The organism is Neomegalonema perideroedes DSM 15528 (genome assembly GCF_000374145.1).
In the GTDB taxonomy this organism is placed as follows: Bacteria; Pseudomonadota; Alphaproteobacteria; order Rhodobacterales; family Rhodobacteraceae; genus Neomegalonema; species Neomegalonema perideroedes.
Genome location: NZ_KB893664.1, coordinates 62972 through 119698 on the forward strand (window position 1 = coordinate 62972; position 56727 = coordinate 119698).

At 66.9% G+C, this 56727-nt stretch carries 49 protein-coding genes (2 of these 49 only partly in view); 24 read left to right on the forward strand and 25 right to left on the reverse strand.

Going from position 1 to position 56727, the window contains the following annotated elements; genetic code table 11:
• From B161_RS0114580 to B161_RS0114615, 8 genes are all read left to right on the forward strand, one after another.
• Window positions 1-1393: the 3' portion of a sugar ABC transporter ATP-binding protein gene (locus B161_RS0114580; protein WP_040790181.1), read on the forward strand. It extends 116 nt beyond the left edge of the window; only the last 1393 of its 1509 coding nucleotides appear in the window; its start codon lies off the left edge, out of view; the stop codon is at window positions 1391-1393.
• A gap of 11 nt (window positions 1394-1404) precedes the next feature.
• On the forward strand, window positions 1405-2385 hold the full coding sequence (locus B161_RS0114585) for an ABC transporter permease (RefSeq protein WP_018634182.1): 981 nt from the start codon (window positions 1405-1407) through the stop codon (window positions 2383-2385).
• A 30-nt stretch (window positions 2386-2415) separates the two neighbouring features.
• Window positions 2416-3369, forward strand: a complete 954-nt coding sequence (locus B161_RS0114590; RefSeq protein WP_018634183.1) for an ABC transporter substrate-binding protein — start codon at window positions 2416-2418, stop codon at window positions 3367-3369.
• Between the two features lie 61 nt (window positions 3370-3430).
• Entirely contained in the window at window positions 3431-4273 is an 843-nt protein-coding gene (locus tag B161_RS0114595; protein WP_018634184.1) for an ureidoglycolate lyase, read from the forward strand.
• A complete protein-coding gene (locus tag B161_RS0114600; protein WP_018634185.1) occupies window positions 4270-5544 on the forward strand; it encodes an L-fuconate dehydratase in 1275 nt (424 codons plus the stop codon). The genes B161_RS0114595 and B161_RS0114600 overlap by 4 nt, the downstream gene beginning before the upstream one ends.
• The gene (locus B161_RS0114605) at window positions 5544-6320 is read left to right on the forward strand and encodes an L-fucose dehydrogenase (protein ID WP_018634186.1); all 777 of its coding nucleotides are present in this window, start codon (window positions 5544-5546) and stop codon (window positions 6318-6320) included. Before B161_RS0114600 ends, B161_RS0114605 begins: the two co-directional genes overlap by 1 nt.
• A 140-nt stretch (window positions 6321-6460) precedes the next feature.
• Window positions 6461-6931, forward strand: coding sequence for an NUDIX hydrolase (locus B161_RS0114610; RefSeq protein ID WP_018634187.1), 471 nt, complete (start codon window positions 6461-6463; stop codon window positions 6929-6931).
• A 72-nt stretch (window positions 6932-7003) separates the two neighbouring features.
• Entirely contained in the window at window positions 7004-8491 is a 1488-nt protein-coding gene (locus B161_RS0114615; RefSeq protein WP_018634188.1) for an inorganic phosphate transporter, read from the forward strand.
• Between the two features lie 13 nt (window positions 8492-8504).
• Here B161_RS0114615 and B161_RS0114620 read toward each other — a convergent pair whose 3' ends face one another.
• Both B161_RS0114620 and B161_RS0114625 read right to left on the reverse strand, forming a co-directional pair.
• Window positions 8505-9812, reverse strand: a complete 1308-nt coding sequence (locus tag B161_RS0114620) for an HlyD family type I secretion periplasmic adaptor subunit (protein WP_018634189.1) — start codon at window positions 9810-9812, stop codon at window positions 8505-8507.
• Window positions 9812-11527, reverse strand: a complete 1716-nt coding sequence (locus B161_RS0114625) for a type I secretion system permease/ATPase (RefSeq protein ID WP_018634190.1) — start codon at window positions 11525-11527, stop codon at window positions 9812-9814. The genes B161_RS0114620 and B161_RS0114625 overlap by 1 nt, the downstream gene beginning before the upstream one ends.
• Window positions 11528-11840: 313 nt before the next feature.
• On the opposite strand from B161_RS0114625, the gene epsC reads away from it, so the two are divergent.
• Entirely contained in the window at window positions 11841-12788 is a 948-nt protein-coding gene (gene epsC, locus B161_RS0114635) for a serine O-acetyltransferase EpsC (protein WP_018634192.1), read from the forward strand.
• A 104-nt stretch (window positions 12789-12892) separates the two neighbouring features.
• Here the strand turns inward: epsC and B161_RS19040 are convergent, their stop codons facing one another.
• From B161_RS19040 to B161_RS0114660, 5 genes are all read right to left on the reverse strand, one after another.
• Window positions 12893-13507, reverse strand: a complete 615-nt coding sequence (locus tag B161_RS19040) for a hypothetical protein (protein WP_018634193.1) — start codon at window positions 13505-13507, stop codon at window positions 12893-12895.
• 4 nt (window positions 13508-13511) lie between these two features.
• Complete coding sequence (locus tag B161_RS18255) at window positions 13512-14114, reverse strand: pentapeptide repeat-containing protein (RefSeq protein ID WP_018634194.1); 603 nt, start codon at window positions 14112-14114, stop codon at window positions 13512-13514.
• Window positions 14115-14234: 120 nt separating this feature from the next.
• Window positions 14235-16076: a methanol/ethanol family PQQ-dependent dehydrogenase gene (locus B161_RS0114650; protein ID WP_018634195.1), complete on the reverse strand. Its 1842-nt coding sequence runs from the start codon at window positions 16074-16076 to the stop codon at window positions 14235-14237.
• 248 nt (window positions 16077-16324) lie between these two features.
• Window positions 16325-17158 carry a YncE family protein gene (locus B161_RS0114655; protein ID WP_018634196.1) on the reverse strand — a complete coding sequence of 278 codons (834 nt, stop codon included), beginning with the start codon at window positions 17156-17158 and terminating at the stop codon, window positions 16325-16327.
• A gap of 128 nt (window positions 17159-17286) precedes the next feature.
• A complete protein-coding gene (locus B161_RS0114660) occupies window positions 17287-17841 on the reverse strand; it encodes an SRPBCC family protein (RefSeq protein WP_018634197.1) in 555 nt (184 codons plus the stop codon).
• A gap of 227 nt (window positions 17842-18068) precedes the next feature.
• Here B161_RS0114660 and B161_RS0114665 point away from each other — a divergent pair, with 227 nt between their 5' ends.
• The 6 genes from B161_RS0114665 to B161_RS0114690 all read left to right on the forward strand — a co-directional run bounded on the left by B161_RS0114665 (window position 18069) and on the right by B161_RS0114690 (window position 22658).
• Window positions 18069-19268 carry an ABC transporter substrate-binding protein gene (locus tag B161_RS0114665; protein WP_157755665.1) on the forward strand — a complete coding sequence of 400 codons (1200 nt, stop codon included), beginning with the start codon at window positions 18069-18071 and terminating at the stop codon, window positions 19266-19268.
• 60 nt (window positions 19269-19328) lie between these two features.
• Entirely contained in the window at window positions 19329-20273 is a 945-nt protein-coding gene (locus B161_RS0114670; protein WP_026310462.1) for a YVTN family beta-propeller repeat protein, read from the forward strand.
• 51 nt (window positions 20274-20324) lie between these two features.
• Window positions 20325-20774: a cupredoxin domain-containing protein gene (locus tag B161_RS0114675; protein WP_018634200.1), complete on the forward strand. Its 450-nt coding sequence runs from the start codon at window positions 20325-20327 to the stop codon at window positions 20772-20774.
• A gap of 62 nt (window positions 20775-20836) precedes the next feature.
• Entirely contained in the window at window positions 20837-21097 is a 261-nt protein-coding gene (locus tag B161_RS0114680) for a DUF2059 domain-containing protein (RefSeq protein ID WP_018634201.1), read from the forward strand.
• Window positions 21098-21099: 2 nt separating this feature from the next.
• Complete coding sequence (locus B161_RS0114685; protein ID WP_018634202.1) at window positions 21100-21864, forward strand: ATP-binding cassette domain-containing protein; 765 nt, start codon at window positions 21100-21102, stop codon at window positions 21862-21864.
• Window positions 21861-22658 carry an ABC transporter permease gene (locus B161_RS0114690; protein ID WP_018634203.1) on the forward strand — a complete coding sequence of 266 codons (798 nt, stop codon included), beginning with the start codon at window positions 21861-21863 and terminating at the stop codon, window positions 22656-22658. The genes B161_RS0114685 and B161_RS0114690 overlap by 4 nt, the downstream gene beginning before the upstream one ends.
• 10 nt (window positions 22659-22668) lie before the next feature.
• Here B161_RS0114690 and B161_RS0114695 read toward each other — a convergent pair whose 3' ends face one another.
• The 4 genes from B161_RS0114695 to B161_RS0114710 all read right to left on the reverse strand — a co-directional run bounded on the left by B161_RS0114695 (window position 22669) and on the right by B161_RS0114710 (window position 30255).
• On the reverse strand, window positions 22669-26301 hold the full coding sequence (locus B161_RS0114695) for a hydantoinase B/oxoprolinase family protein (protein WP_018634204.1): 3633 nt from the start codon (window positions 26299-26301) through the stop codon (window positions 22669-22671).
• Between the two features lie 107 nt (window positions 26302-26408).
• Complete coding sequence (gene glmM, locus B161_RS0114700; protein WP_018634205.1) at window positions 26409-27842, reverse strand: phosphoglucosamine mutase; 1434 nt, start codon at window positions 27840-27842, stop codon at window positions 26409-26411.
• Between the two features lie 137 nt (window positions 27843-27979).
• Window positions 27980-28768 carry an ABC transporter ATP-binding protein gene (locus B161_RS0114705; RefSeq protein WP_157755668.1) on the reverse strand — a complete coding sequence of 263 codons (789 nt, stop codon included), beginning with the start codon at window positions 28766-28768 and terminating at the stop codon, window positions 27980-27982.
• Between the two features lie 5 nt (window positions 28769-28773).
• Window positions 28774-30255: an MATE family efflux transporter gene (locus B161_RS0114710; protein WP_018634207.1), complete on the reverse strand. Its 1482-nt coding sequence runs from the start codon at window positions 30253-30255 to the stop codon at window positions 28774-28776.
• A gap of 263 nt (window positions 30256-30518) precedes the next feature.
• Here B161_RS0114710 and B161_RS0114715 point away from each other — a divergent pair, with 263 nt between their 5' ends.
• The 4 genes from B161_RS0114715 to B161_RS0114730 all read left to right on the forward strand — a co-directional run bounded on the left by B161_RS0114715 (window position 30519) and on the right by B161_RS0114730 (window position 34708).
• Window positions 30519-31532, forward strand: coding sequence for a methionine ABC transporter ATP-binding protein (locus B161_RS0114715; RefSeq protein WP_018634208.1), 1014 nt, complete (start codon window positions 30519-30521; stop codon window positions 31530-31532).
• A gap of 3 nt (window positions 31533-31535) precedes the next feature.
• Window positions 31536-32216, forward strand: a complete 681-nt coding sequence (locus B161_RS0114720) for a methionine ABC transporter permease (protein WP_018634209.1) — start codon at window positions 31536-31538, stop codon at window positions 32214-32216.
• Between the two features lie 28 nt (window positions 32217-32244).
• The gene (locus B161_RS0114725; protein ID WP_018634210.1) at window positions 32245-33051 is read left to right on the forward strand and encodes a MetQ/NlpA family ABC transporter substrate-binding protein; all 807 of its coding nucleotides are present in this window, start codon (window positions 32245-32247) and stop codon (window positions 33049-33051) included.
• Window positions 33052-33325: 274 nt separating this feature from the next.
• Window positions 33326-34708, forward strand: a complete 1383-nt coding sequence (locus B161_RS0114730; RefSeq protein ID WP_018634211.1) for a GntP family permease — start codon at window positions 33326-33328, stop codon at window positions 34706-34708.
• 93 nt (window positions 34709-34801) lie between these two features.
• Here B161_RS0114730 and B161_RS0114735 read toward each other — a convergent pair whose 3' ends face one another.
• From B161_RS0114735 to B161_RS0114750, 4 genes are read right to left on the reverse strand one after another with little or no spacing between them, the layout of a single operon-like run.
• Window positions 34802-35980 (reverse strand): molybdenum ABC transporter ATP-binding protein, encoded by a 1179-nt coding sequence (locus B161_RS0114735; protein ID WP_018634212.1) that lies wholly within the window; start codon window positions 35978-35980, stop codon window positions 34802-34804.
• Window positions 35980-36657 carry a molybdate ABC transporter permease subunit gene (gene modB, locus B161_RS0114740; RefSeq protein ID WP_018634213.1) on the reverse strand — a complete coding sequence of 226 codons (678 nt, stop codon included), beginning with the start codon at window positions 36655-36657 and terminating at the stop codon, window positions 35980-35982. The genes B161_RS0114735 and modB overlap by 1 nt, the downstream gene beginning before the upstream one ends.
• The gene (modA, locus tag B161_RS0114745; protein ID WP_018634214.1) at window positions 36654-37484 is read right to left on the reverse strand and encodes a molybdate ABC transporter substrate-binding protein; all 831 of its coding nucleotides are present in this window, start codon (window positions 37482-37484) and stop codon (window positions 36654-36656) included. The genes modB and modA overlap by 4 nt, the downstream gene beginning before the upstream one ends.
• A gap of 32 nt (window positions 37485-37516) precedes the next feature.
• Window positions 37517-38443: a LysR family transcriptional regulator gene (locus B161_RS0114750; protein ID WP_018634215.1), complete on the reverse strand. Its 927-nt coding sequence runs from the start codon at window positions 38441-38443 to the stop codon at window positions 37517-37519.
• A gap of 531 nt (window positions 38444-38974) precedes the next feature.
• Between B161_RS0114750 and B161_RS0114755 the strand changes: the two genes are divergently transcribed.
• A complete protein-coding gene (locus B161_RS0114755; protein ID WP_083923001.1) occupies window positions 38975-40405 on the forward strand; it encodes a cobyric acid synthase in 1431 nt (476 codons plus the stop codon).
• Window positions 40406-40492: 87 nt separating this feature from the next.
• Window positions 40493-41020: a TIGR00645 family protein gene (locus B161_RS0114760; protein WP_018634217.1), complete on the forward strand. Its 528-nt coding sequence runs from the start codon at window positions 40493-40495 to the stop codon at window positions 41018-41020.
• A 90-nt stretch (window positions 41021-41110) separates the two neighbouring features.
• On the opposite strand, the gene B161_RS0114765 is transcribed toward B161_RS0114760, so the two are convergent.
• The 3 genes from B161_RS0114765 to B161_RS0114775 all read right to left on the reverse strand — a co-directional run bounded on the left by B161_RS0114765 (window position 41111) and on the right by B161_RS0114775 (window position 44894).
• Window positions 41111-43276 carry an esterase-like activity of phytase family protein gene (locus B161_RS0114765; protein ID WP_018634218.1) on the reverse strand — a complete coding sequence of 722 codons (2166 nt, stop codon included), beginning with the start codon at window positions 43274-43276 and terminating at the stop codon, window positions 41111-41113.
• 149 nt (window positions 43277-43425) lie between these two features.
• The gene (locus tag B161_RS0114770) at window positions 43426-44295 is read right to left on the reverse strand and encodes a carbon-nitrogen hydrolase family protein (RefSeq protein ID WP_018634219.1); all 870 of its coding nucleotides are present in this window, start codon (window positions 44293-44295) and stop codon (window positions 43426-43428) included.
• Window positions 44295-44894 (reverse strand): N-acetyltransferase, encoded by a 600-nt coding sequence (locus B161_RS0114775; RefSeq protein WP_018634220.1) that lies wholly within the window; start codon window positions 44892-44894, stop codon window positions 44295-44297. Before B161_RS0114775 ends, B161_RS0114770 begins: the two co-directional genes overlap by 1 nt.
• 72 nt (window positions 44895-44966) lie before the next feature.
• Between B161_RS0114775 and B161_RS0114780 the strand changes: the two genes are divergently transcribed.
• Window positions 44967-45371, forward strand: coding sequence for a ketosteroid isomerase-related protein (locus B161_RS0114780; protein ID WP_018634221.1), 405 nt, complete (start codon window positions 44967-44969; stop codon window positions 45369-45371).
• 56 nt (window positions 45372-45427) lie between these two features.
• Here the strand turns inward: B161_RS0114780 and katG are convergent, their stop codons facing one another.
• On the reverse strand, window positions 45428-47605 hold the full coding sequence (gene katG / locus B161_RS0114785) for a catalase/peroxidase HPI (RefSeq protein ID WP_018634222.1): 2178 nt from the start codon (window positions 47603-47605) through the stop codon (window positions 45428-45430).
• 137 nt (window positions 47606-47742) lie between these two features.
• Here katG and B161_RS0114790 point away from each other — a divergent pair, with 137 nt between their 5' ends.
• The gene (locus B161_RS0114790) at window positions 47743-48654 is read left to right on the forward strand and encodes a hydrogen peroxide-inducible genes activator (RefSeq protein ID WP_026310466.1); all 912 of its coding nucleotides are present in this window, start codon (window positions 47743-47745) and stop codon (window positions 48652-48654) included.
• A 13-nt stretch (window positions 48655-48667) separates the two neighbouring features.
• Here the strand turns inward: B161_RS0114790 and B161_RS0114795 are convergent, their stop codons facing one another.
• Both B161_RS0114795 and B161_RS0114800 read right to left on the reverse strand, forming a co-directional pair.
• The gene (locus tag B161_RS0114795) at window positions 48668-50059 is read right to left on the reverse strand and encodes a substrate-binding domain-containing protein (protein WP_018634224.1); all 1392 of its coding nucleotides are present in this window, start codon (window positions 50057-50059) and stop codon (window positions 48668-48670) included.
• A gap of 67 nt (window positions 50060-50126) precedes the next feature.
• On the reverse strand, window positions 50127-50981 hold the full coding sequence (locus B161_RS0114800; protein WP_018634225.1) for a hypothetical protein: 855 nt from the start codon (window positions 50979-50981) through the stop codon (window positions 50127-50129).
• A 317-nt stretch (window positions 50982-51298) separates the two neighbouring features.
• Here B161_RS0114800 and B161_RS18260 point away from each other — a divergent pair, with 317 nt between their 5' ends.
• Window positions 51299-52057, forward strand: coding sequence for an alpha/beta fold hydrolase (locus B161_RS18260; protein ID WP_018634227.1), 759 nt, complete (start codon window positions 51299-51301; stop codon window positions 52055-52057).
• Between the two features lie 10 nt (window positions 52058-52067).
• Here B161_RS18260 and B161_RS0114815 read toward each other — a convergent pair whose 3' ends face one another.
• The 4 genes in view from B161_RS0114815 to B161_RS0114830 are tightly spaced (at most 45 nt apart) and all read right to left on the reverse strand, a layout consistent with a single transcriptional unit that may run on beyond the window.
• Window positions 52068-53396 (reverse strand): tetratricopeptide repeat protein, encoded by a 1329-nt coding sequence (locus tag B161_RS0114815; protein ID WP_051085778.1) that lies wholly within the window; start codon window positions 53394-53396, stop codon window positions 52068-52070.
• Between the two features lie 2 nt (window positions 53397-53398).
• Complete coding sequence (locus B161_RS0114820; protein ID WP_018634229.1) at window positions 53399-54610, reverse strand: aKG-HExxH-type peptide beta-hydroxylase; 1212 nt, start codon at window positions 54608-54610, stop codon at window positions 53399-53401.
• Window positions 54600-56186 carry a radical SAM/SPASM domain-containing protein gene (locus tag B161_RS0114825; RefSeq protein ID WP_018634230.1) on the reverse strand — a complete coding sequence of 529 codons (1587 nt, stop codon included), beginning with the start codon at window positions 56184-56186 and terminating at the stop codon, window positions 54600-54602. Before B161_RS0114825 ends, B161_RS0114820 begins: the two co-directional genes overlap by 11 nt.
• Window positions 56187-56231: 45 nt before the next feature.
• Window positions 56232-56727, reverse strand: the 3' end of a protein-coding gene (locus B161_RS0114830) for a hypothetical protein (RefSeq protein ID WP_018634231.1). The gene runs 647 nt beyond the window's last position; 496 of the gene's 1143 nt are visible here — the last part of the coding sequence; its start codon lies beyond the right edge, outside the window — the gene reads right to left on this strand; its stop codon occupies window positions 56232-56234.

Here is a 56727-nt window from a genome sequence, read left to right on the forward strand (position 1 = left end):
CGGCGCGGGGAAATCCACGCTGATGAAATGCCTCTCCGGGGTTTACGTCCCGGATGGGGGGCGCATCCTCGTGGAGGGGAAAGAGGCCGTGCTGACCTCGCCCAAGGCGGCGCAGGATCTGGGCATCGGCATCATCCATCAGGAACTCGCCCTGATGCGCGATCTGACCGTGGCGCAGAACATCTGGATCGGCCGCGAGCCGCGCCTCTCCTTCGGGCGGATCGACGAAAAGCGCCTCAACGAGGAGACCGCCGCGCTCTTCCGCAATATGAACGCCCCCATGGACCCGCGCATGCTCGTCGGGCGGCTGACCATCGCGCGTCAGCAGATGGTGGAGATCGCCAAGGCGCTTTCTCATCGCTCGCGCGCGCTGATCATGGACGAGCCCACCGCCGCGCTGAACGACGCGGAGATCGCCGATCTCTTCGCCATCATCCGCCAGCTGAAGGCGGAGGGCGTGGGGATCGTCTACATCAGCCATAAGATGGACGAAATCAAACGCATCGCCGACCGCGTGACCGTCATGCGAGACGGCGCCTACGTCGGCACGGTCGCGGCGGCGGAGACTCCCATCTCGAAGATCATCTCCATGATGGTCGGGCGCGAGATCGTGGACGAACGCCCCCCGGCGCCCGATCTTTCTCAGGCGGAGACCGCGCTCGAAGTGCGCGGAATCAGCCGCCGCCCCGATCTGCACGACGTGAGCTTCAGCCTGAAGAAGGGCGAGATCCTCGGCTTCGCGGGGCTGATGGGCGCGGGACGCACCGAAGTCGCGCGGGCGATCTTCGGCGCCGATCCGCGCGACTCGGGCGAGATCCTCGTGCATGGGCGCAAAGTCGAGATCCGCAGCCCGAAAGACGCCGTGGCGGCCGGAATCGGCTATCTCTCCGAGGACCGCAAGCAATTCGGCCTCGCCTTGGGCATGGACGTGCGCGCCAACACCGCCATGACCAGCCTTTCGCGCTACGCCGACCGCTTCGGGCGCATCGACGAGACCGCGTTGGAGCGCATCGCCCGCGACTACATCAAAACTCTGAGCATCCGCACGCCTTCGGATCTTCAGGAGGCGCGGCTCCTCTCGGGCGGGAACCAGCAAAAGGTGGTCATCGCGAAATGGCTCCTGCGCGATTGCGAGGCGCTGATCTTCGACGAGCCCACCCGCGGCGTGGACGTCGGGGCGAAGGCCGAGATTTATCGTCTGCTGGAGGAGCTGGCCGCCGCAGGCAAGGCGATCATCGTCATCTCCAGCGAATTGCCCGAGGTCTTGCGCTTGTCGCATCGGATCGCGGTGATGTGCGAGGGGCGTCTGACCGGTTTTCTCCCCGGAGGCGCCAGCCAAGAAGAGATCATGGCTCTGGCGATCCGCCGCGAGTCGGCGCAGGCGGCGGAATAAGGGACGATCCTATGAGCGAGACTAAAACTCTGATTTCCGGCGCCGCGCAGCAAAAGCTTCTGGCCTTCGCCAGCCTGATCGCCTTGCTGATCGGCTTTTCGCTCGCCTCGCCGAACTTCATGCAGACCTCGAACATGATGTCGATCCTTCAGGCGACTTCAGTGAACGGGGTTCTGGCGGTGGCGGCGACTCTGGTCATCATCACCGGCGGCATCGACCTGAGCGTCGGCACGCTGATGACCTTCTGCGCGGTGACGACGGGCGTCGTGCTGACCTGGGGCGGCATGCCGCTGCCTTTGGGCGTGCTGACCGCGCTCGCGACGGGCGCGCTGGTCGGGCTGACCTCGGGAGCCTTCGTCGCCAAGATGAAGATCCCGCCCTTCATCGCCACGCTCGGCATGATGCTGATCCTGAAAGGGCTTTCGCTGATCGTCACCGGCGGCCGCCCGATCTATTTCAACGACACGCCGGGCTTCACCGAAATCTCGCAGGGCAGCCTCGTCGGGAAGCTCATTCCCTCTCTGCCTCTGCCGAACGGCGTGCTGATCCTCTTCCTCGTGGCGGGGGCGGCGAGCTACATCCTCGCGCGGACGGTGCTGGGGCGCTATTGCTTCGCCTTGGGCTCCAACGAGGAGGCCGTGCGGCTCTCCGGCGTGAACGTCGACCGCTGGAAGATGGCGATCTACGCTCTTGCGGGCGCCGTCTGCGGCGTGGCCGGATTGCTCATCGCCAGCCGTCTGAATTCGGCTCAACCCGCCCTCGGACAGGGCTATGAGCTGGACGCCATCGCGGCGGTGGTCATCGGCGGCACCTCTCTTGCGGGCGGACGCGGCACCATTCTCGGCACCCTGATCGGGGCCCTGATCATCTCGGTGCTGACCAACGGCTTGCGGATTCTCTCGGTCGCGCCGGAATGGCAGACCGTGATCACCGGCGCGATCATCATCGTGGCCGTCTACGCCGACCAGCTTCGGCGCGGCAAAACCAAATAATTCTGAAAAAGAACCTCAGGAGGAAACCCCATGTTCTTCAAACGCAGAACCCTTCTCATGAGCCTCGCCGGGGCCTTCGCCCTGACGCTCGGCGCCTCCAGCATGGCCGCCGCTCAGGACAAGCCCTATATTCCGCTGATCTCCAAAGGCTTCCAGCATCAGTTCTGGCAGGCCGTGAAGGCGGGCGCCGACAAGGCCGCCGCCGAGTTCGACGTCGAGGTGACCTTCGAGGGCCCCGACAACGAAAGTCAGGTGGATCGCCAGATCGACATGCTGGCCGCCGCCCTCGCCAAGAAGCCCGCCGCCATCGGCTTCGCGGCGCTCGACAGCCAAGCCGCGATTCCGCTGCTGCGTCAGGCTCAGAGCGCCGGGATTCCGGTCGTGGCCTTCGACTCCGGCGTCGAGAGCGACATTCCCGTCGCCACCGCCTCCACCGACAACATCGCCGCCGCGGCCCTCGCCGCCGATAAGATGGCCGAGCTGATCGGCGGCGCGGGCAAAGTGGCTCTGGTGGTGCATGACCAGACCTCGCGCACCGGCATCGACCGCCGCGACGGCTTCGTCAACCGCATCCGCGAGGCCCATCCGGGCATCGAGATCGTGGCCGTCGAATATGGCGGCGGCGATCATCTGCGCTCCACCGAGATCACCAAGACCCTCCTTCAGGCCAATCCCGATCTGAAGGGCGTCTTCGGCGCCAATGAAGGCTCGGCGGTGGGCGTGGTCAACGGCGTGCGCGAGATGAAGGCGAACGTCGTGATCGTGGGCTACGACTCGGGCCGCGCGCAGACCGACGCCATTCGTCAGGGCCTGATGGCCGGCGCCATCACGCAGAATCCCGTCGGCATCGGCTATGAGACGGTGAAGGCCGCCCTCGCGGCCAGCCGCGGCGAAGCGGTCGAGTCCAAGATCGACACCGGCTTCTACTGGTACGACGCCACGAACATCGACGACCCGGAGATTTCGGCGGTTCTCTACGACTGAGTTCCTCCCCCAACTCGCCGGGGGCCTTCGCGGCCCCCGGCCCTTTGCTTGCGAGACGGATATGAAACTCTTGCGCTATGGCCCCAAGGGTCAGGAGAAGCCCGGCCTTCTGGACGAAGCGGGCCGCCTGCGCGATCTCTCGGCCCATGTCGGGGATCTCGCCGGGGCGGCGCTGGAGCCTGAGGGTTTGGCGCGGCTGGCCGCGCTGGATCCTGCGAGCCTGCCTATGGTCTCCGGCGCGCCGCGCCTCGGGCCTTGCGTGGGGCGGGTGGGGAAATTCATCTGCATCGGCCTGAACTACGCCGACCACGCGGCCGAAAGCGGCATGCCCGTGCCCGCCGAGCCGGTGGTCTTCAATAAATGGACCTCGGCCATTTGCGGCCCCGACGACGAGATTGAAATCCCCCCCGGTTCGGTCAAGACCGATTGGGAGGTGGAGTTGGGCGTGATCATCGGCAAGGGCGGGAAACATATCCCTGAAGCCGAGGCTCTGGGCCATGTCGCGGGCTATTGCGTCATCAACGACGTCTCGGAGCGCGAATGGCAGCTGGAGCGCGGCGCCACCTGGGACAAAGGCAAGGGCTTCGACACCTTCGGCCCCCTCGGCCCCTGGCTCGTGACGCCCGACGAGATCCCGAACGTGGACGAGCTCGGCATGTGGCTGGAGATCGACGGCAAGCGCTATCAGAACGGCTCCACCCGCACGATGATCTTCAAGGTTCCGCAGATCATCGCCTATGTCTCGCGCTTCCTCTCGCTTCAGCCGGGAGACGTGATCTCGACGGGCACCCCGCCGGGCGTGGGGCTCGGACAAAAGCCGCCGGTCTATCTCAAGGGCGGCGAGACCATGCGTCTCGGAATCGACGGACTCGGCGTTCAGACTCAGAAAGTCGTGCGGACATGAAGATCACCGGCCTGCGCACGCTCGACGTGCGCTTTCCCACCAGCGCGAAGCTCGACGGATCGGACGCCATGAATCCCGATCCGGATTATTCGGCGGCCTATGTGGTCCTTGAGACGGACGGGCCGCTCGAAGGCCATGGGCTCACCTTCACCATCGGACGCGGCAATGAGATCTGCGTCGCGGCCGTCGAGGCTTTGCGGCCTCTGGTGGTGGGGCTCGACATGGATTGGGTCGCCGCCGACATGGGGCGCTTCTGGCGTCATGTCACCTCCGACAGCCAATTGCGCTGGATCGGCCCCGATAAGGGCGCGATCCATCTGGCGACGGGCGCGGTGGTCAACGCGGTCTGGGATCTCTGGGCCAAGCGCGAGCAAAAACCGGTCTGGCTGCTGGTCGCGGAGATGTCGCCGGAAGAATTGGTCCGCTGCATAGATTTCCGCTATCTCACGAACTGCGTCACCCCGGAATGGGCGCTGGAGTTCCTGAAGCGCCAAGCCGTCGGCAAGGCTCAGCGCATCGCGACGCTCAAGGCCGAGGGCTATCCCTGCTACACCACCAGCGCGGGCTGGCTCGGCTATGACGACGCGAAGCTGCGCCGCCTCTGTCGCGAAGCGGTGGATGCGGGCTTCAAACATATCAAGATGAAGGTCGGGCGCGACCTCGAAGACGACATCCGTCGTCTGACCATCGCCCGCGAGACGGTCGGCCCCGACGTGAATCTGATGATCGACGCCAATCAGGTTTGGGAGGTGGATCAGGCCATCGATTGGGTGAAGAAGCTCAGCTTCGTGAATCCGTGGTTCATCGAGGAGCCCACCAGCCCCGACGACGTGGCGGGCCATAAGGCCATCCGCGCGGGCGTGGCGCCGGTGCAGGTCGCCACGGGCGAGATGTGCCAGAACCGCATTATGTTCAAGCAATTCGTCATGGAAGGCGCCATCGACGTCGTTCAGATCGATTCCTGCCGTCTCGGCGGGCTGAACGAAGTGCTGGCGGTGATGCTCATGGCCGCGAAATACGGCCTGAAGGTCTGCCCTCATGCGGGGGGCGTGGGGCTCTGCGAATATGTGCAGCATATGTCCATGATCGATTATCTCTGCATCGCCGGAACCCGCGAGGGCCGCGTGATCGAATATGTCGATCATCTGCATGAGCATTTCCTCGATCCCTGCGTGATCGAAAACGCCGCCTATATGCCGCCGAGCCTGCCGGGCTTCTCCATTGAGATGAAGCCGGAATCTCTGGCGACCTATCGTTTCCGGGGCGCGTGATGGATCTGGGTCTGGCGGGCAAGGCGGTGATCGTCACGGGCGGCGGCTCCGGAATCGGGGCCGCGATCACGGAGGTTCTCGCCGAGGAGGGCGCGAAGCCGGTCATCCTCGCCCGCCGCCCGCCTGAAGCCGACTGGCTCGCGCGGGTGGGGGCGGAGTTCGTGCAGGTCGAGCTTTCGGAGGACGCCGCCTGCGTGGCGGCGGTCGAAGAGGCGCGGCGGCGGGTCGGCGTGATCTACGGCCTCGTCAACAACGCGGGCGCCAACGACGGCGTGGGCCTCGACAAGGGGCCCGAGGCCTTCCGCGCCAGCCTGAACCAGAATCTTCTCCACTATTACACCATGGTCCATCTGCTGCGCGAGGATCTGCGCGCTGCGAAAGGGGCCGTGGTGAACGTCTCCAGCAAGACGGCGCTGACGGGGCAGGGGGGAACCTCGGCCTATGTGGCGGCCAAGGCGGCGCAGCTCGGCCTGACGCGCGAATGGGCGGTGGAGTTCCTCAAGGACGGCGTGAGGGTCAACGCCGTGGTGGTGGCCGAATCCATGACGCCGCTTTATCGCCGCTGGCTGGACAGCCTTCCGGATCCTGAGGCGCAACTCGCGAAGATCGCCTCGCGCATCCCCTTGGGGCGGCGCATGACCGAGCCGCGCGAAATCGCCGACGCCTGCGTCTTTCTGCTTTCCCCGCGCTCCAGCCATACGACGGGGCAATGGATCTTTCCGGATGGCGGCTACACCCATCTCGACCGCGCCATAGGCGGGGATCCCGGCGGCTGAGAACCCGGCGGCCGTGTTTTTGATCTTCATTGTGACAAATTCATAACAATTACGTCGCATATGCGCCGGGCGATCGCGATGCGGATGCTCGGCGCCCCGGCCCAAGTGATAAGGAATCCCGATTCCAAGAGGGGTTGATCATGCTTGGGGCGATCTGGAAGAATTTTCTCGCTTTGCTTCTGCGCCGACCCGCCAGATTTCAGGCGGCGGCCCTCGTCTATCGGCGCGAGGCCGGGCGGCTTGAGCTGCTGCTCATCACCTCGCTGACGACCGGGCGCTGGATCTTGCCCAAAGGCTGGCCGGAGGTCGGGCTGGAAAGCTCGGGCGTGGCGCTTCAAGAGGCTTGGGAGGAGGCGGGCGTGCGCCCCGCCGAGGACCGCGCGCCCGTCAAGATCGGGCTTTATCGCTATGATAAGAAGCTCGAAGGCGGGGCGCCCATGCGCACCGAGGTCCATGTCTACGCCATCCCCGTGAAGAAGCTGCTGGACGATTTCCCCGAGGCCGGACGCCGCGAGCGTCGTTGGGTCACGCCGGGGGCCGCCGCCGGGATGGTGCATGAGCCCGAACTCAAGGCGCTCCTGCGACGCCTGCCCGACCTGCTTGGAAGCTGACCGGATTCCCGCGCTCCGCTCTGCGGGCCTCCGAGCCCTTCGCGCCTGTCCCTCACGAAAGACGAGACCTCCGTGAACGATCGCCCTCCTTCAGACGCCGGCCATTGGCGGACCCTCGACCGGGATCTCAACCGCATCTCCTACGTCGAATATGCGACGATGTACGTCTCGCGCCCCTTGGTGAGCCTTGGGTTGGCCATGGCCTTCGTGGCCTTGGCCATGGTGGCGGCGGCGATTCTGACCGGCGGACAGCCGGGCGCTCTGGCGATCATTCTGGCGGCGGCCTTCGGCGCCTATCTGGCGCTGAACATCGGCGCCAACGACGTGGCCAACAACATGGGGCCTGCGGTGGGCGCCAACGCGCTCTCGATGACCGGAGCGCTCGTCATCGCCGCGGTCTGCGAGACGGCGGGCGCTTTGCTGGCGGGCGCCGACGTGGTCGGCACCATCTCCTCGGGGATCGTCGCGCCGGAGGGCTTCGCCGATTCCGGCGTCTTCGTGACGGCCATGCTGGCGGCGCTCTTGTCTTCGGCGATCTGGCTGAATCTGGCCACTTGGGTGGGCGCCCCGGTCTCGACGACTCATGCGGTGGTGGGCGGCGTGATCGGCGCGGGAATCGCGGCGGCGGGCTTCGGCGCGGTGCAATGGGGCGTGATGGGCAAGATCGCCGCGAGCTGGGTGATCTCGCCTTTATGCGGCGGAATCTTCGCGGCGGCGATGCTCGCTTTTCTGAAGTGGAGGATCATCTACCGCGAGGATAAGATCGCCGCCGCCCGTCTGTGGGTGCCGGTTCTGATCGGCCTGATGGCTTGGGCCTTCTCCACTTATCTGGCGCTCAAGGGCCTGAAGCAGGTGGTCTCGATCTCGCTGGGCTCGGCGACGCTGATCGGCCTCGCGATTGGAATCCTCAGCTGGCTGGGCGCGCGGCCTTTGGTGCGCCGGCAATCCCAAGGGCTGGAGAACCGCAACCGCTCTCTGAAGGTCTTGTTCCGGGGGCCGCTGATCCTCTCGGCGGCGCTGATGTCCTTCGCCCATGGCGCCAACGACGTCTCGAACGCCGTGGGGCCTCTGGCGGCCATCGTGCAGGCGCAGTCCTCAGGCGGGGCGGGGGGCGCGGTGGTGGTGCCCGATTGGGTCATGATCATCGGCGCCTTGGGCATTTCGGTCGGGCTTTTGCTCTTCGGGCCGAAACTGATCCGCATGGTCGGCGATCAGATCACCAAGCTGAACGCCATGCGGGCCTATTGCGTGGCGCTTTCGGCGGCGGTCACGGTGATCGCCGCCTCATGGCTGGGCATGCCGGTCAGCTCGACCCATATCGCCATCGGCGGCATCTTCGGCGTGGGCTTCTTCCGCGAATGGTACGTCGAGCGCCGCGCGCGGCGGCTCAAGGCGGCCCGTCCGCCCGCCGAGGATCTCGCGGTCGAGGAGCGCCAGAGGCGCAAGCTGGTCCGCCGCTCGCATTTTCTGACCATCGTCATGGCCTGGGTGATCACGGTGCCCGCCACGGCGGCGCTTTCGGCTCTGGCCTATCTGGCGCTGGGCGCGCTGCTGGGCTGAGGCCTCCGGCGTCTCATTCCTCGCGCAAGGCGTGGGAGAGGTAATCCTCGACCGGCTTAAGCAGGAAGGAGGCGGGGGTGCGGCCGCCGGTGCGGATATAGGCCTCCACGGGCATGCCGGGGACGAGCTCGCGCCCGTCGGCCTCCAGAAACCTCCGCCCCTCCGCGGAGAGGGTCAGCTCGACGGTGAAATAGCGCGCGCCCGTGGCGGGATTGGTCATGGCGTCGGCGGAGACGGTCTTCACCGTCCCTTCGATTTCGGGCGTGGTCCGGGCGGTGAAGTTGGGGAAGCGGATGGTCGCCGCCTGTCCCGCATAGACGCGGTCTATGTCCGCCGGAGAGATCTCCGCCACGAGGATCAAAGCCGCGTCGGCGGGCACGATGGAGGCGGCTTCCGCTCCCGCGCCGATCACGCCGCCCACCGTATGGACCCGCAGATCCAGCACCGCGCCCGCCATGGGCGCGCGCAGCGCCAATCTGCCGAGCCGCGTTTGGACCACCCGCGATTGCTCGCGCATCCGCGCTTCTTCGGGCTGGATCTGGCGCATCATGCTCTGCGCCTCTTCGCGCCGGACGTCCTGAATGCGCAGGATCTCGCCTTCATATTCGGCGATCTCGCCGCGCGCGTCGGCGATTTGGGCTTCGAGGCCGCCGCGCTCTCCTCTGAGGCGCTCCAGCTCGATTCGCAGATTCAGCACCGTCGCGCGCGAGCTGGCGCCGCTCTGGAGCAGGATCTCCTGAGCCGCCATCAGCTCCTGCGCCATCTGAAGGCGGAGGTCGCTGGAGCCGAGTTGGATGAGGAGCGCGCGGATCGCCTCCTCGCTGTGTCTTTGGCGCTCCTCCAGCAGCCGGAGCATGCGCTCCAGAGAGGCGCGGCGCAGATCGAAAAGCCGCGTCTCCTCGCGCAGGAGGGCGGCGATTTCGGCGTCCGCCTCCGCCGAGGCGCGCAGCTCCGGCCGATAAGCCACCCGGGGCTCCTCGAGGATCTCCGCCCGCAGACGGTCGAGGCGCGCCCAGCTTTCGCGCAGACCTCTGTCCAGCTCGGCGCGGCGGGCTTCGAGCTCGGTTCCGTCCAGCCGGAGGATCTCCTGTCCCTTCTCCACCATCTCGCCCTCCTGAACGGAGATGGAGGCCACCAGACCGCCGTCGGGATGCTGGATGATCTGCCGCCGCGCCTCGACCTCGATATGGCCTGAGGCGGGAACCGCGCTTTGGATCTCCGTCGTGAAGGCCCAAAGCGCGAAGCCGCCCAAGCCCAAGCCGAGCGCGGCGAGGCCTTTGAACAGGGCGGGCCGAACGGACCAAGCCTTCTCCTGCTCCATCAGGGGGCTCCGCGCGGGGCCGGAGGTCCGCCGCCCGGCGGCTGCGGCGGAGGCTGAAGGACTTGGCGCAAAACTTCGTCGCGCGGGCCGAAGGCGCGCATCCCGCCTTCCTCAAGCACCAGCACCAGATTGCAATGCTCCAGAGCGGAGCGCCGATGCGTCATGAAGAAGACGAGCCTCCCCGCCGCGCGGGCGGCGGCCACGGCGCGGTTCAGCGCCCGCACGCCGGGATCGTCCAGACTGGCGTTGGGCTCGTCCAGCACCAGCAGGACCGGATCGCCGTAGAAGGCCCGCGCGAGGCCGATCCTCTGGCGCTGGCCGCCGGAGAGCCTGCCGCCGCCCTCGGTGAGGATCGCGTCGTAGCCTCCGGGCAGGCCGAGGATGAGATCATGGGCCGAAGCCGCCTGAGCCGCCGCCACCACGCCCTCCGGCGAGGCTTCGGGATCGAAGCGGGCGATGTTTTCGGCGACGCTGCCGGGGAAAAGCTCCACCTCTTGCGGCAGATAGCCGAGCAGCCGCCCGAGGCGGTCGCGGTCATATTGCGCAAGATCCGCCCCCGCGAGGCGGATCTCGCCGCGCGCGGGGGGCCAAAGCCCCGTCAGAGCCTTGGCGAAGGAGGATTTCCCCGAAGCCGAAGGCCCGATCACCGCCACGCAATCCCCCGGACCCGCCCGCAGGCTCACGCCCTGAAGAACCGGCGTCGCGGAGCCTAAGGGAACCACCGCGAGATTCTCGATGGTCAAACGCGGCTCCGGGCGGGGCAGGGGCATGGGAATCCGGGGCTGGGCGCCGTTCTCGAACAGCGCCTTCAGCGCGCGCCAGCCCGCCGCCGCGCGTTGAATCTGAGGCCATTGCCCCACGATCTGCTCCACCGGCGCGACGGCGCGTCCGAGCAGGATGGAGCCCGCGATCATTTCGCCCGGCGTCAGCTCGGATCTCAGAACCAGCCATGCGCCGAGCGCCAAAATCGCCGATTGCAGCAGAAGACGAAAGGTTTTGGTCGCCGCCGAGGAGGCGCCGCCCACGTCGGAGGCCTCCACCTGCGCGGCGAGGGCGCTGGCGCGGGCCTTGCGCCAATGGGCCGTCAGAGTCCCCACCATGCCGAGTCCCCGGACGGTCTCGATGGACCTGCGGGTCATCTCGGTGCGGGCCTCCGCCTCCGCCGAGAGCCGCGCGGCGGCGTTTTGCGGCGCGCGGCTGAGCCTCTGGTTCAGCAGCGCCAGCCCGAAGACCATCAGGATTCCGCCGATGGCGAAGACCCCGAGCCAAAAATGAAAGAAAAACAGCATGACGACGAAAAGCGGCGTCCAAGGCAGATCGAAAAGCGCGCCCATGGCCGAAGACCCCATGAGGGTCTGAACCGCGCCCACGTCGCGCAGGGCGCTGGCGGGGCGTTCGCGCAATCCGGGATGGTCCGCCTGATTCAGAACGGCGGCGAAGGCCGGAGGATCCAGCCGGATCTGGAAGCGCGCCCCGAGCCGCGTCAGAACCCGTCCGCGATAATGGTCGAGCAGCCCCATCAGGCCATAGAGGAAGACCACGATTCCGAAGAGCGTCAGCAAAGTCGCCGAGGAGCGGCTGGCCAGCACCCGGTCATAGACCTGAAGCATGAAGATGGGGCCGGTCAGCATCAGCAGATTGATCGCCGCGCTGAACAAGCCCACGCCGACAAGCGGCCCCTTCATCTCGGCGGCGGCGTCCTGAAGCTCCGTCACTCAAGCTCCCCCGGCGGGCTCAGCATCCAGAAACTCCGGGCTTTTCCGCCGCATGGCGTTCTACGCGGAATGGTCGTCGCGCCGAAAAAAGCCTGTTTGCCGGGAAAGACGCGACGGGTCAAGGGGCCTCCGAGAAGCCTCGGGCGGCCCGGCGCCTCTCGCCGGAGCCCGGCGAGGCGCGCGGCGGAGATTTTCATATGCGGAATCGTCATTTTTCTTTTGCGCGGATTTCTCTCATGACTCCGGCGAATAGGCCTGAAGATCCGCCAGCTCCGCGCGGAGGCTCTTCGGGGAGGCTCATGGAGCACGCCAGATGACCGACCTCGCCCCGACCTCCCCGCCGCCCGCCGCCCCTTCCGGGCGCTGGAACCTCGCCGGGGTGGTGACGGAGCTGCGCCGCTCGCGCGACGTGACGCATAACATCCGTCCGCCCGGACGGATTCCGCGCGCGCCCTCCCGGGAGGCCCTTGAGGGGCTGGTCAAGGAGTTCACGGCCGCGCTCTTTCCGCGCCATTACGGCCAAGGCGACCTCGACGAGGCGCGGATCGACGACTTCGTCGCCCGCACGCTGGATTCGGCCTTGGAGCGCCTCGCCGATCAGGCGGCCCGCAGCTTCGCCTTCTCGCGCGCGCCGGATCAGAGCGCCGAGGAGGAGGAGAGCCCCGAAGCCCTCGCGGCGGCGGGCGAGGCTCTGGCGCGCGACTTCGCCGCCCAGACGCCGCAGATCCGCGGGCTTCTGGTCAGCGATCTTCAGGCGGCCTACAGGGGCGATCCGGCCGCCACCAATTTTCCCGAGATCCTGCTGAGCTATCCGGGCGTGAGCGCCATTCTGCATCACCGCATCGCCCATGCGCTGCATCGGCTGGGGGCGACGCTTCTGGCGCGTCTGGTCTCCGACATCGGCCGCGCCCGCACCGGCGTGGACATCCATCCCGGCGCGACCATCGGCGCGAGCTTCTTCATCGACCATGGCGCGGGCGTGGTGATCGGCGAGACGGCGGTGATCGGCGAGCGGGTGCGGATCTATCAGGGCGTGACGCTCGGGGCGCGCAGCTTCCCCACCGACGCCGCCGGATTCCTCATCAAGGGCGCGCCGCGCCATCCCATCGTCGAGGACGACGTGGTGATCTACGCCGGGGCCACGGTGCTCGGGCGCGTGACCATCGGGCGCGGCGCGACGGTCGGCGGCCATGCGTGGCTCACCCGCAGCCTGCCCGCCGGAGCGCATTTCTCGGCGCCTAATCCCGTGCAGGAGCGCTAGAGCGTTTTCCAGCGAAGCCGCTACGGCTTCGCGTCGTGAAAACGCGGCCAAACAAAAACTTAGAGCGTTTAAACCACGCCAATTGCTCGGGAGACGCTCTAAACTCAGGGGGCGGAGACATCCCGCAGGCCCTCGCCCTGATCGGCTTCGGAGCTTTCGTCTTCGTCATGCTCCTCCGCATCGGCGAGAGGCGTCAGCCAGGCCCGCCAGGAGCCGCTGGCGTTGACTTGCAGCGAATAGGTTCCAGGGCGGCGGATCTCATATTCCCCGAGGCCCCGTCCGGCGCGATGCAGATTCTGAAACACCTCGCCCGCCTCGTCGAGCAGATAGACGACCATGATCACGTCGTCGCTCTCAAAGCGCAGCAGCATGGGGGCCGTCACCTCGAAGGACTCGGTGCGGGAGCCGAGACGGCCTTCGAAGGCGGGCTCCACCCGATCCAGCGCGAGGGCGTCGAAACAGGCGAGCCGCCGCCCCGCCTCGGAGATGCGCGCGCAATGCTCCAGCCGGGCGACGAGCGCCCCCTCCGCTCCGCGCGGCGCGATTCCTGACAGCGTGTCGTGCAGCGCCTCCTGCGCGGCGGCGGGCGAAAGGAGGAGGGCCGCCCCGGTCAGAAGCGCCCCTCCGAGTTTTTGTCCGGTCGCGTTCTCACGACGCGAAGCCCTTCCGGCTTCGCTGGAGGACGCTCTGGGGCTCCTGAGGATCCGGAGCGGCTTCACAGGCTCACCAGTCGAAGGGGCAGCCGTTGCAGCCGCCCATATAGGCGCCTTCCCAGATGGCGAAGGTGATGCGGGTGTCCTTCAGATAGGCGCTGGCGAAATTCGTGTCGTAGAGCTTCGCCTCCTTCAGATTCGCGCCCTCGAAGCGCGCTCCGAGGAAATCGGCGCGGTTGAACTGCGAGGCCTCCAGATCGGCGCTTCTGAAATTGGCGTATTGGAAAGTTCCGCCCTGACCGCGCACGTAATAGAGATTGGCGCCGGTGAAATCCGCGCCCGGCGCTTTGGCGCCCTGCATGAATCCGCCGAAGATATTCGCGCCGACGAGGCTCGCGCCGGTCAGATTCGCGCCGCGCAGATTGGCGCGGTGCAGATTGGCGCGGTCGAGAATGGCGTGGCTGAGGTCGGCGCCCGCCAGATTGGCGTCTTTGAGATTGGCGTGGCGCAGATCCGCGCCGGGGCATTTGGCGCCGGCTTTGATCTCGCAGCCGTTGATCACCAGCGGACCCTCGTCCTCGTCCACGATGATCGGGAAGTCGCCCGCGGAGACCGCCCAGGCGGCGCCGGTTCCGAAAGCCGTCATGAGCAGGGCGGCGAAAAGCTTCTTCATGGTCGATAATCTCCGAAATGCGATCGCCCCTCGGGGGCCTGAGACGCGCCGGGGCGCGGACGTTCTCCGCCCGCGCCCCGCGCCTTTCACATGCGCCTCGTCTCGGCGAGGGGCCCAAGCTTAGTTCGCGGCGTGCTCGTCGCTCGGCAGTTCGAAGACCCAGAAGCTGCCGCCCTGGCTGACCTGAGTGGTCAGGACCGCCATGTCGCCGCCCCAGAGCGGAACCGCGCCGCCGTAGCCCGACGAAAGGCCGAGATACTGCTTGCCGTCCTCTTCCCAGGTGACCGGCACCGAGATGATGCCCGAACCGGTCTGGAACTTCCACAGCTCTTCGCCGGTGGCCGCGTTGAAGGCCTTGACGTAGCCGTCGGAGGTGCCGGTGAAGAGCAGGTTGCCCGCGGTGGTCAGGGTGCCCGCCCAAAGAGGCATATGCTCTTTGTGCTCCCAGACGATCTTGCCGGTGGTCGGGTCGAGGGCGCGCAGGATGCCGACGTGGTCGTCATAAAGCCGCTTGATGCGGAAGCCCTGGCCCAGATAGGCCGCGCCGGGGTTATAGGTGACGTTCTCGGTCCAATAATCCTCGGTCCAGTTGTTGGCCGGGATGTAGAACAGGCCCGTCTGGGGGCTATAGGCCATCGGGTTCCAGTTCTTGCCGCCGAGGAAGGGCGGGGTGACCTGGATCGTCGCGCCCTGACGCTCGCCTTCGGCGGGCGGAGGCGGACGCTGGCCCTCGACCTCGATCGGACGGCCGGTCTCAAGGTCGATGCCCTTGGCCCAGGTGATCTGATCGACGAAGGGATAGGCGGCCAGCAGAGCGGTCGGGCGGTTGATCTCGCCGCCGCGCGCCGAAAGCTTCTCGATGTCGGTGACGTAGAAGAAGCCGTTGCGGTCGGCGTGGGCGCCGGCGCGGATCGTCGTGCCGTCTTCCTGCTTATAGTCGAAGATGACGATTTCGTTGTTGCCGGAGAAGTCCCAGGCGTCGTTCGGGGTGTGCTGATAGAAGCCGATCAGCTCGCCGTTCGCCGGGTTCACATAGGCCTGGCCCGAGGTGTAGAGCGAGTCGCCCGGGGTGCGCTCCCAGGTGTTCCAGGGGGCCGGGTTGCCCGCGCCGACGATGATCGTGTTGCTCTCGACGTCGAAGCTGGCCGACTGCCAGGGAGCGCCGCCGCCGTGGCTCCAGGCCTCGACCTTCTCGCCGGATTCGGTGTTCGGCCAGGAGGGCGCGGAGGGATCGCCGGTCGGGGTGGATTCGGCGCCGTCGAGCGTGCCCTTATGGCCCTCGACGAAGGGACGCGACCAGATTTCCTTGCCGGTCTCGGGATCGCGGGCGTAGAGGCGGCCGATCACGCCGAATTCGTCGCCGGAATTGCCGTGGATCAGCAGAACGCGGCCGGTCTCGGAATCCTTCACGATGGTCGGGGCGCCGGTGACGGTGTAGCCGACCTTGTGGTCGCCGAACTTCTCGCGCCAGGCGACCTTGCCGGTCTCGCGGTTCAGAGCGATGAGGCTGGCGTCGAGGGCGCCGAAGAACACCTTGTCGCCGTAGATGGCGGCGCCGCGGTTGATCACGTCGCAGCAGGGACGGATGTCCTCGGGCAGACGGGCTTCGTATTTCCAAAGGCGGCGGCCGGTCTTGGAATCCAGCGCGAAGATACGCGAATAGGAGGCCGTGACGTAGATCACGCCGTCGCGCACGATGGCCTGAGCCTCTTGGCCGCGCTGCTTCTCGTCGCCGAAGGAGAAGGCCCATTTCGGCTTGAGGAGCCCGACGTTCTCGACGTTGATCTGCTCAAGCGGGCTGAAACGCTGAGCCTTGGGGCCGACGCCGTATCCCAGCACGTCTTGCGGCGTGTCGGCGTCGTTGAGGATGTCCTCCCAAGTCACGTCGTCGGCGAGGGACAAACTCGGCAGGGCGACCAGCGCAAGAAGCGCGACTCCCGATTTAAACAGCGAATTCTTCATGAGCCTCCTCCACGAATTGCGGCCATCTCCTCGAAGAAATATTCTTCGATGGCGCCCGTTATTCTTGGCTTATCTTTGATGAATGCTTCTCGGATACGGAAGTTTCCAAGAAATTCGTCATGCTAGGACCATAGAGACCGGAATCTTGCTTTCAAATATGGACTTTAGTCTCACGATCCGGAGGCGGATTTCTCACGAAGCTCTCAAGCGATTGTGAGATATGGCTTTTCAGGAGGAAGGCCGCCGCCTCAGGGCGCGGCTTCGCGCGGTCCGATGAAGGCCCCGAAGGCCCGAGGCCCGGCGGGGGCCGGGATTTCGCCGACCGTCTCCAGCTTTTCGGGATCGATCAGGCTCACATGATCCGAAAACCAATTGGCGACCCAAAGGCGGCTTTCATCCGCCGTGGCGGCGATTCCCTCGGGATATTCGCCCACCGCGATCTCTCCGATCGCCGCGAGGCTTTCGGCGTCGAAGACGGTGAGGCTTTCCGAATATTGATTGGTGACGAAGCCGCGCCCTTTGGCGAAGGCCACGGCGTAGGGGCGTTCTCCCGTGGGGATCTCCGCGATCTTCTCGCGCTTCTCCAGATCCGCCACGCTGACCGTGTTCGACAGCACGTCCGCCGTGAAGGCGAGGCCGCCGCGCAGAGTCACGCCGAAGGGATGCTCGCCGACCCTGACGGAAAAGCTCTCGCCGGAAGCAAGGTCGATCACGAGCAGGCTGTTTTCGTCGCGCTCGGCGACGACCAGCCGCCGCCCGTCCGCCGAGACCGCCAGACCCGAAGGCGCGCCGCCGGTCGGGAATTCGCGCAGTTTCTCCTTGAGATCCGGCGAAACCTCGACCACGCGGCGCTCCGCCCAGTCGGAGACATAGGCCCGCCCTGAAACGGGATCGAGCGCCAGACCCAGCGGACTCCAGCCCGGAAGCGTGAATTCGGCCAGAATCTCGCCCTCCGCCGAAACCAGCCAGAGCGCGCCCGGCTCCACGGAGACGGCGTAGACCCGCCCGCCGCGCGGATCGACCGCCACGGCGGCGGGCTTGCCCGGCAGAGAAACCCGCGCGATCTCCGTCCCTTCGGCCACGTCGTAGAGGGTCAGCAGATCGGCGTTCTGCGAGGTGATCGCCGCGATCTCGCCCGCCTGCGCCGCCCAAGCCGCAAGTGGGGGCGCGACGGTCAGGGCCGCCGCGCCGAGGAGCGCCGCAAGGCGGCTCAGCTTCCTTCTCCCGCGCCGAAGCGCTCGGCGAGATTGTCCAGACCCGCGCGATAGAGGTCGTTCACGGCCTTGATCGCGGCTTCGTCGCTCAGCTCCGGGGGCGGGTTGTTGTTGGGATGTCCGCGATAGAAGGCGCCGCTCCAGGTCACGAGGCTCTTGCCCTCGCGGTCCTCGACCTTCAGCGTCGAGGAGTAATTCGTCACCGGCAGGATCGCGATGTCGTCCTTCGAGATGCGATAGGAGTAGCTGCGCTTGGCGGCGTCGTATTTGGTCAGCTCTTCGAAGAGCTGCGGGCCGCCCTCGGCGCCGAGGGTCAGAGTGCGATGGCCTTTGATCTCATTGCCCTGCGGGGCCTCGGTCGAGAAGACGGCGGGGTGCCAGCTCATGTCTCCGAACTGGCCGACGGCGGCCCAGACTTCATCGGGCGCGGCGTTGAGCAAAACCTCCTGAGACGTCTTCTGGCGCGAGGGGCCATGGGCCTCGGCGGCGCTGGTCAGCAGCGCGAGGCCGAGGCCGAAGCCAAGCGCGACGGCGGCGAAGGTATGACGCATCTGTGGAATCCTCCCAAAGGGCGCGTTTCTTCGAGTCTCCGGAAACGCTTCGCCCGCGCCATAATACGAAGAAGCAAGGTCTTGAGATCAATCCAACATTCGTCCTTTTCAAACAAAAGTATGAGTCCTCATGATTTCATTACCTTATTCAATTCTTAATAAAAAGAAAGCTGTTGCCTAATCTTTTGGTGGGCTCCCCAATGGCGAAAAGGCTTTGGGAGGAGCTCATGACATTCGCCGCGAATTCTCTGCGCGGGGCCGCGCTCGCCGCCGTTTTGGGGGCCGCTTCAGGCGCCGCGGCTCAGGCGCCGGAGCCCGTCGAGATCCGCGCCGCCGTGCTGCGGGTGGATTCTCCCGGCCCGGCGCCGATCTCGCGGTTGGATCTGCCTCCGGCGGATTTGGGGCTGGCGGGGGCGAAGCTCGCCACCGCCGACAACGCCACCACGGGCCGCTTCATGGGCCAGAATTTCGCCCTCGCCGAAGTCGTCGCCAAGCCCGAGACCGTCGAGGCGGAGACGGCCAAGCTGCTGGAGGCCGGGATTCCCTTCATCGTGGTGCTGGCCGACGCCGAGACCACCGCCAAGATCGCGGATCAGGCGGGCGAGGCGGCTTTGATCTTCAACGCCGGCGCCACGGACGATTCCCTCCGCGCGGAGCTTTGCCGCGCCAATCTGCTTCACACCGCCCCGAGCGACGCCATGCTGGCCGACGCTCTGGCGCAATTCCTCATCTGGAAGCGCTGGGACGAGTGGCTTTTGGTCTCCGGCAGTCATCCCGAGGATAAAGCCCTCGCGGAGGCCTATCGGCGCGCGGCGAAGAAATTCGGCGGCCGCATCGTCGAGGAGCGGGTCTTCGAGGATAAGGGCGGCGCCCGCCGCACCGACAGCGGACATGCGCAGGTTCAGGCGCAGCTTCCGGTCTTCATGCAGGGCGCGAAAGCTCATGAGGTGGTGGTGGCCGCCGACCGCGCCGACGTCTTCGCCTCATGGCTGCCCTATCATACCTGGGAGCCGCGGCTGGTGACGGGTTCGGCGGGGCTGCGCCCGGCGAGTTGGCATCCGGCCCATGAGGCTTGGGGCGCGACCCAATGGCAGACCCGCTTCGAGCGGCAATCCGCCCGTCCCGCCCGCCCGGAGGATTATCAGGCTTGGGCGGCTCTGCGGGCGGTGGGCGAGGCCGCTTCGCGGACCAAATCCGGCGATTTCGCCACGCTTTCGGCCTATATCCGGGGCGATCAATTCCAGCTCGCCGCCTTCAAGGGGCAGGGCCTGAGCTTCCGGCCTTGGGACGGCCAATTGCGCCAGCCGATCCTGCTGGCCTCCGGCCCCGTGACGGCCTCCGTCTCGCCGCAGGAGCAATTTCTGCATCAGGTCTCGCAGCTCGACAGTCTGGGGATCGACCAGCCGGAGACGGCCTGCAAGCTCTGAACGCCATAATCCATAAAATCCAGAGGAGGACGTCCAGTGAACCGAGTCTTCGCCGCGCTCATGGCCTCGGCCGCGCTTTTCGCCACCCCCGCCGACGCCTCGAAGATCTTCGTCAGCAATGAGAAGGGCAACACCATCACCGTCCTCGACGGAACGAGCTTCGAGGTGATCCACACCTTCAACGGCGGGCAGCGTCCGCGCGGGATCACCGCCTCGCCCGACGGCAAGACGCTCTATATCTGCGCCTCCGACGACAACCTCGTGCGGGTCTTCGACACGGAGACTTATGAGGAGCTGCCTTCTCTGCCTTCGGGGCCGGACCCGGAGCTTTTCGTGCTGCATCCTTCGGGGAATCCGCTGTTCATCGCCAATGAGGACGACAACATCGTCACGGTGGTGGACGTCCATACGCGGCAGGTGCTCGCCGAGATCCCCGTGGGCGTCGAGCCTGAGGGCATGGGCGTCTCGCCGGACGGCAAGGTGGTGGTCAACACCTCCGAGACGACCAACATGGCCCATATGATCGACACCGAGACCTTCGAGATCTTCGCCAACACCTTGGTGGATTCGCGCCCTCGCTTCGCGCAATTCTCTCCGGACGGCGCCGCGCTCTTCGTCACCTCGGAGATCGGCGGCACGGTTTCGGTGCTGGATCCGGCCGATAATTACGAGATCAAGCATAAGATTGAATTCGCCGTCCCCGGCGTGCTGCCCGAGGCGCTTCAGCCCGTCGGCCTGCGCGTCACGGAAGACGGCAAGAAAGCCTATGTGGCGCTCGGCCCGGCGAACCGCGTCGCGGTGGTGGACGCCGCGAGCTATGAAGTGAAGGATTATCTCCTCGTCGGCCAGCGCGTCTGGCAATTGGCCTTTTCGCCGGACGGGAAGCATCTCTTCACCACCAACGGCAACTCAAACGACGTGTCGATCATCGAGGTCGCAACCGACAAGGTGCTGAAATCCGTTCAGGTGGGCGAACAGCCTTGGGGCGTCGTGGCGGTGCCCTGAGCTTCGGCGCCGGGCCTTGAACTTCAAAGTAGAAAATAAAGAGGAAACGTCATGAAACAGACTCTGGCCGCCGCCCTTCTGGCGGGCGCTTTCGCCTTCGGCCTCGGGGCCGAAACCGCTCAGGCGCAACTCGGCTTCGCGGGGCTGCTCTCGCGCACCAACCGCGAGGATCTGCCGGAGATCACCCTCGCCTCGGGCAAGCCGGTCGCCGAGCAGACCTATAATCTGATCTCGGGCAAATATTACCGGGTCAAGCTGGTCGCCGACGGCTCGGCGGAGCTGGCGCTCTCGGGCGGCGATTTCTTCCGCGCCATCTGGATCAACGAGATCGTCATCAATAAGATCGAGATCCGCCCCATGGGCGTCCATTCCATCGAATTCGACGCGGCGGGCGAGGCTCTGATCTCCTTCGTGGCGGTGGTGCCGGGCACCTATCATCTGAGCATCCCCGGATCCTCGGGTGAGAGCCAGCGCGCCACCTTCGTCATCACCGGCCAATGATTTCGTGAGTTTTTCGCCGCTTCGCCATCGGGGCGAGGCGGCTTTTCGGGAGGAAATTCGCCATGAAGAAGCTTTTCGCCGCCTTCGGAGCCGCCGGGCTCCTCTTCGTCGCCGCGCCCGCCATGGCCGACGACGATCCCACCGCCGAGCAGATCGCCAAGATCACGGAGGTCCTCGCCGCCCAGAGCTGCGACGTCGATCCCGATGAAATCGAGGTCGAGGCCGGCGGCGGCTTCGACGTGGACGACGTGGCCTGTCTCGACGGCCAATATGACGTGAAGCTCGATAAGGACTTCAACGTCATCGGCATGCGCAAGGAGTGAGCTTGACCGCCGCTTCGGACGCAGCCCTCAGGGTCGAGGGGGTCGGCCATAGCTTCGGCCGCTTTCAGGCTCTGAGGAACGTGAGCTTCGCGGTCCCCCGCGGAGCTTTCGCCGCTTTGCTCGGGGTGAACGGCGCGGGCAAGACGACCTTGTTCTCGCTGATCACCCGGCTTTACGACAGCCGCAGCGGCCTGATCGAGGCGGCGGGCTACGACGTGCGCCGTCAGTCGGGCGAGGCTCTGGCGCGGATGGGCGTGGTGTTTCAGAGCCGGGCTTTGGATCTGGATCTGACCCTGCGCCAGAACCTGACCTATCATGCGGCTTTGCATGGAATCTCCGGGCGGCGCGCGCGGGCGCGGGTCGAGGAGATCGCGGCTCTGGTCGGGCTGGAGGAGAAGCTGGAGGCGCGGGCGGCGGCTTTATCGGGCGGCCAGCAGCGCCGCGCCGAAATCGGACGCGCCTTGCTCCATAAGCCGGAACTTCTGCTGCTCGACGAGGCGGCGGCGGGGCTCGACGTGCGGGCGCGGACCGAGGTGCTGGCTCTGGTGCGCGGGCTGATCGCGCGCGAAGGCGTCTCGACGCTCTGGGCGACCCATCAATTCGACGAAATCGAACCGGAGGACCGCGTGATCCTGCTGCATAAGGGCGAGGTGCTGGCTCAGGGCCGCGCGGCGGATTTATCGGGCGATCAAAGCCTGACGGAGGCTTTTCTCGCGCTGACGGGCCATGCGGCGTCAGGGGCGCAGACGGAGGGCGGCGGCTCATGAGGCCCGGCTGGTTCACGGCTTTTCGCGGGATTCTCTGGCGCGAGGGCCTGCGCTTTCTGCGTCAGAAGGGGCGCTTTCTGGCGGCTCTGGTGCGGCCTCTGGTCTGGCTCTTCATCTTCGCGGCGGGCTTCCGCTCGGTGCTGGGGCTCTCAATCATCCCGCCCTATCAAACCTATGTGCTGTATGACACCTATGTCGCGCCGGGACTCTGCGCGATGATCCTGCTCTTCAGCGGGATGCAGTCTTCGCTCTCCATGGTCTACGACCGCGAGACGGGCGCCATGAGGAGCCTGCTCGTCAGCCCTTATCCGCGCTGGTTTCTGCTCGGCTCCAAGCTGATCGCGAGCGTCCTGGTCTCCTGCCTTCAGGTCTACGCCTTCCTCTTCGTGGCTTGGCTCTGGCGCGTGGAGCCGCCGCTTTGGGGTTATGTCGCGGTTGCGCCCGCCTTGATCCTCTCGGGGCTGATGCTCGGCGCTTTGGGACTGCTCATCTCCTCGACCATCCGGCAGCTGGAGAATTTCGCGGGGGTGATGAATTTCGTCATCTTCCCGATGTTCTTCGCCTCCAGCGCGCTTTATCCGCTCTGGCGCATTCGGGAATCGAGCCCGCTGCTCTATCAGATCTGCCTGTGGAATCCCTTCACCTCCGCGGTGGAGCTGATCCGCTTCGCGCTTTATCTTCAGTTCAATTTGAATGCCTTTCTGGCGGTCGGGGGATGCGCGGTCGCCTTCTTCGCTCTGACCGTCGTGATGTATGATCCTTCTAAGGGACTCTGGCGCAAACGCGGCGCCTGAGTCCGCCTGTTCATTCCGGCGTGAAGCCGCCCGGCGTGGGGGTGGTCAGGATCACGGCCTCGCCCGGCTCCAGAGCCGTCTGATCGCAGGCGCGCAGAATTTCGACCGCGCCGGAGTTGCGCCGGACCTTCGTCGCGCCGACCTCGCCCGATCCGCCCGCGCCCAATCCCTGAGGTTTGATGCGCCGATGAGAGGAGAGGATCGCGCAATCCATGCGCTTGAGGAAGCGAATCCGCCGCTCGGTTCCATCGCCGCCGGGGAAGACGCCCGCTCCGCCTGAGCCCTCGCGGATGCGGAATTCCTCTAAAAGCACCGGGAAGCGCAATTCCAGAATCTCGGGATCGGTGAGGCGGGAATTGGTCATATGGGTGTGGACGCCGGAAGCTCCCGCGAAGCCGCGCCCGTCGTTCATCCGCCCCGCCGGAGCCCCGGAGCAGATCGTCTCGTAATATTGAAACTCCTCATCCCCGAAGGTGAGGTTGTTCATGGTGCCTTGGCTATTCGCCATGGCGCCGAGCGCGCCGAAGAGCGCGTTGGTCACATGCTGCGAGGTCTCGACGTTCCCAGCCACCACCGCCGCCGGAGATTGCGGCCGCAGAAGGCAGCCTTCCGGGATCACGATCTTGATCGGCCTGAGGCATCCGGCGTTCATGGGGATGGGCGATTCCACCATCGCCCGGAAGCAATAGAGCACCGCCGCGCGGGTCACGGGCTCGGGGGCGTTGAAGTTGTCTTCGGATTGGGGCGAGGTTCCGGTGAAATCCACCGTGGCTTCGCGTTTCTCCCGGTCGATGGAGATCTTGACGCGGATTTCGCGACCCTGATCCGTAGGATAGACGTATTCAGCGTCCTTCAACCGCGCGACGAGGGCCGCGACTTCCTCGGCGGCGTTGTCCTGCACATGGCCCATATAGGCTCGGACCACCTCTAAGCCGAAATCCTCGACCATGCGGCGCATCTCGGCGACGCCCCTTGCGTTGGCGGCGATCTGCGCCTTGAGGTCGGCGATATTGCGCGCCGGATTGCGGCAGGGCCATGGATGATCCGTCAGAACCTGCAAGACCTCCGCTTCGCGGAAGACGCCGCCCTCCACGAGTTTTAGGTTGTCGATGAGGACGCCCTCTTGCTCCAACCGGGTCGCGCGGGGAGTCATGGAGCCGGGCGCGATGCCGCCGACATCCGCATGATGGCCGCGCGAGGCGACCCAAAAAAGGATCTCCGCGCCCGCTTCATCGAAAATCGGCGTGCAGACGGTGATGTCCGGCAAATGGGTGCCGCCGTCATAGGGCGCGTTGAGGGCGTAGACCTCGCCAGGAAGGATCTGTCCGGCGTTGCGGCGGATGATCGTCTCCACGGAGCGGTCCATGGATCCCAGATGAACCGGCATATGCGGGGCGTTGGCCACCAAAGCGCCGGAGCCGTCGAAGACCGCGCAGGAGAAATCAAGGCGCTCCTTGATGTTCACCGATTGCGCGGTGTTCTGAAGCGTCAGGCCCATTTGCTCGGCGATGGACATGAAGAGGTTGTTGAAGACCTCCAGCAAGATGGGATCGGCCTCGGTCCCCGCCGCCTTGCGCGGAGCCAGCGGCTCATGGCGGCGGAGCAGGAGATGGTCATGGGCCGTGACGGCGGCGCTCCATCCCAGTTCGACCACAATCGTTTGATTCGGCTCGATGATCAGCGCAGGGCCGGAGACTTCGGCGCCGGGCGTCAGAGCCTCGCGGCGGAAGATTCCCGCCTCGCGCCATGCGCCCTCCATGAAGACGCGGCGGGTTTCGGCGGGCGCGGGGCGGCTGGGTTGAAGCGGATGACTCGGTTCGGCCTTGCGGGAATCCGGCGTTTCGCGGCCTTCGGCCTCCACAGCCTCGATGATCACGCGTTTCTCCGGCGAGGCGAAGCCGAAGCGCGCCAGATGATCCGTCTCGAAGGTTGTGCGGGCGGCGACGGGATCGCCGCCGAAGACCACCGGAAGCGCCGCATCCGAGCCTTCATAGCGCAGATGCAGGATCTCGCGGGCCTCCATGGCCTCCGGCGCGAGGCCCTGAGCGGCGAATTCCTCCGCCACAGCGGCGCGGAGTTCGGCGAAACCCGCCTGCAAAATGGGGAGGGCCTCTTCTTCGAGCGGCGCCTCCACGGCCTTTTGCCGGCTGGCGAAGATGCTGGAGAGTCCGATCCCATAGGCCGAAAGCAGCCCGGACAGCGGATGGATGAGCGCGGCCTCCATGCCGAGGGCGTCGGCCACGAGGCAGGCGTGTTGTCCGCCCGCCCCGCCGAAGGCGTTGAGCAGATAGCGCGTGACGTCATAGCCCCGCCGCACCGAGATGGTCTTGACGGCGTTGGCCATATTGGTCACCGCCACGCGGAGGAATCCCTCGGCGGCGGCTTCGGGCGTCAGGCCCGTCTGCGCGGCGATTTCGGCGAAGCCCCGCGCGGCGGCCTCGCGGTCGAGGGGCTGGTTCTGCTCCGGCCCGAAGATCGCGGGAAAGAGATCCGGCTGAAGCTTGCCGAGCATCACATTGGCGTCGGTGACGGTCAGAGGCCCGCCGCGCCGATAGCTCGCAGGCCCCGGATCGGCGCCCGCCGACTCCGGCCCGACGCGAAAGCGCCCGTTCTCCGCGCGGAGGATCGAGCCGCCGCCCGCCGCCACCGTATGCACGCGCATCATCGGCGCCCGGATGCGGACTCCGGCCACTTCGGCGTCGAAGGCGCGCTCGTAATCTCCGGCGTAATGGGCGACGTCGGTGGAGGTGCCGCCCATGTCGAAGCCGATGACCTTGCCGAAGCCCGCGATGGCGGCGGTCTCCGCCATGCCGACCACGCCCCCCGCCGGCCCCGAGAGAATCGCGTCTTTGCCTTGGAAGCGCTCGGCGGCGGTCAGTCCGCCCGAGGACATCATGAATTGCAGCGTCGGGCCGGGCTCGCCCGGAGGCGTCGCGCCGAGGCGCTCGGCGACCCGCGCCACATAGCGCCTCAGGATCGGCGAGAGATAGGCGTCCGCCACGGTGGTGTCGCCGCGCCCGACGAGCTTCACCAAAGGCGAAGCCTCATGGCTCAGCGAGACCTGAGCGAAGCCCGCCCCCCGCGCGAGATCTCCGGCGAGGCGCTCATGAGTCCCGTCGCGCCATGCGTGCATGAAGGCCACGCCGACCGCGCCGATCCCCTCGGCCCGCGCCTGAGCCAGCCGCTCGGACAAATCGCCCGGCGTGAAGGGCGTTTCAATCGCGCCGTCCGCCCGCAAACGCTCCTCGACCTCAATGACGCGCTCGTAAAGCTGCTCCGGCAGAAGGATCTCTTTGGCGAAGATCTCGGGCCGCGCCTGATAAGCGATGCGCAAGGCGTCGCGGAAGCCCTTGGTGACGAGCAGGAGCGTGCGCTCGCCCTTGCGCTCCAGCAGCGCGTTGGTGGCCACCGTCGAGCCCATCCGCACCAGACCGATGCGGGCTGCGGGCAGAGCCTCCCCGCGCGGCGCGCCGAGCAGGAGGCGGATTCCCTCCACGGCGGCGTCTTCATAGGCTTCGGGATTCTCGGAGAGCAATTTGCGGGCGCGGCGAGTCCCGTCGGGCGCGCGGCCGATCACGTCGGTGAAGGTGCCGCCGCGGTCGATCCAGAAATCCCAAGCGCCTTCGGTCTCGCTTCCAGCCATGATCCGCCCCGCCCCCGCCCTGAAAAGCCGCCCCCAAAAGAAGCGAACGGGCTCATCAAGACGAAAGCGGCGGAGCGGTCAACCCTTCCTGCGCCTTTTGAGCAGGCTCAGGCGGCGCGGCCGATCAGCGCCGCGAGATCCTCGACCAATTCGCGCACGAGGGCGGCGTCTTCGTCCTCGGCCATGACGCGGATCAGCGGCTCGGTGCCCGATTTGCGGATGAGGAGCCGTCCATGGCCCTCCAGCCGGGATTCGGCCTCGGCGATGGCGCTTTTGACCTCGGGCTTCTCCAGCGGATCGGCGCCCGGCGCGTAGCGGGCGTTTTTGAGCAGCTGCGGATAGGGCGTGAAGACCCGTCCGATCCGGCTGGCCTTTTCGCCCCGGCGCACCATCTCGGCCATGACCTGCAAAGCCGCGACCAAGCCGTCTCCGGTGGAGGCGAAGTCGCCGAAGACGATATGTCCCGATTGCTCGCCGCCGAGATTGCATCCGCGCTCGCGCATCTCCGCGACGACGAAGCGGTCGCCGACCTTGGCCCGCACGAGGCCCAGCCCGCGCGCCTTCAAATGCTTCTCCAGCCCCATGTTCGACATGACCGTGGCCACCAGAGCCCCGCCCTTGAGCGCGCCGCGCGCCGCCCAGGATTCGGCGATGAGCCCCATGATCTGATCGCCGTCGATGATGGCGCCGGTCTCGTCGATGAGATGCACGCGGTCGGCGTCGCCGTCGAGGGCGATTCCGAGATCAGCGCGGGTCTCGACCACCTTGGCGGCGCAGGCCTGCGGCGCGGTGGAGCCGACGCCCTCGTTGATGTTGAAGCCGTCCGGCGAGACGCCGAGCGCGATCACCTCGGCGCCGAGTTCGGCCAGAGCCATCGGCGCGACCTTATAGGCGGCGCCGTTGGCGCAATCGACCACGATCCTCAGCCCGTCGAGGCGCAATTCGCGCGGGAAGGTGTTTTTGACGAATTCGATGTAGCGGGCGTGGGAGTCGTCGAGGTGGGTGTGGCGGCCCATGGCGCGCGGCCCGACGAAATCGGTTTCGGAGACGCCTTCGTCCATCAGCGCCGAGATCGCGGCCTCCTGCGCGTCGGAGAGCTTGAAGCCGTCGGCCCCGAAGAGCTTAAGGCCGTTGTCGTGGAAGGGGTTGTGCGAGGCCGAGATCATCACGCCCAGATCCGCCCGCAGAGACTTCACCAGCATGCTCACCGCCGGAGTGGGCAGCGGCCCGAGCGAATAGACGTCGAAGCCCATGGTCATGAAGCCCGCCCCGACGGCGGATTCCAGCATATAGGAGGAGCGGCGCGGGTCTTTGCCGATCACCACCCGCCGACGCGCGCCGCCTTCTCCGCCGAAGATCTTTCCGGCGGCTTGTCCCAGCCGCAAGGCCATTTCGGCGGTGATGGGATGGGCGTTGGCGCGTCCGCGCACGCCGTCGGTTCCGAAATATCCGCGGTCGGCCTTGGCGGCCTGTTTGATCTGCTGTGGAATTTTCTCACCCTCTTTGCGGATAAGCGGCACAAGCGAAACTTCATTCGACATATGGTCTACCCCGACGCGACGCCAATCTAGCGCCTGAATCGGCCCGGGGCGAAGAGGATAAGATCATATCCGCCGCTCCGGGAGGCGCTCGATTCGCGATTCTGACCACGCGTTCATTGCAGAATCATGTCTGACGCTCAGATCCTTTCGAAGGAGGGGGCCGGCGCGGGCTTGGAATCCGGTTCAGGCGTCACGTCGAGCGGCTGAAGCACGAAGCCCCGATCCGTCTGCGCGCTCCAGACCGTCACGCCGAAGACCCGCGCCAGAATCTCCGGCGTCAGCGCCTCGGCGGGCGGGCCGTCGGCGGCGATCCGGCCCTCGCGCAGCAGAATCAGCCGCGTGCAATGGCGCGCCGCCAGACCCAGATCATGCAGAGAGGCCAGCACCGCGCCGCCCTCGGCGGCCCGGCGCGCGAAGACCCGCATGGCGGAGATCTGCGCCGCCGGATCCAGCCCCGCGGCGGGCTCGTCGGCGACGAGCAACGGCGATTCCTGCGCCAGAAGCCGCGCCATGAGGACGCGGGCCTGCTCGCCGCCGGATAATTCGTCGGCGCGGCGCTTGCGCAGCTTGTCGAGCTTCAGGGCCGTCAGGGCGCGCGCCACGGCGAGGCGGTCGGCTTCGGCGGCGGCTTCGGGATGGGCGAGCCTTCCCAGCGCGACCACCCGCTCGACGGACATGGGCCATGCGATTTCGCGCGTCTGAGGCATGAAGGCGACCGCCCGCGCGCGGGCGGCGGCCGACATCTCGGCGAGGGAGGCGGAGCCTGCGGCGGATTGCAGCCCGAGCGCCGCCCGGAGCAAGGTCGTCTTGCCCGCGCCGTTGGGACCGAGCAGCCCGACGAATTCGCCCGCCCGGATCTCTAAATCGACGTCGCGCAGAACGGAGCGCCCGCCCCGGACCACGCTCAGGCCGCTCAGCTTCATCATAATGCTCATGGCTCGCCCTCGCGCAGAGGCGGCGCGTTGGCCGCCAGCGGACTGCCCGGAGGCGCCGCCTCGGAGTAAAGCGCCGCCGCCGGAGGCCGCGCGTCGGGGAGGGCGGCGGCGCGCACCCGCATGTCGCGCTCTTTGCGCCAGCCGCCGTAACGATAAAGGAGGATCGCCATGATCATGGTCGCGACCATGGCCGCCGGGAAGCTCAGCCAAAGCGCGTCCGGACCGATCGCGCCCTGAAGCCCCCAGGCGAAGCCGAGGCGGATCGGAAACATCGAGATGAACAAAATCGCCAGAGGCCAGAGCACCTGCCCATTGGCGCGCACCGTGGCGAAGAGCACCATGGTCACGCCGAAGGGGATGAAGCCCCATGTGGCGATGCGCATGATATGCTCGCCGATCCCGACGGCCGCGCCGCCCGCGCCTAAAAACAGCTCCAGAGCGGCCCGCTCGGCCAGCAGAAGCAGCAGCACCAAAGCGCCCGTCAAAGCGAGGTTGAAGACCACGCCGACTTGCGCGATGCGCTCCACGCGGTCCCAGCGTCCGGCGCCGATGTTCTGGGCGGTCATGGCGCTGACCGCCGCCCCGAGCGCCATGGCGGGCATCTGCACATAGGTCCAGAGCTGCTGCGTGGCGCCGAAAGCGGCGGTGGTGTCCACGCCGCGCTCGTTGATGAGCGTCATCATCGCCAGCATGGAGGCCGAGACCACGATCATCTGAATCCCCATGGGCAGGCCCTTGGTCAGCATGAGCTTCAGAATCGCGCCGTCGGGGCGCAGATAGCCCAGTTCCGCCCCGCGCAGCCGCAAAGGCAGATCCCGCCCGTAGACATAGGCCAGCATGGCCGCGAGGCTGACGTAGCTGCCGACCGCCGTGGCCAGCGCCGAGCCTCCGACGCCCATCGCCGGGAAAGGCCCCAGCCCGAGGATGAAGACCGGGTTCAGAATCACGTCGAGGACCGCCGCCAAGGCCATGAAGATCAAAGGCGTCACCGCGTCCCCGCCGCCGCGCAGCACCATCATCAGCATGGTCATGAGCAGAAAGGCGGGCAGGGCGAGGAAGGTGACCTTCAGGAAGGCGCGGGCCAGAGGCTCGATCTCCGGCGCGACTCCCAGCACGCCCAGCACATGAGGCGCCGCGAACCAGCCGCCCACCGCCAGCAGCAGCGAGACCGGCAGGAAAGCCCCCATCGCCGTCCCGACCACCCGCCGCGCGGAATCCAGATCTCCGCGCCCGACCGACTGGCCGACGAGGATGGTCGAGGCCATGCCGAAGCCGAAGACGAAGGCCGTCAGCAGAAACATGACGAGATTGCCGTTGGCGGTGGCCGCCACGGCGGCTTCTCCGATCAGCCGCCCGACCCAGATGGTGTCTATGGAGCCGTTGGCGGATTGCAGCATCGACGAGGCGAGCGTGGGCAGGGCGAAGGCCAGCAAAGTGGGGCCTATCGGCGCCGCGACCAGATCGTTCTTGGCTTTCAACTCGGGTCTCCATTGGGCCGAAAAGGCTAGGCGGGAATCTGGCATGGCCGGGGGCGTCGTTCAATCCAAAGGGCTTCATGTCGGCTTGAGGTCGGGAGGCGGCGTCTTCTTATCCGAATATCGCATAAGTATAGGGCGCTTAAGCATTGGACGCGCGCCCGGCGGCGTGCGAGCCAAGGCTTCGGCTTTTCTTCAGGGGATCCCTCGGAAAGCCCGACGTCCTGGCCCATGGCGCGGCGGCGCCGGGCTTCAGGACGTCGCATATGATCACGCTCGACCAAGTTTCGAAAATCTATCGCGCGGGCGGAAATAAGATCGCCGCTGTGGACGAGGTCAGCCTGACCATCCCCGCGGGAAGGGTCACGGGGATCATCGGCCAGAGCGGCGCCGGGAAAAGCACGCTCATCCGCATGCTGAACGGCTTGGAGAAGCCTTCCTCCGGCTCGGTTCTGGTGGCGGGGCGCGACATGGGCCGGGCCTCCGGGGCGGAGCTGCGCAAGGCGCGGCTCAAGATCGGCATGATCTTTCAGCATTTCAATCTGCTCTGGTCGCGCACGGCGCGCGCCAACGTCGCCTTCGCGCTGGAGATCGCCGGAATTCCCCGCGCCGAGCGCCGCGCCCGAGTCGAGGAGCTGCTCCGGCTGGTGGGGCTGGAGGGCAGAGAAGATTCCTATCCCGCGCAGCTTAGCGGCGGACAGAAACAGCGCGTCGGGATCGCGCGGGCTCTGGCCAATGCGCCGGATCTGCTCCTCTGCGACGAAGCCACCTCGGCGCTGGACCCTCAGACCACAGATCAGATTCTGGATCTCCTCTCCGAGATCAACCGCCGCCTCGGGCTGACCATCGTGCTGATCACGCATGAGATGCATGTGGTGCGCCGCATCTGCGATCATGTGGCGGTGATGGAGGCCGGGCGCGTCGTGGAGGAAGGCCTCGTCTCCGAGGTCTTCGCCGCGCCGAAACAGCCGATCACCCGCCGCTTCATCCGCCAGACCTCGGAGGAGGGGGGCTTTGATCCGGCCCTCGCGCCGCCCGAGGGCGCATTGCTGCGTCTGACCTATGCGGGCGAGGGCGGAGCGGCGCAGGATTCCGCCTTCTCCGAGGCGGTTTTGAAGCTCGGGCTGCGGGCGAATCTGCTTCAGGCCCGCCTGAGCCAGACCCTTGAGGGGCCTTCCGGCGAGATCGTCGCCCATTTGCCCGATCCGGCTCAGGCGCGGGCTTTGGCCGAATTCCTCGCGACGCGCGGAATCGGCGTCGATCTTCTGCGGGAGGGCTAAGCCATGCTCGCCGAATGGATCTCCGCCGCGCTGCCCAACGTGCGACTCGCGCCTCTGCTCAAGGCGACGCAGGACACGCTGTATATGACCGCCATGGCGGGAGCGGCGGTCTTCGTGCTCGGGCTGCTGCTCGGGACGGCCCTCTATCTGACTTCGCCGGGGCGGCTGCTGGCCAATCGGCCCCTCTATTGGACGCTCTCGACGCTGACCAACGTCTTTCGCGCCATTCCCTTCATCATCCTGCTGGTGCTGCTGATTCCCTTCACGCGGGCGGTGGTGGGCACGATCCTCGGGGTGAACGCGGCGCTTCCGGCGCTGATCTTCGGGGCGGCGCCCTTCTACGCGCGCCTCGTGGAGCTGGCCTTCCGCGAAGTCGACCGCGGCGTCATCGAGGCCACCCGCGCCATGGGCGGCGGAATCGGGACGGTGGTCCTCCGGGTGCTGATCCCCGAGGCCGCTCCGGCGCTGGTCTCCGGCCTGACCGTCACGCTGATCGCCTTGGTGGGCTATACGGCCATGGCGGGCGCCATCGGCGCCGGAGGGCTCGGCCATCTCGCCTATCTCGAAGGATTCCAGCGCAGCCGCCGCGACGTGACCCTCGCGGCCACTCTGGCGGTGCTGCTGATCGTCTTCGTCATTCAGTTTCTCGGCGACCGCCTCGCGCGGCGTCTGGACAAACGCTGACTCTCTCTTGAGTCTCAAGGAGCTTATCATGTTGAACCGCATCTTCGCCGCGACTTTCGCCTCTGTTCTGGCGCTGGCCGGTCCCGCTTTCGCTCAGACCAAGCTCACCGTGGGCGCTTCGCCGACGCCGCACGCCGAGATCCTCGAATTCGCCAAGCCGCTGCTGGCGGAAAAGGGCGTGGATCTGAACGTCGTCGTGTTTCAGGACTACATCCTTCCGAACACCGCCCTCGTGGGCGGCGACATCGACGCGAATTATTTCCAGCACGTCCCCTATCTGAACGAGGTGCTGGCCGATAATCCTGATTATAAGCTCGTCAATGCGGGCGGCGTGCATGTCGAGCCCATCGGGATCTACTCCAAGCGCTGGAAGAGCCTCTCCGAGCTGCCGCAGGACGGCCGCGTGATCCTGCGCGATTCCGTGGCCGAGGAAGGCCGCATCCTCGCGATCTTCCAGCGCGAGGGCGTGGTGAAGCTGAAAGAGGGCGTCGAGGCGGCGGCGGTGCGGATCTCCGACATCGCCGAGAACCCCAAGAACCTGACCTTCCTGCCCGACATCGAGGCGGCGCTCCTGCCGCAGGTCTACGCCAACGACGAAGCCGACGCCGTGACCATCAACGCCAATTACGCGCTCGGCGCGGGGCTGGACCCGGTCAAGGATCCCATCGCCGTCGAGAGCGCCGAGGGCAATCCCTACGCCAACATCGTGACCGTGCGCGCGGGCGACGAGACCCGTCCGGAGATCGTCGCGCTGGTCGAGGCGCTGAAGTCCGAGCCGGTGCGTCAATTCATCCTCGACACCTATAAGGGCGCCGTGGTTCCCGTCGCCGAGTGATCCGCTGAGCTTAAATCGGCTGAGAAAAACCCCGTCCGCGCTTTTCCGCGCGGGCGGGGCCTTGCGATTCCTGCGCCTTGCTCCGCTCCCCTCTGGGGCGAGTCGTCGCAAGCGCCGATCCACAGCCTTGGCGTCATGAAACTTCGTGTAAGCATTCCCGCATCTGCGAAGACGCCTGCGGCGCGCTCTGATTTTCCTTGTGCTGAGGATTTCGGGGCGCGGCCTGCGCGGCTTTCGCGGAGATCTTCATCTGCGAAAGGGAGCTTGCGGAGCCATGGGTCTTCTGGGCGTCGTCTTATCTTTGGGCCTTTTGATGTATCTCGCCTATCGGGGCGTGAACGTCCTGATTCTGGCGCCTCTTCTGGCGCTTCTGGCGGTTCTGTTCAGCGGCGGCCTGCCGATTTTAGGGACTTACACCCAGATCTTCATGAAGGCGCTCGGCGATTACGTCGCGACCTTCTTTCCGCTCTTCATGCTCGGGGCGATCTTCGGCAAGCTCATGGCCGACAGCGGTTCGGCGCGGGCCATCGCGGAATGGATCGTGGCGAAGCTCGGGGCGCAAAACGCGATTCTCGCGGTGGTGCTGAGCTGCGCGGCTCTGACCTATGGCGGCGTGTCGCTTTTCGTGGTGGCCTTCGCGGTCTATCCCATCGCGGCGGAGCTTTTCCGCAAGGCCGGGATTCCCAAACGCCTGATCCCCGCGACCATCGCCCTCGGCGCCTTCACCTTCACCATGACCGCGCTGCCGGGCTCGCCCGCGATTCAAAACGCCATTCCGACCCCCTATTTCGGCACGACGCCTTTCGCGGCGCCTCTGGCGGGAATTCTGGGCGGCGCGGTCATGTTCCTCGGAGGCATGGCCTGGCTGCGCTGGCGAGCCGCTCAGGCCGCCGCCCGCGGCGAGGGCTATGGCGATCATCCGCCGAGTTCGGCGGAATCCGTGGTGATTCACGAAAACCCGCCGGGCGTGCTCATCGCTCTGACGCCCGCTTTTTCGGTGATCGCGCTGAACGCGCTCTTCACCTACGTCCTGCTGCCCCGGCTGGATTCCAGCTTCCTCGCGGAGCCCGCTTACGGCTCGACGACCATCGATTCCGTGCGGGGCGTCTGGGCGATCATTTCGGCTCTGACGCTCTCCATCGTCCTGCTGATCGCCCTGAACTGGGCGCGGCTGAAGACTCTGCGCGAGAGCCTCAATGCGGGAACCATGGGTTCGCTTCTGCCGATCTTCAACACCGCCTCGGAAGTCGGCTACGGCGCGACCATCGCCTCTTTGCCCGCCTTCGCTCTGGTGCGCGACGCGGTGATGAACGTCTCGCCGAATAATCCTCTGGTTTCGGTGGCGGTGGCGACCAACGTGCTGGCGGGAATCACCGGCTCGGCCTCCGGCGGACTCTCCATCGCCTTGCAGACCCTCGGCGGACATCTGAACGCCATGGCCGAGGCGACGGGCGTCAGCCCCGAATTGATGCATCGCGTGGCGGCCATGTCCTCGGGCGGCTTCGACACTCTGCCGCATAACGGCGCGGTGATCACGCTGCTGGCCATCTGCGGCCTGACCCATAAGCAGTCTTATCTCGACATCTTCGTCGCGGCTCTGCTCGTGCCGGTTCTGGCGACGGCCGTGGTGGTGCTGGTCGGCGGCTATGTGATCTGAGGGGCGTCAGAGCGCAGTCCGAAGAATCCGCAAGATTTTTCGGAGGAATTGCGCGACAGGATGAAATCCGAGAGCGCTTGAACTCCAAGCGCTCTAAGGCCCCTCCATGGAGTCCAGCGCCGCCGCTTTGACGAGGGCGAAGAGCTCTTCGCCCTCTTTGAGCGCCATCTCCGCCGCCGCGAGCCGCGTCAGGCGGGCGCGGAGGAGGCCGCCGCCCTCCAGCGTCAGCCTCGCTTCGAGGAAGGGGCCTTCCTCCGCCTCCAGAGCCTCCAGCCGCACGGGCAGAGCGTTGCGGATCGAGATCTCTTCCGGCGCCCGGCGGGCCAGAGCCACGTCGGCGGCGGCGATCCTCAGCCTCAGGCGCGCGCCGAGGGGCGGGGCGGCCTCGACGGGCACCCGCAGCCGCGCGCCGCCTAAATCCACGTCGAGAATCTGATATTCCGCATCATAGCCCGCCGCCCGGCCCTCCAGAGCGGCGCCGGACTCCACCTCCGGCCCCAGAGCAGCGGGCGGGACCCGCGCGAAGACCTCCAGAGGCGGGCCGGAATCGAAGATCTTCCCGTCGCGCATGAGGATCAGCCCTTCGGAAAGTCTGAGGGCCTCCTCCACGGCGTGGGTGACGTAGATCACGGGGATTCCGAAGCGGCGCGGCAGATCGGCGATCAGCGGCAGAATCGCCGCCTTGCGCGCCCGGTCGAGGGCGGAAAGCGGCTCGTCCATGAGCATCAGCCGGGGGCGGGTCAGCAAAGCGCGGCCTATGGCGACGCGCTGGCGCTCGCCGCCGGAGAGGGTTTCGGGGCGGCGCTTGAGCAAAGGCCCGAGATCCATCCGCGCGACCACCTCCTCATAAGCGATGGGCGAGCCGTCTTGGGAGCGCCTTCCTGTCAGGCTGAATCTTCCGAAGATCCCGGGCTTTTGTTTGGTCGCGTTTTCACGACGCGAAGCCGTTCCGGCTTCGCTGGAAAACGCTCCGGGCGCCCGCCGCCAAGCGTAAAGGAGGTTCCGCTCCACGCTGAGATGCGGGAAAAGCCTTGCGTCCTGAAAGACGTAGCCCACCGGCAAGGCGTAGGGCGGACGCCCTAGCCATTCCTCGCCGTCGAGCTTCAGAGAGCCCCGCGCTTCGGGCTCGAAGCCCGCGATGAGCCGCAAAAGCGTCGTCTTCCCCGAGCCGCTCGGCCCGAAGAGCGTCGTCACGCCCGAAAGCGCGAAGCTCCCTTGCGCCGCCAGCCGAAAGCTTGGGCGGGTCAGAGTCAGATCGAGATCCAGCCGCATCAGGCCCTCATGCTGCGAAAGCGCCCGTTGAGCAGAGCCACCGTCAGGAGAATGCAGAAGGAGACCAGCAAAAGCCCTCCCGCGAGACGATGGGCCGCGGCGTAGTCGAGGCTCTCCACATGCTCGAAAAGCGCCATGGAGATGACCCGCGTGCGCCCCGGAATATTCCCGCCCACCATGAGCAGCACCCCGAATTCTCCGAGGCAATGGGCGAAGACCAGAGCCCCCGCCGTGGCGTATCCGCGTCCGGCCATGGGCGCGGCCACGGTGAGGAAGGCGTCGAGCGGGCGGGCGCGCAGCGAGGAAGCCGCCTCCATAGGCCCGCGCCCCACCGCCTCGAAGGCGTTTTGCAGCGGCTGCACCGCGAAGGGCAGGCTATAGACCAGCGAGGCCAGCAAAAGCCCGTGAAAGGAGAAGGCGAGAGTCCCGCCCGTGCGCTCCAGCCACCAGCCGCCGAACATGCTGTTAGGGCTCATCAGCAGCAGCAGATAAAACCCGAGCGCCGTCGGCGGCAGCACCAGCGGCAAAGCCACCAGCGCCTCCACCGGCGCGCGCCAGCGGCCCCTCGCCCGCGAGAGCCGCCAGGCCAAAGGCGTGGCGACCATCAGCAGGATCAGAGTCGTCAGCGCCGCGAGCCGCGCCGTCAGCCAGACGGCGCTCCAGTCGCTCGCGCTCATTGCGCGGGTTCAAGCTCGAGCTCGGGCTCCTGAAGGGCGGGCTCTTCGGCCAGCTCATAGCCGAAGCGCTCGATGATGGCGTGAGCGCTCGGAGCGCCGCGCAGATATTCGACGAATTCGCGTCCGGCGGGGGTGTCCTTGATGAGGATCGCGTCCTGACGGATCGGCGCGTAGATCTCCGCCGGAGGCAGCCAGAGGCTCCCCTGATCGACGAATTTGCCTTCCTTGATCTGCGAGAGCGCGATGAAGCCCATATCCGCCGCGCCGCTGGCCGTCGAGGCGAAGGCCTCGCCGATGCTGCCGCCTTGGGCGATCTTGCCTTCGAGATCGGCGGTCAGGCCGAGATTCTCGATGACCTCCATGGCGGCGGCGCCATAGGGCGCGGTTTTGGGATTGGCGATGGAGACCAGACGCGCGTTCTTCAGCCCCTCCGCCCCAAGCTCGACCTTCTCGCGGGGCGTCCAGAGCGCGAGCGTGCCGATGGCGTAGGTGAAGCGCGTGCCGACCACGCCGAGGCCCTCCTTTTCGAGCAGCTCCGGGCGCTCGTCGTCGGCGGAGAGGAAGGCGTCGAAGGGCGCACCCTCGCGGATCTGGGTGGTCAGGCCGCCGCTGGCGCCGAAGGCCGGGACCACGGTATGTCCGGTCTCCTTATGGAAATCCTCCGCGAGAACCTCCATGGCGCCTTTGAAATTGGCGGCCACGGCCACGGTGAGCGTCGCCGGAGCGACCTCCACGGGCGCGGGGCGCGGCGCCTCCTGAGCGAAGGCGGATTGGGCGAAGATGGGCAGGCCGACCAGAGCGGCGGCCAGAAGAGGAGCGAATTTCATCGCGAGACTCCTTGAAAAAGGCGTGGGCTTATTCATTCGGCGGCTTTCTGAGGCGGGAGCGTCTCAAGGCGGCTTTCGAAATCCGCCTCCTCGACGCAGGCTTGCAGAGCGGCGGCCATCGGCGTTTGCGGCGCGCGCTCGGCGAGGACCAGCCCGACCATGTGGCGGCGCGGCGCTTCGGGCATCTCCAGCAGCGCCAGACCCCCGACCTCGCCGAAGACGAAGCGGAAGGCCTGCGGGACGATGGCGCACCAAGGTCCGGCGCGCAGATGCGACGCCACCCCGAGAAAGCTGTTGCAGGTGATCTTCGGCCTCAGGCTGACGCCGAAATCCGCCGCCGCCTCGTCGAGGATGCGGCGATGCTTCATCTCCTCGCGCAAGAGGCAGAGGGGCTGCGCGGCGGCCTCGGCCCAATCGACGATCTCGCGCGCCGCCAGAGGATGCCCGGCGCGGCAGGCGAAGAGATAGCGCTCGCGATAAAGCGGAAAGCCTTGCAGGCCCTCCTGCGAGGCTTCGTCGAGATAGGTGACGCCGCCGTCGATCTCGAAGATCTCCAGAGCCCGGCGCAAAGCCTGAAAGGACATGGAGCGGATTTCAATCCCGGCCAGAGGATGGCGGCGCGCGAAACGCTCGGAGATCAGCGAGACCATCGGCATGGCGGCGGGGATCACGCCGAGGCGCAGATCTCCGGTCAGGCCGCCTTGGGCGCCTCTCAGATCCTCATGGAGGCTGTCGTGGTCCGCGAGGATCCGCCGCCCCCAACGGAGCAGCTTCTCGCCCTCCGGCGTGAGCGCCGTGAAGCGGTGCCCCCGGATGACCAGCGCGAGATTGAGATCCTCCTCAAGCTTGCGGATCGCCTGCGAGAGCGTCGGCTGCGTGACGCCGCAGGCCTCGGCGGCGCGTCCGAAATGCTTTTCCTCGGCGAGGACGATGAAGAATTTCAGATGCCGGATGAGCATAGGCCCGCCTTCCTGCGCCGGAATCCCGGCGAGGCGCCGCCGCGCGGCTCCAGAGCCTCCGGACGCGCGGGCCCGGTCATGGGCGCAGGAGGCGAGCATGGAGCAGCCTCGCGCGAGGCCTCCGCGTCAACCGCGCTTCCCGCAGATCCAGCGCATTGGACATAGGCGATTCCTATCGTTCCCCGAGAAAATCGACGCGATTTTCTTCAAGCCTCGCCTTTCACTGCGGCATCTGGCGGAAAGGTTCAATCTTATTGATTGGTCTTATTTATCGATTGATTCCGCCTATGAAGGGCGGGCGCTTCGGAAATCCCGGTCTCCGCGCGGATTGAGGCGCGGCCTCGGCGCGCTTCCCGTCGGTTTCTTGAGATGAGGAATTGATCCGGCGCGCCTAAGATCCTAGAGGGCTCCGTCGACCGGCTGCGGTCGACGCCCCAGTTTGGAAAGCCGCATGATGAAGAGCATGGCGAAGCGCCCCATCCGCGAGGGGGTCGAGGCTCGACCGGGAGGCGCGTTTTGACCCGCGCCTTGATGATTCAGGGGACGGGCTCGAATGTGGGGAAATCCCTGCTCGTGGCGGGGCTCTGCCGGGCGGCGCGGCTGAGGGGCTTGCGGGTTCTGCCCTTCAAGCCGCAGAACATGTCCAACAACGCCGCCGTGACCGCCGAGGGCGGCGAGATCGGCCGGGCTCAGGCTTTGCAGGCGCTGGCCTGCGGCGTCGAGCCCTCCGTGGACATGAATCCGGTGCTGCTCAAGCCGCAAACCGACGTCGGGGCGCAAATCGTGGTGCAGGGGAAGGTCTTCGCCTCGGCGCGGGCGCGGGATTACGGCGCGCTCAAGCCCCGGCTGACGGGCGCGGTTCTGGAGAGCTTCGCCCGGCTGAAATCCCGCGCGGATCTGGTGATCGTCGAGGGGGCGGGCAGCCCGGCGGAGGTCAATCTCCGCAAAAACGACATCGCCAATATGGGCTTCGCGCGGGCGGCGGCGGTTCCCGTGGTGCTGGCGGGCGACATCGACCGCGGCGGAGTCATCGCCCAGATCATCGGGACTCAGGCCGTGCTTGACCCTGAAGACGCCGCCATGATCCGGGGCTTCCTCGTCAACCGCTTTCGCGGCGATCCGCGCCTCTTCGACGACGGATATGACCTGATCGCGCGGCGCACGGGCTGGCGGGGCTTCGGGGTGGTTCCATGGTTCGCGGGCGCGGCGCGGCTTCCGGCGGAGGACGCGCTGGATCTCGCGCCTTCGGGCTCGGGTCCGGTGAAGATCGCCTGTCTTTGCCTCTCGCGCATCGCCAATTTCGACGATCTCGACCCGCTGAAGATCGAGCCCGCGATCCGTCTGGAGATGATCCGCCCCGGCCAGCCTCTGCCCGGAGACGCGGCCTTGGCGATCATTCCGGGGACGAAATCCACGCGCGGCGACCTCGCCTTTCTGCGGGCGCAGGGCTGGGACGTGGATTTATTGGCCCATCACCGGCGCGGAGGGCGGATTCTCGGGCTTTGCGGCGGCTATCAGATGCTCGGACGCAGCGTGGCCGACCCCGAAGGGCTGGAGGGCGAGCCGGGCGAGACGCCGGGCCTCGGGCTGCTTGAGGTGGAGACCGTCATGGCGCCGGACAAGCGCCTGACCCGCGTCGAGGCGCTGCACGCGGCGAGCGGATTGAAGGTCTCGGGCTATGAAATCCACATCGGCCGCACCCAAGGCCCCGACCGCGCGCGGCCCTTCGCCTATCTCGGGGGCGAGCCGGAGGGCGCGGTTTCGGCGGATGGGCTGACGACGGGATCTTATCTCCATGGGCTTTTCGCCGAAGACGCCTTTCGGGCGGCCTATCTGGCGAGCTTGGGGGCGCAGGCGGGGGGGCTCGGCTATTCCGCCGGAGTCGAGGCGGTTCTCGACGAACTCGCCGCCCATCTGGAGGCGCATCTCGACGTGGAGGGGCTTCTGGCTCTGGCCGACTAAAGTCGCTTCGGAAATCCGGCTGAGGGGGGATGTCGGGCGAGGCGCGCGTTCTATATAGCTCCGGCGTCCGCCGCCTCAGGAGAAACCATGGAACGTCAGATCGAACGCATTCTTTTCGCCAGCCGCTGGCTGATGGCCCCGATGTATCTGGGGCTGGTCGTCGCGCTGGCCATCCTCGTCTGGATGTTCATCATGGAGCTTGTCCGCTTCGCCATGATCATCCCCGCCATGACGGTGAACGACGCGATTCTGGGCGCTCTGGCTCTGATCGACCTCAGCCTCGGGGCGAATCTGCTGCTGATCGTGATCTTCTCGGGCTATGAGAATTTCGTCAGCCGGTTGGACATCAACGGCCATGAGGATCGCCCCGAATGGCAGGGCGAAGTCGATTTCTCCGGGCTGAAGCTGAAGCTCGTGGCCTCCATCGTGGCGATTTCGGGCATTCATCTGCTCAAGGTCTTCATGGACGTGAATAAATACACCCCCGAACATATCCGCTGGATGGTGGTCATTCATCTGGTCTTCGTGGCTTCGGGCGTTTTGCTGGCCGCTATGGACTGGATCGCCAACCACGCGAAGACCTTGAAAAAACCGAAGAAATCCGACGAGGATTGAACGGACCCGAACAGAAACAGGCGGAGCCGGGGGAGGCTCCGCCTGTCGTCGACTCCGGCGCGGGGAGGGGGCCGCGCGCCGGGAGGGGGATCAGGGCAGATCCGTCACGCGGATCAGCATGGTCTCGCCGGAGCTGTCGTCCACGCCGTCGTTGTCGGTGACGATCCAGGCGGTTCCCTCGGCGTCGAAGGTCAGGCCCTCGACCTTATCCAGCACATAGCCGCCGTTCGAGAGCAGATCCGGGAGCAGATCGCGGACCACCTCGCGGGAGACCACCGGAAGCTCGCCGCCCAGAGGCGCCGGGTTCAGCTCGGAGACCGGAACGCGGGTGACGACCTTGGTCGCGGCCTTGTCGCCGATGAGGTTGTCGCGCTCCAGCAGATAAACGTAGTCGCCGCGGGTCGCGATCTCGGAGAGCCCCACCCAGCCGGAGGTCGGCGCCGCCAGAGGATAGCGCACCGCGCCCCATTCCTTGGTCGCCGGATCATAGGAGACCAGCTTCACGAAGCCTTTCGGATCATCGCCCCATTCGCGCTGAATGGCGATCCAGAGGCGGTCCCCGACCCACGTGATCCCCTCGGCGCCGAAGCGCTTGGCGTGATTGGTCAATTCGGTCGGGAAGGCGACCTCCTCGACGATCTCGCCGGAGGCGTCCACGCGGTAAAGCGCATGGGGGACGTTCTTGTCGAGATCGCCTTCATTGGCGATCCAGAAGCCGCCTTCGCGGGCGAGGGTCACGCCCTCCATGTCGAGGCCGAGCGCCGGAGCGCCGCCGCGGGTCACGCGCAGCGCCGAGGTGATGCGGGCCGGGGTCTGGGTCGCGTCGATGGCGTAGATCGTCGGCTGAGCCTTGAAGAAGCTGTCGTTGACCGCATAGAGGCGGCCCGGAGCCTCGGGATCGGCGGCGAGGCCCGAAAGCGCCGCCCAGCCGATGCGCTCTTCGGCGCCTTCCGCGGTGAGGTAGGGATAGCGCGCCGGGCCTTCCGCACGCTGGTAGATCATGACATGGGCGCGGGCGGCGCCGTCTTCGCCAAGGTCGGTCTCATTGGCGGAGACCAGCAGATTGCGCGCCGGGATGGTCGCGTAGCCTTCCGGCCCGACGCCCGAAGGCAGAACCTGCAACAGAACCGGGTTCTTCAGGTCGGTCACGTCATAGACGCCGACCGCCGAACCGCGCTCGGAGCCGATGAAGAGCAGCGGCTGATCGCCGTAACGGGCGAAGGCCACGGATTCCGGCTCCACGCCCTTGGCGTCGGAGCGCTTATCCGGGTAATGGCCGAGGGCGATCAGGGCGTGCTCGAAGCTCGCGCCGGATTCAAAGACCACTTCGCCGCTTTTATGGAAGATGGTCCAGCCGCGCGAGCCGCCGTCCATATCGCCTTCATTGGCGGTGGCGAAATGCTCGTCGTCGATCCATTTGACCGAATCCGGCTCGCGTTTGCGGCCCGGCTGGCTCTCGGTGAAGATCAGCGCGCCTTCGTCGGTGGCGTCGATCTCGGTCAGATCCACGGCGCCCGCCGAAAAATGGCTGAGGATCGCGCCGTCGCGGCCCACGACGGCGATATGGTTGTTCTCCTGAAGCGTGACCACCGTTTCGCCGAGGGCGTTGATGTCCACGAATTCCGGCTCAGGATCTTCCGGCGAGATTTCGGCGAGGCCGGTCATGTCGATCTGGCGGCCCGAGGCGCAATCGACCACGCCGTTCTTGATCTCGGCGAGGTAGAGATAGCCGGCGGGCATTTGGCCCACGCGGCCGTCGCCCAGATCCTCGTCGCGCTCATTCTCGATGGCGACCGCGAGGAAGCTTCCGTCCGGAGCTATGGCGACGCTGTCCGGCTGGCCGCCGAGGTCGCAGCGCGCGATCTCCTTGCGGCTCGCGAGGTCGATGGCGACCAGATGGCCGGAGGTCTCGATATAATTCTCGGAGGTGTTGGCCGCCACGAAAGCGATCTGACCCAGCACGCCGACCGAGGTCGGATCGCCGCCCACGTCCACATTGCCGAGCGCTTTCGGCGCGGCGGGATCCGTGATGTCGACCAGCCCGGCCACGCCAAGGGGGCCGTCGGTGTAGATCAGCGTGTTCCCATCCGCCGAGACGGCGATGATCTCCGCCGAGGTCTCGCGGGCGCGGTCTTCGCCCTCGGCCATATTGAGGCTCGTGGCGAAGCTGGCGACGCGGTTGAAATTGGTCTCGGCGGCGGCCGCTCCGGCGCAGAGCGCCAGCACGGAGGTCAGACAGAGCAGATGAACGCGCATCCCGCTTTCCCCTCAGGTAGAGATTCCCCGGAGCGTTCTCCAGCGAAGCCGCTTGAGCTCCGCGTCGTGAAAACGCGACCATAAACATGCGGGCCTTGTGGCGGAGAGCGGCGACGAAAGCGCGAAGCTTTCATGACGTTTCGAAGACGTCAGACGTGGAATTGCTCCGGCCAGTCGCGAAACAGCGCCACCTGTCCCTCGCGGCGGAGGCGGCGCACCTGCGCGAGGTCGATCTCGCCCTGAAGCCAGAGGCTCTTACTGGTGAAGATCTCCGGGCTTTCGGCGTGGACGCCGTTCGGCGACATGCCGTAATCCGCCGGGACGTAAAGCGCGGCGCGGCCGAAATTCTCATCCACCGAAGGCGACCAGAGCGCCCGTCCCGCCGTCGAGGAGACCAGAACCGCCGTTTGATTCTCCAGCGCCCGCGCCTGAGCCCCGATCCGCACGCGATGCGCCCCGGCCTCCGTGTCGGTGCAGCTCGGCGCGAGGATGAGATCCGCGCCCATCTCCGCCAGACGCCGCGCCAGCATGGGGAATTCATTGTCGTAGCAGATGAGGATCCCCAAAACGCCGAGCGGCGTTTCGAAGATCCGCAGGCCCTCCTTGCCCGCCGCGACCTTCCATTGCTCGCGCTCGAAGCGGGTCATGATGAGCTTATCCTGCCAGCCCAGCAGCCCGCCCGGCCCGAAGAGGAAAGCCCGGTTGCGGTAAAGCCCGTCCGGGTCCAGCACCGGCGCCGAGCCGGGACAGAACCAAACCCCATGCCGCCGCGCGATCCCCTCGCAGAGCGCCAGCCAGCGCGGGATCAGCGGCTGCATCCCGGCCATGGAGCCATGCAGATCGCCGCGCTGCGGCTCGGGCAGAAGCCCCGTCAGAGTCATGGCGGCGTATTCGGGCAGCAGCAGCAATTCCGCGCCCGCCTCGGCGGCCTCGCGCGCGAGGCCCTCCAGATGGACGGCGTAGGAGTCCCAATCCTCGAAGAGCTCGATGGCGTATTGGCAGGCGGCGAATTTCACCATCAGCGGAGGTCCTTCAGCCAATAGGACATCGGCTTGAGGCTCTCCTCCGCCTCGCCGAGGTCGCGCCATGAGAATTCCGTCCGCAACTCCGGGCGATGGACATAGCCGCGCTTGCGCCAGAAGGCGTCCAGAGGCTGATAATCGGCGGGGCGCAAAGGATGGTCCTGCGGGCGCTCGACGGCGCTGAAGCAGCAGAAATCATAAGCCCCGGAGCGGCGGGCGAAGCCTTCGCGCTCCTCGAAGAAGCGCACCCCGATTCCGCCTCCGCGATATTCCGGCAAAAGCACGGATTCGCCGTAATAGAAGATGCGCTCGACGTTCCAGCCCGCCGCGCGGAAGGGGCGCTGAAATTCCTCCGTCTCCTCGCGCATGGGCATGGCCGTCGAGGCGCCGACCGCCTTTTCGCCGTCGAGAGCCAGCACGAAAAGGCTCTGCGGCGAACGGGCGTAGGTGGAGACGTATTTGCGTTCGTAAGCGAGATCGCCTTCATAAAGATAGGGGAAGGCCCGGAAGACCTTGATGCGCAGCCGCGCCAGATCCTCGAAATAAGGCTCGGCCGCCTGTCCCTGAAAGGTCTCGATCCTCACGCCGTCATCCATTTCGCCAGCTTCCATCCTGCGCTAGAGACTAGCAAAGAGCCTCTTCAACCCGCAAACCGGAAAGCGAAGATCATGAACGCCGCAGCAGTCATCCAATCTTACTACGACGCCTTCAATCGTGGAGACGTCGAGGGCTTCCTCGATCTTCTGACCGAAGACGTGATCCATGACGTGAATCAAGGCGGCCGCGAGATCGGCAAAGCGGCTTTCCGCGCCTTCGTCGCCAAGATGAGCCGCTCTTATCGGGAGACCCTCACGGATATGGTCATTTTCGGCAGCGCCGATGGCGCGCGCGGCGCGGCGGAATTCGTCGTCAACGGGGAGTATGTCGCCACCGACGAAGGCTTGCCGGAGGCCAAGGGGCAAAAATACGTGCTGCCCGCCGGCGCCTTCTTTGAGATCCGGGACGGCAAGGTGGCCCGCATCACCAATTATTACAACCTCAACGACTGGATCGCGATGGTCTCGGCGGCCTGAAAGCCAAGGCGGGCGGCCCGGAAGCCGCCCGCCCTGTCGATTCAGACGAAGAAACGTCAGGCGCGCAGATCGAAGCGGTCGGCGTTCATGACCTTGGTCCAGGCCGCCACGAAGTCGCGGACGAACTTCTCCTTATGGTCGTCCTGAGCATAGACCTCGGCGTAGGCCCGCAGAATGGAGTTCGAGCCGAAGACCAGATCCACGCGGGTGGCGGTCCATTTCACGGCGCCGGTCTTGCGGTCGCGGATCTCATAGAGCCCGTTCTCGACCGGAACCCACTTATTCGCCATGTCCGTGAGGTTGACGAAGAAGTCGGGCGTCAGAGCGCCCACGCGGTCGGTGAAGACGCCATGCTTCGCGCCGCCGTGATTCACGCCCAGAACGCGCATGCCGCCGACGAGGACGGTCATCTCCGGGGCGGTCAGGCCCATGAGCTGCGTGCGGTCGAGCATCAGCTCTTCGGGCGAGACGACGTAATCCCGCTTCACCCAATTGCGATAGCCGTCGTGGATCGGCTCCAGAACCGCGAAGGACTCGACGTCGGTCTGCTCCGCCGAGGCGTCGCCGCGACCGGGGGAGAAGGGAACCGTCGCAGCGAAGCCCGCCGCCTTGGCCGCGCGCTCGACGCCCAAACCGCCGCCCAGCACGATCGCGTCCGCGAGGCTCGCGCCGCTCGCCTGGGCGAGGGGCTCCAGAACCGCGAGAACCCGCGCCAGACGCTCCGGCTCGTTGCCCTCCCAATCCTTCAGAGGCGCGAGACGAATGCGCGCGCCATTGGCGCCGCCGCGCATGTCCGAGCCGCGATAGGTGCGGGCGCTGTCCCAGGCCGTGGCGATCAGATCGGCGTCGGAGAGGCCGCTCGCGGCGATCTTCGCCTTGAGGGCGGCGACGTCGTATCCGGTCGGACCAGCCGGAATCGGATCCTGCCAGACCAGATCCTCGGTCGGGGCGTCCGGGCCGATGTAGCGCGAGCGCGGACCCATGTCGCGATGGGTCAGCTTGAACCAGGCGCGGGCGAAGGTCTTCGAGAAGAGATCGAAGTCGTTCATGAAGCGCAGCGAGATCTCGCGATAGGCCGGATCCACCTTCAGCGCCATGTCGGCGTCGGTCATCAGAGGATTCAGGCGGATCGAAGGATCCTCCACGTCGACCGGCTTATCGGCTTCGGCGATGGAGATCGGCGCCCATTGCGTGGCTCCGGCGGGGCTGCGCGTCAGAGTCCATTCATGGCCGAACAGCATCTTGAAGAAGCCGCCGTCCCATTTGGTGGGCTCGGTGGTCCAGGCGCCTTCGATGCCGGAGACCACGGTGTCGCGGCCCACGCCGCGGCCCTTGGTGTTCATCCAGCCGAGGCCCTGATATTCGGGTCCGGCGGTCTCGGGATCGGGGCTCAGATTCGAGGCGCTGCCGTTGCCGTGGCTCTTGCCGAGGGTGTGGCCGCCCGCCGTGAGCGCCACGGTCTCCTCGTCGTCCATGCCCATGCGGGCGAAGGTCTCGCGCATCTGATTGGCGGTGGCCTGAGGATCGGACTTGCCGTTGACGCCCTCGGGATTGACGTAGATCAGACCCATCTGAACCGCCGCCAGAGGATTCTCCAGCGTCTCGGGCTTGCTCACGTCGCCGTAACGGCCGTCGGAGGGGGCGAGCCATTCCTTTTCAGCGCCCCAATAGGTGTCTTTCTCGGGGTGCCAGATGTCTTCGCGGCCGAAGGCGAAGCCGTAGGTCTTCAGACCCGAGACTTCATAGGCGATGGTTCCGGCCAGCGCGATGAGGTCGGCCCAGGAGATCTTGTCGCCGTATTTCTTCTTGATCGGCCAGAGCAGACGGCGGCCTTTGTCGGTGTTGACGTTGTCCGGCCAGGAGTTCAGCGGCGCGAAGCGCTGATTGCCCGTATTGACGCCGCCGCGGCCGTCGGTCGTGCGATAGGAGCCCGCGGCGTGCCAGCTCACGCGGGCCATCATGCCGACGTAGCTGCCCCAATCGGCGGGCCACCAGTCCTTGCTGTCGGTCATCAGAGCGCGCAGATCGGCCTTGAGCGCCTCGAAATCGAGGCCCTTCACCGCTTCGCGATAGCTGAAGCCCTCGTCCAGCGGATTGGTCTTGCGGTCATGCTGGCTCAGGATGTCGAGATTGAGGGCGTTGGGCCACCAATCCATCACCGATTTGCCGATCTCCGTATTGCCGCCGTGCATCACCGGACATTTGCCGGCGGTCTTCGCGTCGTCAGCGCCCATGTTTCCCTCCAAAGGCTTGCGTGACTCGGGTCGCCGGGGAGATCCTCCCCCCGCCCGAAGCTTCGTAAGGCCATCGGTAACAGAGACGTCCCATAACGCCTAATTGCATTTTCTGAAGGTTGCGATAACCTCAGCTTATGACGAAGCTCTCCATGCGGCATTTGCGTTATTTCGAGGCTCTGGCGCGGCTCGGGCATTTCGGCCGCGCCGCCGAAGACTGCGCCGTCTCGCAGCCGGCCCTCTCGGCCCAGATCAAAGAGATGGAGGAGCTGCTCGGGGCGCCTCTGGCGGAGCGCGGGGCGCGGCGGATTCGTCTGACGCCTCTCGGCGAGGCGGTGGCGCTCAGGGCGCGCGAGATTCTGCGCGCGGCGGAGGAGATGGAGGGTCTCGCGCGGGCGGCGCAAAATCCGCTCGTCGGGCGGCTGAGGATCGGAATCATCCCTACGGTCGCGCCTTATCTTCTGCCGCAGATCGTGACCGAACTGACCCGGCGCAGCCCTGAGCTTGATCTGAGGCCCCGCGAGGCCGTGACGCAAAAGCTCATCGGCGATCTTCTGGAGGCGCGGCTCGACGCGGCGGTCGTCGCTCTGCCGATCTCCGAACCCGCCCTGACCGAGACTCCGCTCTTCGAGGAGGAGTTTCTCCTCGTGCGCCCGCCGGAGGACGCCGGGAAGCCGCCGCCCAATCCCGAGGCTCTGCGCGGGATGCGGCTCCTGCTGCTGGAGGAGGGGCATTGCTTCCGCGATCAGGCTTTGTCTTTCTGCGAGCTTTCGGCTTCTCCGCGCGAATTGATGGAAGGGAGCTCCCTCTCGACTCTGGTGCGGATGGTCGGAGCGGGAATCGGCGTGACGCTGATTCCCGAAATGGCCGCCGCCGTCGAGGCGCGTTCGGCCTCCGTCTCTCTGACGCGCCTGCCGGAGCCGAGGCCCACGCGGAGCATCGGCATGGTCTGGCGCAAAAGCGATCCTCTGGCGGGGCGTCTGGCGCAGATCGCCGAGATCATCCGGCAGACCGGCGCGGCGGCCTCCGCCTTCCGGGAGCCGGTCTGAATCCGCGGCCGCGTCAGTAGATCCAGATCTCCACCCGGCGATTGCGGCTCTGACCGGCCTCGTCCACGCCGCCCCGGCCCTTCCAGTCGCAGGCCACCGGCGCGATCTCGCCCCAGCCGACGACCAGATCCGTCTTCACCCCCGCCTCGGCCAGCCGCGCCGCCACCGCCCGCGCCCGGTCCCGCGCCAGCCAGCGGTTGTCCGCATGCACGCCGAGGCTGTCGGTGAAGCCCAGAGCCGCCAGTTTGCGGCGGGGCTGCTCCTGCTTCAGCGCCTTCCAATAGGCCGCCAGACGCTCGACGTCCCTTGCGGCGTTTTCATCCAGCTCCGAGCCGCCGAAGGTGAAGCGGAAGGTCACGCTGAGCCGCCGCGCTTCGGGATCGGCGGCGAAGCGGGCGAAGTCCTGCATGTCGGCGAGGCCGACGTCCTCCTTGTCGGCCAGCAGCAAAGTGCGCCGGATGGCCTCGTCGCCATAGCCGCGCGGACTGGCGACCACCTCCAGATCGGTCAGCTCCGCCGCCGCCAGAGCCGGACGCGCCGCCTCCGAGAGCGTGAAGGCGGCGAAATCCTGCGCCGCTTCGGAGGCCGCGCCGGACTTCCGCAGCAGCGTCAGCCGCCGCGCGAGCGGATATTCTCCGGTCTTCAGCGCGAAGGGCTCCGGCGCGGAGACGAGCCCGCAATCCTGCGCCAGAGCGAGCGGCTTGGCCGCCCCCGGAGGCCCGCCCAGAAACCCAAGCGCCAAAGGATCGCTCGCCGCCGCCGCGGCCAGATCGGCGTTGGAGGCGAAGGCTTCGGCGCCTCGGGCGAAGGCGCCGCCCTCCATGACGAAATTCCTGAAGAGATCGGCGGAGCCGGAATCCCCGTCGCGGACGAGCAGACGGACCGGCCCTTTGAAGGCCGGATCGATGCGGCTCCAATCGGCGACGCGGCCCGAGAAGAGATCCCGCAGCTGGGCGAAGGACAGCGCATGGACCGGATTATCGGGATGGACCACCACCGTCACGCCGTCCAGCGCGAGGACATGGGCGACGAGCCCGCCCTCCGCTTCGGCGGGCTTCGCCGGACGTGAGGACATGGCGAAATCCGCCGCGTTCCGCCGCAGCGCCCGGAAGCCCGAAGCCGAGCCATGGGCGGAGACGCGGATCTCCACCTCCTCATCCTCCGGCGAGACGGCGGAGAGGGTCAGATCCTCCGGCGTGGCGCCCTGCCGCCGCAGAACTTCGGCGTGGCCCGAGTTTTCGAGAAAGGCCCGCCCAAGCTCCGGCAGAAGCCGCGCGCCCATGGCGTTGGAGCCGGAGAAGCGCAGCAGCGTCCGGGGCGCCTCCTGAGCGGCCTCGCGGGTTTGCGCCTCGGCGGCGGGTCCGCATAAAGCGCAACTCAGCGCGATCGCCGTGATTTTCCGCATAGGATCTCCCCTGAGCGCCGCGCGACTCCGCGTTTTCGACTGCGAATCCGATCCTCGCATGCGCGTTTCATCTCCCGGCGCCGAAATCGACGACGTCCGTCCGCATCAGCCGACGCTCCCGGGGCGTCTGCGGATCGCAAGCCGTCTCGCCGAGCGCCTGACGCTCGACCCGGCTCGCGCCATAGGCGTTGACATGCAAGGTGAAGTGAACCCGCGCCGCCCCCTGCGCCAGAGCGCGGCAGGCGGCTTCTTTGGCGGCGTCTTCAAGGGAGATCTCGACGCGGGGCTCGAGCCGTCCGCGCGTCCTCAGGCCGCGCCGCACAGGGTTGCGCGCCGCCTCAAGGACATAGACCTCGGCGTGATGCCCCTCCGCGCCGCCCGCGCTGGAGAGCGCGAGCCGCCCGTAGCCTTCCTTAGCCTCTAGGCCCGGCTCGTCGAGATTGGGGCGGCGGGGCGTGACGTTGGCCGTCAGGCGGCCGATCCGCTCGCCGGGGAAGGGGCCGGGGGCCTCCGCGAGCAGAAGATCGAGATCCGCCTCGCCCTCCCAGATCAGAGCGATCTGAAGGGCGCCTTCGAAATCGGGGAAATCCAGCAATTCGGCGCGCGGACGCCCTTCGTCGTCGCTCCAGTTGAGGAGCGTCAGGCGTCCGAGCAAAGGCAGAGCGGCCTGCGCTTGCCCCAGAGCGTCGAAAGGGGCGAGGAAGACGTAATCTCCGATGGAGAACTCCGCCACCTCCCCCTCGGCGCGGCAGGAGGAGGAGATGCGCACGTCGGCGGCGCCGGGGCGCGTGCGCCGGACCTCGAAACGCTCGACGCAATCTGCGGCGGGCGGCGCGATGTCCTCCGGCTGGGCCCGCGCCGGGGAGGGCGCCGCCGAAGCCGCGAAGGCGCCGAGAAGAATCATCCGCCCGATCAGATGCATGGCGATCTTCTCCTCTGCTTGCGGCGCCTCCGCCCCATCCGCTCGCCGTCTGGCTCAGGAGCCGCACGGCGTAAACCTATCATTAAGGATAAGTCCGCGCCAGAGGGCGAAGCCTCGAAATGAAGATTTTGAAAGGATTAAACAATCCGCTCACGTCCAAAAGCGCGGCGCGGCGCCGAAGCGGGATTCTCAGCGCGATCCGCAGGCCGAATCGATGTCTCCGGGGCTGGTCTCTCCGGATTGACAGAATCCGCAAGCGCGCCTCATCTGGGGCGAAACGGCGCGCCGGGGGAGGGGCCGGGGAGGGGATGAGGATCATGAAGGGCGTCAAACCAAGGCCGGTCGTTCTGCTCCACGGCTGGACGATGAGCGGCGCGAGCTTTGATCGGCTCATCGCCCGGCTCGGGCCGGATTTCGCCTGCCGCGCGCCGGATCTGCCGGGCCATGGCGCAGAACGCGCGCAGCCCGCCACCCTCGACGCCTGCGTCGAGCTCGCCGCCCGCGAGATCGCGGCGGCGGGTCCGGGCGCGATTCTCCTCGGTTGGTCGATGGGCGCGGCGGCGGTCTGGCGTCTGCTGGAGCGGCGAGGGCCGGGAGATCTGGCGGGGCTCGTCACCATCGACATGGGGCCGAAGCTCGGGCCGGACTGGCCTTTAGGGCTCCGGGATCAGACGCCGGAGCGTCTGCGCCGGGGGCTGGAGGAGATGCGCGAGGACTGGCCCGCCGCCGGACAAAAAATCGCCCGCGTCACCTTCGCCGAGCGCGAGGGCGGGCCGGACATGAGCCGCGAGGAGGCCGTCCGGCAAGTCTTTGCGAATGATCCGCGGCTCATCTTGCCCTATTGGGAGGAGATGCTCGCCATGGACATGCGCGATCTGGTTCCCCGGATCTCTCTGCCTTGGCTGGTGGCCTATGGCGCCCGCAGCAGGCTTTATGCGCCGGAGACCTCGGAATGGCTGGTCGAGAGGGCGCCCGACGCCCATCCGGCCCGCTTCGAGCATTCCGGCCATGCGCCCCATCTGGAGGAGCCGGAGGCCTTCGTGAAAGCCTTCCGGGATTTCGCCGCCCGCCTGTGAGCCCTCAGGGTCAAGACGGCGCGCCGAGGCTTCCGCCATGGCGCGTCCAGATGTCGGCGGCGCGCGGCGTGCCCGCCCGCGCCAGATAGCCCTGCGCCTGCGCGAGATCGCCGTAACGGGCGTAGAGATCGCCCAATTCCTCCAGCGCATGGGCGTAGCCGGGATCCAGCCTGAGCGCGGTCAGCCAGGATTCGGCGGCGAGCTGGTCATGGCCGAGCCGGCTCCAGCAGACCCCGAGATTATGATGCGTCACCGCCCGGCTGGAATCCTCCGCGAGCGAGCGCTCGTAAAGCTTCAGCGCGGCGGCGTAGTCGCCCTGATCCTGCAAGGTGTTGGCCCATTCGTTCAGCGCCGGAGCGAAATGCGGATTCAGAGTCAGGGCGGCGCGGAAGCTCGCGAAAGCCTGATCCGGCGCCTTCAGATCGCGATGCGCGAGGCCGATGTTGGACCAATGGGAAGGATCGTCGCCTTCGAGATCCGCCGCCGCCTTGAAGCCCGCGCGGGCGCCGTCGAAATCTCCGGCGCTCCATGAGATCCGCCCGAAGCCCGCCGCCAAAGCCGCGCTCATGGGGGCGCGCTCCGCCAGAGCCTGAAGCCGCGCGGAGGCCGTGGCGAGATCGCCTTGCGCCCAAGCCTCCAGCCCCTCGGAGAGCAAAGCCTCCTCGGCGGCCGCCGCCTGAGCCCGGGCGGCGGCCTCGGCCCGGTGGAAACAGGCCGTCAGCGCGATCACCCGCTCGCCCGCCGCCAGATTCGGACGCCCATGCGGAACCTCCGAGCCGCGGCCTATGGCGAGGCCGTTGGTCTCGGTGGGGATGACATGGACGGGGGCGTCTCCGGGCGCATGGCCAGGCGCGAAGACTTCGAGGCTCAGACCCCGGCTCGGTTCGGCGGCGGGCGGATGGGAAGCCTCCAGATAGAGGATCAGAGTGCAGGCGCAGGACTCCTTGCGGTCGAGATGCACCCCAAGCCGCGATTCCGCCGCGTCGTAATAGGTGTAGCAGGTGCTTTCCCGGCTGACCTCCAGAGCCTCGCCCATCAGCGCCGAGAGAAAGGGCTCGCCGATGGTCCTCAGGAAGGCCGCCCCCAAGGGGCCGAGTTCGGCGCGCATGAGCTGTTGGTCGAAATCCGCCGTGGCGGCGTTCTCCCATGCGGCGGCGCGTTGGAGGCGGGCCTCCTCCAGCAATTCGGCGTGGAGCGCGGGCGCGAGGGCCGGAGCCCCGATCCCCACGAATCCGATCCGCTCCAGATCCGCCGCCAGAGCCTGCAAGCGCTCGTCGGAGGCCGCGAGGGCCGCGCGGGCGTCGGGGTTCAGCATCGTCGGTCGAGCTTCGTCCTTCATGATCAGAGCGCCTCCGCCGCCGCGCCGAGCTTCGTCAGAAAGATTTCGCCGACCTGCGTCGGGCGGGCCTGCCCGCGCAGATAGGCCCAAGCCTGACGCACGCGCTCCGCCTCATGGTCGCGGATCGGCGCGACGCCCGCCGCGAAATCGGGCCGGGCGATCATCAGACGCCGATAAAACTCGCAGACGTTGACGAAGGCGTGGACGCCGTTCATCACGCCGCTCAGCGGGCGCGGGTCGCTGCGCCATGGCGAGGGATGGACGCGTTCGGCGTCGTTGGCCAGCAGGGGATCGAGCGCATAGACGGGCGCGATGCGCGTATGGGCGCCCTCATGGCTGAGGAGATCCGCCACCTGAACCGGATCGCGCAGAGAAGCCGCGAAGGCGCCTTGAAAATCGCCCCGGCTGACGCTCGACGTCCCGCCGCCCGGCAGAAGCTCGAAGACGAAAAGCGCGTGAAAGGCCCGTTCGGCGGCGCGGGCGGCCATGGGCCAAGCCTCCGCGAGCAGGCTCCGCCCCTGCGCGAGGATCGGCAAAGAAGCCGTCGGATCCGCCAGCAGCGGGACGGGGTTGTCCAGCAAGGCGGCTTCGGGCGCGAAATTCAGCAAAGGCCAGCCGCCCGCCCTCGGCAGGGCGTGGAGCCGGTCCGGGAGGATGGCCGCCTCCTGCTCCAGTCCGGAGCGGGGGAGGGCGGCCTCCGCGCCGTCGGTCCAGAAGAGGCGGATTTCGCCCTCTTCATCGGCGAGGAGGACCGTTCCCCCCGCCGATCCGACCAGCAAATTGACGTGAGGCAGATAGAGCCAGCCCTGATCCCCGAAGGCGGCGGCGGGCAAAGCCAGACGAAAGCCCGCGCAGCCCGGAGCCCCGATCAGAAACCGCGCGAGCCCTATCTCCTGCTCCGGGGCGCCGATGGGTCGGCTCAAGGCCTTGGCGGCGGTCGCCGGAGCGAAGGCGGCGGCGAGGTCTTCGGGCGGGAGATAATCGAGCCAGGCGGTCAGAGTCCCGAGCGCGCGGCGGGTCCAGCCTTCGGCGCAGAGCCCGGCGGCGGCGATTCGGCGGCGAGCTCTGGCGGCGCGCGCCAGATCGCCGAGACGGGCGGCGAAATCGCAGATCCCGCCCGCCGGGCCGGGAAAGACCACGCCTTCGAGATCGCCCAGAAGCGCGAGGCGGTCGGCTTCTCCCAGCCGCAGGGCTTCGGCGAGGTCACGCGGCATGATGCTGAAGCTCCGGCAGGAGGGCGCGGGAGGTCAGCGCGAGCGGCGTTCCGCTCGGCGCGAAGAAGCGGCGGTTCATATGGCCCATGGCCGCCGCGTCATGCGCCAGCCAGCCCATGAGATGCGGATACATGGATTTGAAGAAGGCGCATTCCGGCGTCTTATGGCGCACCGTGCCATAGCGCTCATAGGATTGCGCCGGACATCCCGCCTGACAAAAGGCGCGATAGGGGCAGACGCGGCAATCGTCGTAATCCTGCGGACGGCGCTCGCGGATGGCGACGATATGCGGATTCTCGCGGCCCGGATCGTCGATGCGGCGGGCGTCGCGGATGTTCCCGAGCTTCAGCCCCGGCGATTGCGTGGCGCGGCCGCAGGGATACAACGAGCCGTCGGCGCCCACCGCCACGAAGCTTTCGCCCGCGCCGCAATGGCCGCGCATGCAGCGGCTCTGACGGCGCTTGCTGACGAGATGGCGCGTCATGTCGATGGCGTTGCTCTCGACGAGATCGGCGTCGCGCCGCACGAGCAGGGCGAGGAACTCCTTGAACCATGCGACGATCTCGGCCTGCTCCATCCCCATGGAGTCCCATTTCTGGCGGGCGTCTCCGAGGAAGGCGATGGGATTGACCTTCACGCTGCCGATTCCGTTCTGCGTGAGGAAATCCAGAAGCTTGCGCGGGGCTCCGGCGTTGGCGCGGTTCAGCACCACCAGAGCCCCGAAAGGCACCCCCGCCCGCTGGAGCATGTCCACGCCGCGCATGACCTTGGAGAAGGATTCCCCGCCGTTCACCTGCGGACGGCTGACGTTATGGGATTCGGGATCGCCGTCCAGCGAGAGCCCCACGGTCACCTGATTGGCGCGCAGCCATTCGATGCGCTCCGGCGTGAAGAGCGTGCCGTTGGTCTGGACGCAGATGTTGACCGGGCGTCCGCGCCTTTCGGGATGGGCGCGGATATAGGCGGTCAGCTCCTGCATCAGCTCCCAGCGGAGAAAGGCCTCTCCGCCGGAATATTCGAAGGTCAGGCCGCGCGCGTCGTCGACGGCGTAAGCGGCGTCCACGGCGAGGAAGGCCGTCTCTCGGCTCATATGCGGCTGGCCGGGACGCGCCCCCGCCAGACAATATAAACAACCGAGATTGCATTTCTCCGAGAGCAGCAGCTCGATCAGCCGGCCCTCGTTCTCGATATTGGGGGAATCGTCGAAAAGCGTCGGATCGGCCGCCGTCGCGCCGTTCAGCGTGACGAGGCCGCGCCGGAACAGCAGACTGATGAATTCCTCCGGCCCGCCCAAGGATTCGGCGGGCCAGTCGTCGGCGAAGGCGCCGAAAGACCGCCCCTCGCGCAGGCCGCTCAGACGTTCGGCCTCGCGGCTGCTGAGGAAGGCCCATGAGCCCGAGTCGGGCGCCGCCGCCAAAGGCCCCCAAGCCGTCTCGACGAGGCTCGTCGCGGCGGAGGAGACCAAAACCTCGCGCGAGAGGGTCACGGCGCCTTGCGGGGCGTAGCTCTTGCCGAAGCGGATCGGCAGATCGGCCGCTTCCTCTCTTTCAAGGGCGGCGGAGCCGTAATAACGCATGTTCGGTCTCCTGAGGCGAAGGCGAGGCCCGCGAAGGGCCGCGCATCATGGAGTCGCGACGGTTTCCCGAGTCTCTGCGTCGATGGCGAATCCGTCGGCGCTGAAATCGGCGAGGAGCAAGGCGAGATCCGTTCCGGCGAGGCGCGCCCGGCCTTCGGGCAGAGGCTCCGGCGCGGCGCCCGAGGCCAAGGCTCGCCCGAGAGGCCCTTGCGGATCGGAGCAGAGCCAGCCTTGCGGCGCTTCGAGTCCTGAGGCGCGGAATCCTCCGCCCGGCGCCAGAGCCACGCCGCCGGTCTCCGAATAAAGGACCAGACCGCGCATCAGGCTTTGAGTCCGGGCCGCGAGGTCGGGATCAATGAGGCGAATCCCCGCCTCCAGCCGCCGCGCCTGAGTCAGAGAAGCGGCGCAATCGAAGCGGCAAGGAAAATGGCTCAGGATCTCGGCGCCGAAATAGCGGGCGAAGAGGTTCAGCCGCCAATCATAGGGGCCGGAGAGTCCGGCGGCGCGGCTCGCCTCCAGAACCAGAGGCGCGAGGTCGCCC

Bases quoted from the DNA above. Each gene is read 5' to 3' on its own strand.
- B161_RS0114585 (WP_018634182.1), top strand. From the start codon at position 1,405: ATGAGCGAGACTAAAACTCTGATTTCCGGCGCCGCGCAGCAAAAGCTT.
- B161_RS0114590 (WP_018634183.1), top strand. From the start codon at position 2,416: ATGTTCTTCAAACGCAGAACCCTTCTCATGAGCCTCGCCGGGGCCTTC.
- B161_RS0114595 (WP_018634184.1), top strand. From the start codon at position 3,431: ATGAAACTCTTGCGCTATGGCCCCAAGGGTCAGGAGAAGCCCGGCCTT.
- B161_RS0114600 (WP_018634185.1), top strand. From the start codon at position 4,270: ATGAAGATCACCGGCCTGCGCACGCTCGACGTGCGCTTTCCCACCAGC.
- B161_RS0114605 (WP_018634186.1), top strand. From the start codon at position 5,544: ATGGATCTGGGTCTGGCGGGCAAGGCGGTGATCGTCACGGGCGGCGGC.
- B161_RS0114610 (WP_018634187.1), top strand. From the start codon at position 6,461: ATGCTTGGGGCGATCTGGAAGAATTTTCTCGCTTTGCTTCTGCGCCGA.
- B161_RS0114620 (WP_018634189.1), bottom strand. From the start codon at position 9,812: ATGGAGCAGGAGAAGGCTTGGTCCGTTCGGCCCGCCCTGTTCAAAGGC.
- epsC (WP_018634192.1), top strand. From the start codon at position 11,841: ATGACCGACCTCGCCCCGACCTCCCCGCCGCCCGCCGCCCCTTCCGGG.
- B161_RS18255 (WP_018634194.1), bottom strand. From the start codon at position 14,114: ATGAAGAAGCTTTTCGCCGCCCTGCTCATGACGGCTTTCGGAACCGGC.
- B161_RS0114650 (WP_018634195.1), bottom strand. From the start codon at position 16,076: ATGAAGAATTCGCTGTTTAAATCGGGAGTCGCGCTTCTTGCGCTGGTC.
- B161_RS0114660 (WP_018634197.1), bottom strand. From the start codon at position 17,841: ATGCGTCATACCTTCGCCGCCGTCGCGCTTGGCTTCGGCCTCGGCCTC.
- B161_RS0114665 (WP_157755665.1), top strand. From the start codon at position 18,069: ATGACATTCGCCGCGAATTCTCTGCGCGGGGCCGCGCTCGCCGCCGTT.
- B161_RS0114670 (WP_026310462.1), top strand. From the start codon at position 19,329: ATGGCCTCGGCCGCGCTTTTCGCCACCCCCGCCGACGCCTCGAAGATC.
- B161_RS0114675 (WP_018634200.1), top strand. From the start codon at position 20,325: ATGAAACAGACTCTGGCCGCCGCCCTTCTGGCGGGCGCTTTCGCCTTC.
- B161_RS0114680 (WP_018634201.1), top strand. From the start codon at position 20,837: ATGAAGAAGCTTTTCGCCGCCTTCGGAGCCGCCGGGCTCCTCTTCGTC.
- B161_RS0114690 (WP_018634203.1), top strand. From the start codon at position 21,861: ATGAGGCCCGGCTGGTTCACGGCTTTTCGCGGGATTCTCTGGCGCGAG.
- B161_RS0114695 (WP_018634204.1), bottom strand. From the start codon at position 26,301: ATGGCTGGAAGCGAGACCGAAGGCGCTTGGGATTTCTGGATCGACCGC.
- glmM (WP_018634205.1), bottom strand. From the start codon at position 27,842: ATGTCGAATGAAGTTTCGCTTGTGCCGCTTATCCGCAAAGAGGGTGAG.
- B161_RS0114705 (WP_157755668.1), bottom strand. From the start codon at position 28,768: ATGATGAAGCTGAGCGGCCTGAGCGTGGTCCGGGGCGGGCGCTCCGTT.
- B161_RS0114715 (WP_018634208.1), top strand. From the start codon at position 30,519: ATGATCACGCTCGACCAAGTTTCGAAAATCTATCGCGCGGGCGGAAAT.
- B161_RS0114720 (WP_018634209.1), top strand. From the start codon at position 31,536: ATGCTCGCCGAATGGATCTCCGCCGCGCTGCCCAACGTGCGACTCGCG.
- B161_RS0114725 (WP_018634210.1), top strand. From the start codon at position 32,245: ATGTTGAACCGCATCTTCGCCGCGACTTTCGCCTCTGTTCTGGCGCTG.
- B161_RS0114730 (WP_018634211.1), top strand. From the start codon at position 33,326: ATGGGTCTTCTGGGCGTCGTCTTATCTTTGGGCCTTTTGATGTATCTC.
- B161_RS0114735 (WP_018634212.1), bottom strand. From the start codon at position 35,980: ATGCGGCTGGATCTCGATCTGACTCTGACCCGCCCAAGCTTTCGGCTG.
- modB (WP_018634213.1), bottom strand. From the start codon at position 36,657: ATGAGCGCGAGCGACTGGAGCGCCGTCTGGCTGACGGCGCGGCTCGCG.
- modA (WP_018634214.1), bottom strand. From the start codon at position 37,484: ATGAAATTCGCTCCTCTTCTGGCCGCCGCTCTGGTCGGCCTGCCCATC.
- B161_RS0114750 (WP_018634215.1), bottom strand. From the start codon at position 38,443: ATGCTCATCCGGCATCTGAAATTCTTCATCGTCCTCGCCGAGGAAAAG.
- B161_RS0114755 (WP_083923001.1), top strand. From the start codon at position 38,975: ATGATTCAGGGGACGGGCTCGAATGTGGGGAAATCCCTGCTCGTGGCG.
- B161_RS0114760 (WP_018634217.1), top strand. From the start codon at position 40,493: ATGGAACGTCAGATCGAACGCATTCTTTTCGCCAGCCGCTGGCTGATG.
- B161_RS0114765 (WP_018634218.1), bottom strand. From the start codon at position 43,276: ATGCGCGTTCATCTGCTCTGTCTGACCTCCGTGCTGGCGCTCTGCGCC.
- B161_RS0114770 (WP_018634219.1), bottom strand. From the start codon at position 44,295: ATGGTGAAATTCGCCGCCTGCCAATACGCCATCGAGCTCTTCGAGGAT.
- B161_RS0114775 (WP_018634220.1), bottom strand. From the start codon at position 44,894: ATGGATGACGGCGTGAGGATCGAGACCTTTCAGGGACAGGCGGCCGAG.
- B161_RS0114780 (WP_018634221.1), top strand. From the start codon at position 44,967: ATGAACGCCGCAGCAGTCATCCAATCTTACTACGACGCCTTCAATCGT.
- katG (WP_018634222.1), bottom strand. From the start codon at position 47,605: ATGGGCGCTGACGACGCGAAGACCGCCGGCAAATGTCCGGTGATGCAC.
- B161_RS0114790 (WP_026310466.1), top strand. From the start codon at position 47,743: ATGACGAAGCTCTCCATGCGGCATTTGCGTTATTTCGAGGCTCTGGCG.
- B161_RS0114795 (WP_018634224.1), bottom strand. From the start codon at position 50,059: ATGCGGAAAATCACGGCGATCGCGCTGAGTTGCGCTTTATGCGGACCC.
- B161_RS0114800 (WP_018634225.1), bottom strand. From the start codon at position 50,981: ATGCATCTGATCGGGCGGATGATTCTTCTCGGCGCCTTCGCGGCTTCG.
- B161_RS18260 (WP_018634227.1), top strand. From the start codon at position 51,299: ATGAAGGGCGTCAAACCAAGGCCGGTCGTTCTGCTCCACGGCTGGACG.
- B161_RS0114815 (WP_051085778.1), bottom strand. From the start codon at position 53,396: ATGAAGGACGAAGCTCGACCGACGATGCTGAACCCCGACGCCCGCGCG.
- B161_RS0114820 (WP_018634229.1), bottom strand. From the start codon at position 54,610: ATGCCGCGTGACCTCGCCGAAGCCCTGCGGCTGGGAGAAGCCGACCGC.
- B161_RS0114825 (WP_018634230.1), bottom strand. From the start codon at position 56,186: ATGCGTTATTACGGCTCCGCCGCCCTTGAAAGAGAGGAAGCGGCCGAT.